This is a genomic window from Streptomyces sp. NPDC103540, assembly GCF_055584445.1.
Genome location: NZ_JBVJMA010000001.1, coordinates 112,283 through 167,853 on the forward strand (window position 1 = coordinate 112,283; position 55,571 = coordinate 167,853).

Here is a 55,571-nt window from a genome sequence, read left to right on the forward strand (position 1 = left end):
GCGCAGCATGGCGACCTTGACGATGTCGGCGGCGGTGCCCTGGATCGGGGCGTTGAGCGCCATCCGCTCGGCGGCCTCGCGGCGCTGCCGGTTGTCGCTGTTGAGGTCGGGCAGGTAGCGGCGGCGGCCGAAGACCGTCGCCGTGTAACCGGTGGCACGGGCCTCGTCGACGACCCGCTGGAGGTAGTCGCGGACCCCGCCGAACCGCTCGAAGAAGGTGTCCATCAGGCCGCGGGCCTCGGCGGGCTCGATGTTCAGCTGCTGGGCCAGACCGAACGCGGACAGCCCGTACGCCAGACCGTAGGACATGGCCTTGATCTTGCGGCGCATCTCGGCGTCGACCTCGGACCGCTCCACGCCGAACACCTGGGAGGCGACGGTGGTGTGCAGGTCCTCGCCGGAGGCGAACGCCTCGATCAGGCCCTCGTCCTCGGAGAGGTGGGCCATGACGCGCAGCTCGATCTGGCTGTAGTCGGCGGTCATCAGGGACTCGTAGCCCTCGCCGACGACGAACCCGCGGCGGATGGCACGGCCCTCGTCGGTGCGCACCGGCACGTTCTGCAGGTTCGGGTCGGTGGAGGACAACCGGCCCGTCGCGGCGACGATCTGGCTGAAGCTGGTGTGCACCCGGCCGTCGGGGGCGACGGACTTGACCAGGCCCTCGACGGTGACGCGGAGCTTGGCCTGCTCCCGGTGGCGCAGCATGATGACCGGGAGTTCGTGGTCGGTCTGCGTGGCCAGCCAGGCCAGCGCGTCGGCGTCCGTGGTGTAACCGGTCTTCGTCTTCTTCGTCTTGGGCAGGTCCAGCTCCCCGAAGAAGACCTCCTGGAGCTGCTTGGGCGAGCCGAGGTTGAACTCGTGGCCGACGGCGGCGTGCGCCTCCTTCACGGCCTGCTGCACGGCGCCCGCGAACTGCTGCTCCATGCCTTCGAGGTGGTCGCGGTCGGCGGCGATACCGGCCCGCTCCAGCCGCGCCAGCAGCTCCGAGGTGGGCAGTTCCATCCCGTGGAGCAGTTCCACGGCGCCCACCTCGGGCAGCCGGGCGGTGAAGGCGTCGCCCAGGTCGAGGACCGCGCGGGCCTGCGCCATCAGGGCGTCGGCCTCGGCGGTCTCGTCGGCCCCGAAGGCCAGCTGGCCGTCGGCGGCCGGCGGGGCCAGCTCCCGGTGCAGGTACTCGTTGGACAGCACGTCCAGCGCGAAGGACCGCCGGCCGGGCTTGACCAGGTAGGCGGCGAGGGCCGTGTCCATGGTGACGCCGGCGAGGTTCCAGCCGTGCTCGGGGAAGACCCGCATCAGGTTCTTGGCGTTGTGCACGACCTTGGGGCGCTCCGCGTCGGCGGCCCAGGCGGCGAAGGCCCGCTCGTCGGCCTCGTCCAGCGCGGTCGGCTCGAACCAGGCGGCGGCGCCGTCGGCGGACGCCAGCGCGATCTCGGCGACGTTGCCCTGGCCCAGGGCCCAGCTGTCGACGGTGGACACGCCGAGGGGGGCGTCCGCGTGCTCGCGCAGCCACGGCGCGAGCTCACCCGCGCCGAGCACCGAGCCGTCGATCTCGACGCCGGCCGCCGGGGCGGGCGCCTCCTCCTCGACCGAGCCCGGGTCCACGGCCAGGAGCCGCTCGCGCAGGGAGGCGTTGCGGATCTCCAGCACGTCCAGCACACCGGTGACGGCGGACCGGTCGTAGGGCAGTCGGGCCAGGTCGGCGGGGGTCTTGGGCAGCTCGACGTCCTTGACCATCTCGGTCAGGACCCGGTTGAGCTTGACGGCCTCCAGGTGGTCCCGGAAGTTCTGCCCGGCCTTGCCCTTGACCTCCTCGGCCCGCTCCACCAGTTCCTTGAACGAACCGAACTGGGTGATCCACTTGGCGGCGGTCTTCTCGCCGACGCCCGGGATGCCCGGCAGGTTGTCGGACGGGTCGCCGCGCAGCGCCGCGAAGTCCGGGTACTGCCGCGGGGTGAGCCCGTACTTCTCCTCGACCTTCTCCGGCGTGAAGCGGGTCAGCTCGGAGACGCCCTTGGTCGGGTAGAGCACGGTGGTGTGCTCGGAGACCAGCTGGAAGGAGTCCCGGTCGCCGGTGACGATGAGCACGTCGAAGCCGAGGGCCTCGGCCTGCGTCGCGAGCGTCGCGATCACGTCGTCGGCCTCGAAGCCGTCGACCGCGAACCGCGGCACCTTCATCGCGTCGAGGAGCTCGCCGATCAGCTCGACCTGCCCCTTGAACTCGTCGGGGGTCTTGGAACGGTTCGCCTTGTACTCGGGGAACTCCGTCGAACGCCACGTCTTGCGCGACACGTCGAACGCCACCGCGAAGTGCGTGGGCGCCTCGTCGCGCAGCGTGTTCGCCAGCATCGACGCGAAGCCGTAGATGGCGTTGGTCGGCTGGCCCGTCGCGGTCGTGAAGTTCTCCGCGGGCAGCGCGAAGAACGCCCGGTACGCCAGGGAGTGCCCGTCCATGAGCATCAGGCGGGGGCGGTCCGCCGCGGTCGTCTGGTCGGTCTGCTTCGATGCTGTCTCTGCCACGCCCCCGATCCTAGGCGCCCGCACCGACAATTCCGGCGCCGTCCGACCCGCCGCGACCGCCCACCCCCCGCGGACCCGCCGCGGACCCGGCGCCGGCCCGCCGCGAACCCGCCGCCGGGCTCCCGCCGGCGCCCGCGCCCTTCCCGCGGACCCCCGCGCCCTTCCCGCCCGCCCGCCCCCGAAGCCCGTGCGCCCACCTCCCGCCACCAGGGGCGCGTCCGCCCCACCGGCCGCCCCCGGCGCACCCTGCCCGGACTCCGGGGAGCCCCGGACCGCCCTCCCGCGTTCCCGACCTCCGTGAAAGGATCGAAGGATGCGGCAGCACGTGCTGCCTCCGTACGTACGCTCGAAGGGGAGCGCCATGGCGACGAAGCCGCCCGTAGGTGATCCGGTGCAGGACGCTCCGCAGGTCACCCCGCCGAAGCACGCGGCCGCGGGCCTCCCGGCGATCGGCCACACCCTGAAGATCGCGCAGGCGCAGATGGGCCTGGCCCGCACCGCCCGCACCCTCCTCAAGGTCAACCAGAAGGACGGCTTCGACTGCCCCGGCTGCGCCTGGCCCGAGGGCGACGAGCGGCACGCGGCGGAATTCTGCGAGAACGGCGCCAAGGCCGTCGCCGAGGAGGCGACGCTGCGCCGCGTCACCCCCGCCTTCTTCGCCGCGCACCCCCTGGCCGACCTCGCCGAGCGCTCCGGCTACTGGCTCGGCCAGCAGGGCCGCGTCACCGAGCCCCTCTACCTCCCCGAGGGCGGCGACCGCTACGAGGCGATCGGCTGGGACCGCGCCTTCGAGGTGATCGCCGAGGAGCTGCGCGCCCTCGACTCCCCCGACGAGGCCCTCTTCTACACCTCGGGCCGCACGAGCAACGAGGCCGCGTTCCTCTTCCAACTGTTCGCCCGCGAGTTCGGCACGAACAACCTGCCCGACTGCTCCAACATGTGCCACGAGTCCTCCGGCTCGGCCCTCGGCGAGACCATCGGCATCGGCAAGGGCAGCGTCTCCCTGGAGGACCTGCACCAGGCCGAACTGATCATCGTCGCCGGCCAGAACCCGGGCACCAACCACCCCCGCATGCTCTCCGCGCTGGAGAAGGCCAAGGAGTCCGGCGCGCGGATCATCTCGGTCAACCCGCTGCCCGAGGCCGGCATGGAGCGGTTCAAGAACCCGCAGACCCCCCTCGGCATGCTGCGCGGCACCGCCCTGAACGACCTCTTCCTCCAGATCCGCATCGGCGGCGACCAGGCCCTCTTCCGCCTCCTCAACAAGCTCGTCATAGAGACGGACGGCGCCACCGACGAGGCCTTCATCCGCGAGCACACCCACGGCTACGAGGACCTCGTCGCCGCCGCCCGGGACACCGACTGGGACGAGACCCTCCAGGCCACCGGCCTGACCCGGCCCGAGATCGAGGCCGCGCTCGCCATGGTCCTCGCCTCGAAGCGCACCATCGTCTGCTGGGCCATGGGCCTGACCCAGCACAAGCACTCCGTCGCCACCATCCGCGAGGTCGTCAACCTCCTCCTGCTGCGCGGCGACATCGGCCGTCCCGGCTCCGGCGTCTGCCCCGTCCGCGGCCACTCCAACGTCCAGGGCGACCGCACCATGGGGATCTTCGAACGCCCCGCGCCCGCCTTCCTCGACGCCCTCGACAAGGAATTCGGCATCACCTCGCCGCGCGGCCACGGCTACGACGTGGTCCGCTCCATCGAGGCCCTGCGCGACGGCCGCGCCAAGGTCCTGTTCGCCATGGGCGGCAACTTCGTCGGCGCCACCCCCGACACCACCGTCACCGAGGCCGCGATCCGCCGCGCCCGCCTCACCGTGCACGTCTCCACCAAGCTCAACCGCTCCCACGCGGTCACCGGCCGGCGCGCCCTGATCCTGCCCACCCTGGGCCGCACCGACAAGGACGTACAGGCCTCCGGCCGGCAGTTCGTCACCGTCGAGGACTCCATGGGCATGGTCCACGCCTCCCGCGGCAACCTCGCCCCCGCCTCCCCGCACCTGCTCTCCGAACCCGCGATCGTCGCCCGCATGGCCCGCGCCGTGCTCGGCGAGGCCTCCGCGACCCCGTGGGAGGAGTTCGAGAAGGACTACGCCGCCATCCGCGACCGGATCTCCCGCGTGGTCCCCGGCTTCGAGGACTTCAACGCCCGCGCGGCCCGCCCCGAGGGGTTCCGCCTGCCCCACGCCCCGCGCGACGAGCGGCGCTTCCCGACCCGGACCGGCAAGGCCAACTTCACCGCCGCCCCCGTCGAATACCCGCGGGTGCCCGCCGGCCGGCTGCTCCTCCAGACCCTGCGCAGCCACGACCAGTACAACACCACGATCTACGGCCTCGACGACCGCTACCGGGGCATCACCGGCGGCCGCCGCGTCGTCATGGTCAACCCCGAGGACGCGGCCGAGCTCGGCCTGGCCGACGGCTCCTACACCGACCTCGTGGGCGAGTGGAAGGACGGCGTGGAGCGGCGCGCCCCGGGCTTCCGCGTCGTGCACTACCCCACCGCGCGCGGCTGCGCCGCCGCCTACTACCCGGAGACCAACGTGCTCGTGCCGCTGGACTCCACCGCCGACGTCAGCAACACCCCCGCGAGCAAGTCCGTCGTCGTCCGCTTCGAACCGGCCTGATAGAACGACCCCAGGACAAGATGGTTAACGAACGTTGACGAACGGAGCCGGCCCATGGGCGAGCGCCACGCTGTGAAGTTCCCGCAGGAAGTCCTCGACGAGTACACGGCCCTGGGCATCGACCTGCCCGCGCTGTTCTCGGCGGGCGACCTCGGCGAGCGGATGGAGATCCGCATCCTGGAGGCCTCCGCCGAGCGGATCGTCGGCACCATGCCGGTCAAGGGCAACACCCAGCCCTACGGTCTGCTGCACGGCGGCGCCTCCGCCGTGCTGGCCGAAACCCTCGGGTCGGTCGGCGCCATGATGCACGGCGGCATCGGCAAGGTGGCGGTCGGCGTCGACCTCAACTGCACCCACCACCGGGGCGCCCGCACCGGCATCGTGACCGGGGTGGCCACCCCCGTCCACCGGGGCCGCTCCACCACCACCTACGAGATCGTGATCTCCGACGACCAGGACCGGCGCGTGTGCACCGCCCGCCTGACCTGCCTGCTGCGCGAGGTGGACCCGACCGCCTCCGGCGCGGCGGTGGCGCCGCAAAACCCCTCCGCCTGACCCCGCACCCCCCGGGAAGCCCCGTACGGCGCCCCACGGGCCCGGTCCCACGCCACCCGGCGCGGGACCGGGCCCGCGCCGCGCCCCCGCCCGCATCGGCCCGCGCCGCACCCCCACGCGCACCGGTGCACACCGGCCCCCGACCGCCCGGAATCCGCCAGTCCTGCCGGAACCGGCCCGCGACGGTTGTGTCACCGAAGGTGACCGCCTACCGTCCACCCATGGGGACCAAGCCACCCACCTCGGTCCGGTACCGCCGCGCGATGCTGCTCGCGGCGCTCGCCCTCGCCGGCTGCTCCCCACCCGAAGCAGCCGCCCCGCCCGCCCCACCTGCCTCGACGACCTCGGCGGCCTCCCCCTCCTCCCCGGCGCAGATCTGCACGAGCCTCGTGTCCTACTGGGCCAAGGAGACGCTCAAGGGCAGCAAGTGGGCCGGTCTGGACTGGGAACAGAAGGGCCTGTCCAACGATCAGTACGCGATCCACGAGGAAGCCGTGGCCGCGGGCCGGGCGGAGGAACGAACTGCCGGTCAGGACAGGGCACTTGAGCTGATCGACCGCCTCGTGGCCCAACGCTGCGCGGAGCGCGACGGCGCCACGTGGAGCTCGGAGAACTGGAAGCCGCCGACGTGACGCGGGTCACCGGAATCCCGAGCGCGCTGTCCGCCTTCCGGGCACACCCCCCGCACGGACGAACCGCAGGTCGGCGGCGTCGCGCGAAGTGGACGGCGAGCGACCGCCCCGCGACCCGACCCACCCCTTCGTCACGCAGCGTAGCGCCCACGCCGTACTGAATCCCCCCTTTCCCCCCACGGAATGCGACCCCCCGGATTCTTTCGGATACTCCCAGCCACATTCGACCGAAATTGATCAGAGACAGGAGCATGAGGCCCTCAAGCCCCTTAGAGGAACAGGGAATTCTCACGATGTGGTCATTCACAGGAGTCGAATAACGCCCGATCTGTCCGCACTCCCGCCACACATTCTTGCCCTTGGCATAACAAGAGCGTCACATCCTCCTTTCCCGGCTCCCCGCATTCGCCAACTCGGCCCTAGAGTCACGGCCAGTCACCGCGCCGCATGGCGCGACTCAGCACGGCCGTGGACCTCCCAGTGCGGCCCGGCGACCCAACGGCACCTCGACAGAGGCAGCCGCGCCAGGGAAAGGAAGAATCGTGCGACACCGTTCTTTGCTCGTTCTCACCACCGTGATCACCACGGGAGCACTGACCCTCACTGCCTGCGGTTCGCGCGATGAAGGCGGTTCCAAGGACAACTCGGGCGGCAAGAAGACCGTCGTCGTCATCGGCGTCGACGCCCCGCTCACCGGCTCGCTCTCCGCGCTCGGCCAGGGCATCAAGAACTCGGTCGACCTCGCGGCCAAGACCGCCAACAAGAAGAACGAGGTCCCCGGGATCGAGTTCCAGGTCGAGGCCCTCGACGACCAGGCCGTCCCCGCCTCCGGTCAGGCCAACGCCACCAAGCTCGTCGGCAACAAGGACGTCCTCGGCGTCGTCGGCCCGCTGAACTCCGGCGTCGCCCAGCAGATGCAGGGCGTCTTCGCCTCGGCGAACCTGGCGCAGGTCTCCCCCGCCAACACCAACCCGGCGCTCAGCCAGGGCGACAACTGGGGCAAGGGCGAGTACAAGCGCCCCTTCAAGACCTACTTCCGCACCGCCGCCACCGACGTGGTCCAGGGCAAGTTCGCCGCCCAGTACCTCTTCAAGGACGCCGGCAAGAAGAAGGTCTTCGTCGTCGACGACAAGCAGACCTACGGCGCCGGCCTCGCCGCGATCTTCTCCGACGAGTTCAAGAAGCTCGGCGGCGAGGTCGTCGGCACCGACCACGTCACCGTGAAGGAGACCGACTTCTCCTCCACCGCCGACAAGGTCAAGTCCTCCGGCGCCGACTCCGTCTACTTCGGCGGCCAGTACCCCGAGGGCGGCCTCCTCGCCGACCAGATCAAGAAGACCGGCGCCCAGATCCCGCTCATGGGCGGCGACGGCATCCAGGACCCCGCCTTCATCTCCGCCTCCGGCGAGGCCAACGAGGGCGACCTCTCGACCTCCATCGGCTACCCGGTCGAGAAGCTCCCCACCGCCAAGACCTTCATCGCCGACTACCAGGCCGGCGGCTACAAGGACCCGTACGCGGCCTACGGCGGCTACTCCTACGACGCCGGCTGGGCCGTCATCCAGGCCGTCAAGGCCGTCGTCTCCGCCAACGGCGGCAAGCTCCCCACCGACGCCCGCGCCAAGGTCGTCGAGGCCCTCGGCAAGGTCTCCTTCGAAGGCGTGACCGGCAAGGTCGCCTTCGACGAGAACGGCGACACCACCAACAAGCAGCTCACGGTCTACAAGGTCGAGGGCGGCAAGTGGATCGACGTCAAGAGCGACACGTTCAACCAGTAATCCCCTAGCACCACCCCGCACCACCCGCCACACCAGACCCACACCACCGCGCGAGGGCGCAAACAGCGCCCTCGCGCGGAGTCTTATCCGACACGCTCATCGGAGGCCCTGCGGTGCACGAACTGCCGCAACAGCTGGCCAACGGCCTGGCCCTCGGTGCCCTTTATGGCCTCATCGCCATCGGGTACACCATGGTCTACGGCATCGTCCAGCTCATCAACTTCGCCCACGGCGAGATCTTCATGATCGGCGGATTCGGGGCGCTCACCGCCTACGCCGCCCTCCCGACCGGCACCTCCCTGCTGATCGCGATACCCATCATGATCATCGGAGGTGCCCTCACCTCCGTCCTCGTCGCCACGGCAGCCGAACGCTTCGCGTACCGTCCCCTGCGCAGCGCTCCCCGGCTCGCACCCCTCATCACCGCAATCGGCCTCTCGATCGCGCTGCAGCAGCTCGTCTGGCAGTTCTACCCGGACGCCAAGAAGGCCGTCAGCTTCCCCGAGTTCAAGGGCGAGGCCTTCAAGCTCACCGACAGCCTCTCCATCCAGCGAGCCGACGCCTTCGTCCTCGTCCTGGCCCCGCTCTGCATGCTCGCCCTCGGCGTCTTCGTCTCCAAGAGCCGCAGCGGCCGCGCCATGCAGGCCACCGCCCAGGACCCCGACACCGCCAAGCTCATGGGCATCAACACCGACCGCATCATCGTCATGGCCTTCGCCATCGGTGCCGCGTTCGCCGCCGTCGCCGCCGTCGCCTACGGCCTCGACAAGGGCCAGATCAACTTCGAGATGGGCTTCATCCTCGGCCTCAAGGCATTCACCGCGGCCGTCCTCGGCGGCATCGGCAACATCTACGGAGCCATGGTCGGCGGCGTCGTCCTCGGCCTCGCCGAGGCCCTCTCGATCGCCTACATCGAAGAGATCCCCGGCATGCAGCAGCTCGGCGGTGGAGCCTGGTCCAACGTCTGGGCGTTCGTACTCCTCATCGTCGTCCTCCTCGTGCGGCCCCAAGGCCTGCTCGGCGAGCGCGTCGCGGATCGGGCGTGAGAACCATGACCAACACCACCCCCCAGACCGCCGCGGTCAAGCAGGCATCCCCCTCCGTCCTGCTCTACACCGTCATCGCCGGCAGCCTGCTGACCATCGTCAGCACCTTCCTCGCCTGGACCTGGACCGCCGACTTCCCCGGCGACCTCACCTACTACGGCGACCCGGCCCCCATCCAGCTCCTCAGCCTCGTCGGCGCCCTCCTCACCGCCGCCCACGCGCTCTCCGCGCTCGGCGTCAAGGGCCTGCGCTGGCTGACCCCCACCGGCGCCCGCAAGCCCGTGTGGATCCTCTCCCTCGGCACCCTCGCCGGCACCTGGTTCACCGTCATCGCCATCGCGGTCGTCCTCGGCGGGTTCGCCCACCTGGAACCCGGCGCCTACGTCGCCCTCGTCGGCTCGCTCGTCCCGGCCCTCGCCGCGTACAAGCTCCCCGACGACAGCCGCAAGGCCGCCCCCGCCGGAAAGCTGCCCTCCTGGGCGGAGATCCTCGTCATCGCCGCGTCGTTCGCCGCCGGCCTGTACGTGATCACCTTCGGCATCGACACCGATGACAAGGAGCCGCAGCTCTTCGTCACCTACCTGATCATCGTCGGCTTCGCGGCCTTCGCCCTGCTCAAGTCCGGCCTCTTCGACCGACTCGGCAGCCTCACCGCGAAGTACCGCCAGGTCACCCTCATCTCCACCGCCGCCGCGGCCATCGCCTTCCCCTTCATCCAGCAGAGCGGCGACACCTACACCCTCATCGCGGTCAACATCCTGATCTTCGCGACCGTCGCCCTCGGCCTCAACGTCGTCGTCGGCCTCGCCGGCCTCCTCGACCTCGGCTACGTCGCCTTCCTCGGCGTCGGCGCCTACGCCGCGGCCCTGGTCTCCGGAAGCACCGCATCCGCCTTCGGCATCCACCTCCCCTTCTGGGCGGCGGTCATCGTCGGAGCCCTCGCCTCGCTCATCTTCGGCGTGGTCATCGGAGCCCCGACCCTGCGCCTGCGCGGCGACTACCTCGCCATCGTGACCCTCGGCTTCGGAGAGATCTTCCGCATCGCCATGGGCAACCTCGACGGCACCTCCGGCCCCGACATCACCAACGGCCCCAACGGCATCCCCAACATCCCCCACCTCGAACTCTTCGGGTGGAACTTCGGGGAATCCCACGACGTCGGCGGCATCGTCCTCGGCGCCTACGCCAACTACTACTTCCTGATGCTGCTCGTCATGGCACTGGTCGTCGTGGTCTTCGCCCGAGCCGGCAGCAGCCGCATCGGACGCGCCTGGGTCGCCATCCGCGAGGACGAGACCGCCGCCGAGGCCATGGGCATCAACGGCTTCAAGGTCAAGCTCATCGCCTTCGCCCTCGGCGCCACCCTCGCCGGCCTCGCCGGCACCGTCCAGGCCCACGTCAACAGCACGGTCGTCCCCGAGAACTACGTCTTCGCCGGGCCCGTCCCGCCGAACTCCGCGTTCCTCCTCGCCGCCGTCATCCTCGGCGGCATGGGCACCATCCGCGGCCCCATCCTCGGCGCCGCACTGCTCTTCCTGATCCCCGCGAAGCTGGCCTTCCTCCAGGACTACCAGCTCCTCGCGTTCGGCATCGCCCTCATCCTGCTCATGCGCTTCCGCCCCGAGGGCCTCATCGCCAACAAGCGGGCGCAGCTCGAGTTCCACGACGACACCGCTGACCAGGCCCCCAAGGACCTGGCCACCGCCAAGGCGGGGGCGTGAACAACATGACCACCACAGACACCACCACGAAGGCCACCGTCCTCGAAGCCAGCGGCGTCACCATGCGCTTCGGCGGCCTCACCGCCGTCAAGAACGTGGACCTCAAGGTCAACGCGGGCGAGATCGTCGGCCTCATCGGCCCCAACGGCGCCGGCAAGACCACCTTCTTCAACTGCCTCACCGGGCTGTACATCCCCACCGAGGGAACCGTCAGCTACAAGGGCACCGTCCTGCCGCCCAAGCCCCACCGCGTCACCGAGGCAGGCGTCGCCCGCACCTTCCAGAACATCCGGCTCTTCCACAACATGACCGTGCTGGAGAACGTCCTCGTCGGACGCCACACCCGCACCAAGGAAGGCCTCTGGTCCGCCCTCCTGCGCGGCCCCGGCTTCAAGAAGGCCGAAGCCGCCAGCGAAGCGCGCGCCATGGAACTCCTCGAGTTCATCGGCCTCCAGCACAAGGCCGAGCACCTCGCGAAGAACCTCCCCTACGGCGAACAGCGCAAGCTCGAAATCGCCCGCGCCCTCGCCAGCGACCCCGGCCTCATCCTCCTCGACGAGCCGACCGCCGGCATGAACCCGCAGGAAACCCGCGCCGCCGAGGAACTCATCTTCGCGATCCGCGACATGGGCATCGCCGTCCTCGTCATCGAGCACGACATGCGCTTCATCTTCAACCTGTGCGACCGCGTCGCCTGCCTCGTCCAGGGCGAGAAGCTCATCGAGGGCACCGCCGCGGAGGTCCAGGGCGACGAGCGCGTCATCGCCGCCTACCTCGGCACCCCCTTCGAAGGCGCCCCCGGCGCCGAGGAGGCCGCCGAGGTCGAAGCCGCCGAGGCCCACGCCGAAGCCGACGCGAACGCGGAAGCGGAAGCCGACGCCGACGCCACCCCCGCATCGGACTCCGACGCGGACAGCACCACCAGCACCACCAGCACCACCAGCACCACCAGCACCACGGAAGGAGAGGCCAAGTGACCGCACTACTCAAGGTCGAAGACCTCAAGGTCGCCTACGGCAAGATCGAAGCCGTCAAGGGCATCTCCTTCGAAGTCAACGAAGGCGAGATCGTCTGCCTCGTCGGCACCAACGGCGCCGGCAAGACCACCACCCTGCGCACCCTCTCCGGGCTCCTCAAGCCCACCGCGGGCAGCATCACCTTCGACGGTCAGCCCCTGGCCGGCATCCCCGCCCACAAGATCGTCTCCATGAAGCTGGCCCACTCCCCCGAGGGACGCCACATCTTCCCCCGGCTGACGATCGCCGAGAACCTCCAGCTCGGCGCCTTCCTCCGCAGCGACAAGGAAGGCATCGAGAAGGACATCCAGCGCGCCTACGACCTCTTCCCCATCCTGGGAGAGCGCCGCAAGCAGGCCGCCGGCACCCTCTCGGGCGGCGAACAGCAGATGCTCGCCATGGGCCGCGCCCTGATGTGCCAGCCCAAGCTGCTCATGCTGGACGAGCCCTCCATGGGCCTCTCCCCGCTGATGATGCAGAAGATCATGTCGACGATCACCGAACTCAAGTCGACCGGCATGACCATCCTGCTCGTCGAGCAGAACGCCCAGGCCGCCCTCTCCCTCGCCGACCAGGCGCACGTCATGGAGATCGGCAAGATCGTGCTCTCCGGCACCGGCCAGGAACTCCTCCACAACGAGGACGTCCGCAAGGCCTACCTCGGCGAGGACTGACCCACCCGCACGACACGAAAGGGCCCGTCTCCCCTCGGGGGGAGACGGGCCCTTTCGTGCGCCGTCCGACTACTGGCCCTTGGCCGCGTTCTTCTTCTCCTCGGCGTCCTCGATGACCGCCTCGGCGACCTGCTGCATCGACATGCGCCGGTCCATCGACGTCTTCTGGATCCACCGGAACGCCGCCGGCTCCGTCAGCCCGTACTGCGTCTGGAGGATGCTCTTCGCCCGGTCGACCAGCTTGCGCGTCTCCAGCCGCAGCGAGAGGTCCGCGACCTCCTTCTCCAACGCCCGCAGCTCCGCGAACCGCGACACCGCCATCTCGATGGCCGGCACCACGTCGCTCTTGCTGAACGGCTTCACGAGGTACGCCATGGCCCCCGCGTCACGGGCCCGCTCGACGAGGTCGCGCTGCGAGAAGGCGGTCAGCATCAGCACGGGCGCGATGGACTCCTCCGCGATCTTCTCCGCGGCGGAGATCCCGTCCAGGACGGGCATCTTCACGTCGAGGATCACCAGATCGGGCCGGTGCTCGCGCGCGAGCTCCACGGCCGTCTGCCCGTCCCCGGCCTCCCCGACGACGGAGTACCCCTCCTCTTCGAGCATCTCCTTGAGGTCGAGACGGATGAGCGCCTCGTCCTCGGCGATGACGACCCGCGTCGTCAGCGGCGGAACGTGCGACTGGTCGGCGTCGGGCGTGGGCGTCGACTCGTGCTCGGCGGTCACGGATGGCTCCTCGATACGGGGCATTACTGCTCCCCCGAGCCTACCTAGCTGCGGTAAGGTGGTGGCACACAGGGCTCCCCTGAGCCTTCGTTTCTTAGGCCCCAGTACTCCAACTGGTCAGAGAGGCCGCTCTCAAACAGCGGACAGTGTGGGTTCGAATCCCACCTGGGGCACTTTGCTTGGATTCCATGGTCACCCGATTACCGCGTGGCCATCACTCTTTCCAGTGACGCTCCACCCAAATGCACCACACGCGAAATTTCCGCACCCCAGCGTCGATCCCATGTACGACATGGCCACGCGTGTTCGCGTTCTGGAGTTGCTCGCCGGCGGGCGGAGCATGAACTCCGTCAGCAAGGAGACCGGGATATCCCGGGCCGCCATCCGTGCCTGGCGGGTGCGGGTGGAGCCGCTGCCCCGGCTCAACCAGGTCGCGCCGTGCGGGGTGCCTGACGACAAGGGCGCCTACGCGTACCTCCTGGGCCTCTATCTCGGCGACGGGTGCATCAGCCAGCACCCCCGGGGCGGGCACCATCTGCGGATCGTCTGTGCGGACGCGTGGCCCGGGCTCATCGAGCGGTGTCGAACCGCGATCAAGGCCGTCCGGCCCCAGGACAGCGTCTATCTGTTGCGGAAGCAGGGCTGCGTCGCCGTCACCAGCTACGGGCGGCACTGGACGTGCCTGTTCCCGCAGCACGGACCCGGCAAGAAGCACGACCGGCGGATCGTCCTCGAAGACTGGCAACAGGAGATCGTCGACGCGCACCCCTGGGAGTTCGTCCGGGGCCTGATCCACTCCGACGGGTGTCGGATCACCAACTGGACCGTGCGGAACGGGAAGCGCTACGAGTACCCCCGCTACTTCTTCACCAACAAGTCCGACGACATCCGCCGGCTGTGCACCGACACCCTCACCAAAGTCGGCGTCCAATGGACCGTCCTCGCACGCGGCAACGACCCCTTCAACGTCTCCGTCGCCCGCAAGGCGTCCGTGGCCCTCATGGACGCGCACATCGGGCCGAAGTACTGACTACGGGAGGTCGCCGGAGCCGCCGAGGTTGGCGACCATGCGGCGCAGGACGTCGATGGTGGCGGCGTATTCGGCGGTGTCGATGCCGGCCCGCACGCGGGCGTGGATCTTGGCGATGCGGGCGCGGGAACGGGCTCGGGCGGCTTCGCCGGCGGGGGTGAGGGTCAGGGTGCCGTCGGTTTCGGTGGTCCAGCCGCGGTCGGCGTGGTCGTCGTGGACGGCGTCGAAGTCGGTGTCCTGGTCGTCGTAGGGGGCGAGCTTCGCGGTGAGGGCGGCGCGGGTCCAGGTGCCGGGGCCGGCGGCGACGTGGTTGAGGATCCACCAGTGGGGCTGGGTGAGTTGTTCCTCGCCGAGGGCGGCGCGGATGGCGCCGATGGAGAGCTTGGCGGTCTCGCGGCTCCAGTAGCCGATGGGCTGGGCGGCGAGGCGGTCCTGGGAGTACGTCGTGGTCGTCGTCATGGGTGTGACGGTAGGACCTGGACTTTGGTTGAGGTCAAGACCGCGTCGGGCGGGTTCGGCCCGACGCGGGGGCGGGGGGGCGGGTCAGCGGACGGGGTCGCCGATGTGGTGGATGCGGACGAGGTTGGTCTTGCCGCTGACGCCGGGGGGCGAGCCGGCGGTGATGACGACGATGTCGCCGGGGACGCAGCGGCCGATGCGCAGGAGTTCCTCCTCGACCTGGCCGACCATGGCGTCGGTGGAGTCGACGTGGGGGCCGAGGAAGGTTTCGACGCCCCAGGTGAGGTTGAGTTGGGAGCGGGTGGCGGGGTCGGGGGTGAAGGCGAGGAGGGGGATGGGTGAGCGGTAGCGGGACAGTCGGCGGACGGTGTCGCCGCTCTGGGTGAAGGCGACGAGGAACTTGGCGCCGAGGAAGTCGCCCATTTCGGCGGCGGCCCGTGCGACGGCTCCGCCCTGGGTGCGGGGCTTGTTGCGTTCGGTGAGCGGGGGCAGGCCCTTGGCGAGGATGTCCTCTTCGGCGGCTTCGACGATGCGGGCCATGGTGCGGACGGTTTCGACGGGGTATTTGCCGACGCTGGTCTCGCCGCTGAGCATGACGGCGTCGGTGCCGTCGATGACGGCGTTGGCGACGTCGGAGGCTTCGGCGCGGGTGGGGCGGGAGTTCTCGATCATCGAGTCGAGCATTTGGGTGGCGACGATGACGGGTTTGGCGTTGCGCTTGGCGAGTTTGATGGCGCGCTTTTGGACGATGGGGACTTGTTCGAGGGGCATTTCGACGCCGAGGTCTCCGCGGGCGACCATGATGCCGTCGAAGGCGGCGACGATGTCGTCGATGTTGTCGACGGCCTGGGGCTTTTCGATCTTGGCGATGACGGGGAGGCGGCGGCCTTCCTCGTCCATGACGCGGTGGACGTCCTCGATGTCGCGGCCGGTGCGGACGAAGGAGAGGGCGATGACGTCGGCGCCGGTGCGCAGGGCCCAGCGGAGGTCTTCGATGTCCTTGTCGGAGAGGGCGGGGACGGAGACGGCGACGCCGGGGAGGTTGAGTCCCTTGTGGTCGGAGACCATGCCGCCTTCGATGACGCGGGTGTGGACGCGGGGGCCGTCGACGGCGGTGACTTCGAGGGTGACGCGGCCGTCGTCGACGAGGATGCGTTCGCCGGTGGTGACGTCGGCGGCGAGGCCGGGGTAGGTGGTGCCGCAGGTGTGGCGGTCGCCCTGGTGGTGTTCGGTGGTGATGGTGAACTCGTCGCCGCGTTCAAGGAGTACGGGGCCTTCGTGGAAGCGGCCGAGTCGGATCTTCGGGCCTTGAAGGTCTGCGAGGATGCCGACGCTGCGGCCGGTCTCGTCGGATGCCTTGCGTACGCGCTGGTAGCGCTCCTCGTGTTCGGCGTAGGTGCCGTGGCTGAGGTTGAATCGGGCGATGTCCATTCCGGCTTCGACCAGTGCTTTGATCTGGTCGTATGAGTCGGTGGCGGGGCCCAGGGTACATACGATTTTTGCTCGGCGCATGGGGCGAGGGTATGCCCCTACCAGACAGTAGGAAATTGGTTCCCGGTGTCCACTCAACAACCTTTATGCGAAAGGTTGTTGACATATGTTGAATGTGCGTGGGGGTGCTCCGATGAGCACCCCCGGGTGGGTGGTTCAGAGCCGGGGCGGGGTCATCGTGAAGCGGGCGTTGACCTGGGCGTGGACGGTCTGTCGTTGGGGTTCGAGGTCGAGGGGCGGGGCGCCGGCTTCCTCGGTGTCGCCGTAGGCCATCGCGCGGAACGTGCCGGCGGGGGCGGACATGGCGACGGGGGCGGCGTTCTCCGCCCCGAGGTCGGCGAGTTCGACGAGGGCGGCGAGGTCGGCGCCGAGGGCCCGGGCGTATTCGCGGGCGCGTTGGACGGCTTCGAGGACGGCTTGGCGGCGGGCTTCGCCGTGGGCGGGCGAGGTGGGGCGCAGGGCCCACCAGGGGCCGTCGACCTGGGTGAGTTCGAGGTCGGCGAGGCGGGTGGTGAGTTCTCCGAGGGTGGTGAAGTCGGCGATCTCGGCGGTGAGGTGGACGCGGCCGTGGTAGGCGCGGACGCGTTCGCCGCGGCCGTGGCGGGTGAGTTCGGGGGTGATGGAGAAGGTGCCGGTTTCGAGTTTTTCGACGGGGTCGCCGTAGCTCTTGACGAGGTCGAGGACGGCGTTGTTTCGGCGGGTGAGGTCTTCGAGGGCGGTGCGGCGGTCGGTGCCGCGTGCGGTGACGGTGATGCCGATGCGGGCGATCTCGGGGTCGACTTCGATGTGGGCTTCGCCGCGGACGGCGACGCGGGGCACTTCGGGGGTTCCGTAGGGCTGGTGCGTGGTGTCCTGGGTCATGGTTTCACTCTCGCACTGTCGCCCGTTCGGGTGTGGTCATCGGATCGAAACCTGACGGGGGTGTTGCGCCTTGTTACTGGTGGGTCAGAATCTACGCGCGTTGTTCACGCTTCGTAACACGCCTCACTACACGCCTCACAAGGGGAGATGGCATGGCGTTCGACCGTAGGACTTTCATGGGGGCTTCGGCCGCGACGGGTGCGGCCGTGGCCCTGGCGGGGGCCACGAGCACCCCGGCGGCGGCGCACGGGGGGCCGCGTACGTACGCGTTCACCGTGATGGGGACGACCGATCTGCACGGGAACGTCTTCAACTGGGACTACTTCACGGACAAGGAGTTCGACGACAAGGCGCACAACGACGTGGGTCTGGCGAAGATCTCGACGCTGGTGAACCAGGTGCGGGCCGAGAAGGGGCGGCGCAACACGCTGCTGATCGATGCCGGTGACACCATTCAGGGCACGCAGTTGTCGTACTACTACGCGAAGGTGGATCCGATCACGGCGCGGCGTGGTCCGGTTCATCCGATGGCGCAGGCGATGAACGCGATCGGGTACGACGCGGCGGCGCTGGGGAACCACGAGTTCAACTACGGGATCCCGGTGCTGCGCAAGTTCGAGGAGCAGTGTGATTTCCCGCTGCTGGGGGCGAACGCGTTGGACGCGAAGACGCTGCGGCCGGCGTTCGCGCCGTACAGCATGCACCGGCTGCGCACGCCGCACGGTCGGGACGTGAAGGTGGCGGTGCTGGGTCTGACGAATCCGGGGATCGCGCTGTGGGACAAGGCGAACGTGCAGGGGAAGATGACGTTCCCGGGGCTGGAGGAGCAGGCGGCGAAGTACGTGCCGCGGCTTCGGTCGATGGGCGCGGACGTGGTGATCGTGTCGGCGCACTCGGGTTCGAGCGGTACGTCCTCGTACGGTGACCAGTTGCCGCACGTCGAGAACGCGGCGGCGTTGGTGGCCGAGCAGGTGCCGGGGATCGACGCGATCCTGGTGGGGCACGCGCACACGGAGATCCCGGAGTACCGGGTGAAGAACCGGGCGACGGGCAAGGACGTGGTCCTGTCGGAGCCGTTGAAGTGGGGGCAGCGGTTGACGCTGTTCGACTTCGAGCTGTCGTGGGAGCGGGGCCGCTGGTCGGTGGCGAAGGTCGCGGCGCGGGTGGTGAACTCGAACACGGTGGCCGAGGACCCGAAGATCACGCGGTTGCTGTCGGACGAGCACCGCAAGGTGGTGGCGTACGTGAACCAGGTGATCGGTACGTCGACGCGGGCGATGTCCTCGGCGGAGGGTCCGGTGAAGGACGTGCCGATCATCGATCTGATCAACCACGTGCAGGCGGAGACGGTGAAGGCGGCGCTGGCGGGTACGGAGTGGGCGGCGCTGCCGGTGTTGTCGCAGGCGTCGTGTTTCTCGCGGACGGCGGCGATACCGGCGGGGAAGGTGACGATCCGGGACGCGGCGGGGTTGTACCCGTTCGAGAACACGCTGGAGGCGCGGCTGCTGACGGGTGCGCAGCTGAAGGACTACCTGGAGTACTCGGCGCGGTACTACGTGCGGACGGCGGCGGGTGAGGTGGTGGATCCGGCGAAGCTGACGAATTCCGAGGGCGTGCCGGACTACAACTACGACGCGGTGTACGGGCTGACGTACGACGTGGACATCGCGCGGCCGGTGGGTTCGCGGATCGTGGGGTTGTCCTTCGGGGGGAAGGCGGTGGAGCCGGAGGCCCGGTTCGTGTTCGCGGTGAACAACTACCGGGCTTCGGGCGGGGGCAACTTCCCGCACGTTCCGCAGGCGCGGCAGTTGTGGGCGGATTCGGACGAGATCCGCAACACGATCATCCAGTGGGTGAAGGCGGAGGGGACGGTGGATCCGGCGCGGTTCGCCTCGGTGGACTGGCGGCTGACGCGGGACGGGGTGCCGGTCTTCTAGGGGCCGCCGGTCTTCCGAGGGCCGGTGCTCGCCGGGTCGGTGCTCGCCGGGTCGGTGCTCGCGGGGTCGGGGTGCGCGGGGTCGGTGGTCGCGGGGTCGGGGTGCGCGGTGGCGGGCCCCGGCCCCGCGTCGGTTCAGGGGCCGGCGGGTCGGTGGACGAAGCCGGTGAGGGGGGCGAGGACCTTCCAGTCGAGGGTTTCGTAGAGGGCCCGTCCTTGGAGGGTGGCGCCCAGGATGCCGGTGGTGGCGCCCTGGTCGAGGGCGGCGCGGGTGAGGGTGGCCATCACGACGGTTCCGAGGCCGCGGCGTTGGTGGTTCTCCTCGGTGATGATCTGGTCGAAGACGCAGGCTCCGGCGGCGAGGCCGACCTGGCCGCGGGCGGCGGGTCGTCCGTCGGCGGTCAGGAGGCGCGCGGTGATGAGGTCGGGGGTGGCCTCGATCATGGCGGTGTACCCGTCGGGTGTGCGTACGGGGGACGGCGGGCGCAGGTCGACGGCCATCAGGAAGCCGGGTTCGGTGGGTTGCCAGTGGGGCGGGAACCACGGTCGCATGCGGTCCGGGGCGAGGAACCCCTTGATCCAGGTGGCGGGTTCGGTGGTCGCGTCGATGAGGGCGCGGGCGGTGTCGGGGGCGGTGTCGAGCAGGACGTGACGGACGGTCTGGGTCGGCAGTCCGACCCGGACGGTCAGGCCCCACGGTGTGTCGACCGGTTCGGGTGTGCTCCGTGAGGCGCTCCATCCGTGGACCCACGAGCGTGCGATCTCCCACATGCGGACACCCCTCCGAGCGGTGACGGTAATGACCCCTGTCCGAAGTCGGATGTTACACAGTCGACAGGCCCTAGGGGTGTTCGACGAGGGGCAGGAGTTCGACGGCGGGGTGGGGGCGGGTGTGTTCGCGCTGTTCGAGGCCGAAGGTGGTGAAGGCGGTGCGCAGGGGTTGGGGGTAGGGCTCCTTGCCGGTGAGGGTGTTGAGGATGGCGGCGCTGCGCCAGGCGGCGAGGCCGAGGTCGGGGGCGCCGATGCCGTGGGTGTGGCGTTCGCCGTTCTGGACGAAGACGGTTCCGGTGACGGAGGGGTCGAGGACCATCCGGTAGCGGTCGTCGACGCGGGGGCGGCCGGAGGAGTCCTTGCGGATGTAGGGGTCGAGGCCCGCGAGGAGGCTGGTGAGGGGGCGTTCGCGGTAGCCGGTGGCGAGGATGACGGCGTCGGTGGTGAGGCGGGATCGGGTGCCCTGTTGGGCGTGTTCGAGGTGGAGCTCGATCTTGGTGGTGGCCACGCGGCCGGCGGTGCGGACGGTGACGCCGGGGGTGAGGACGGCGTCGGGCCAGCCGCCGTCGAGGGTGCGGCGGTAGAGCTCCTCGTGGATGGCGGCGAGGGTGGCGGTGTCGATGCCCTTGTGGAGTTGCCACTGGGTGGGGACGAGGCGGTCGCGGACGGGCTCGGGGAGGGCGTGGAAGTAGCGGGTGTAGTCGGGGGTGAAGTGTTCGAGGCCGAGCTTGGAGTACTCCATGGGGGCGAAGGCGGGGGTGCGGGCGAGCCAGCTGAGGCCTTCGCGGCCGGTGGGGCGGGCGCGCAGGAGGTCGAGGAAGACCTCCGCGCCCGATTGTCCGGAGCCGATGACGGTGACGTGGTCGGCGGCGAGGACGCGTTGGCGGTTGTCGAGGTAGTCGGCGGAGTGGATGACGGGGACGGTCGGGGCGTCGGCGAGGGGGCGCAGGGGTTCGGGGACGTAGGGGGCGGTGCCGACGCCGAGGACGAGGTTGCGGGTGTGGGTGCGGCCGAGGGCCTCGACTTCGCCGTCGGTGTCGAGTCGGGTGTAGTCGACTTCGAAGAGGTCGCGTTCGGGGTTCCAGCGGACGGCGTCGACCTGGTGGCCGAAGTGGAGGTCGGGGAGCCGGCCGGAGACCCAGCGGCAGTAGGCGTCGTACTCGGCGCGTTGGATGTGGAACCGCTCGGCGAAGTAGAAGGGGAAGAGGCGTTCCCTGTGCTTGAGGTAGCTGAGGAAGGTCCAGGGGCTGGCGGGGTCGGCGAGGGTGACGAGGTCGGCGAGGAAGGGGACCTGGAGGGCGGCTCCGTCGATGAGGAGTCCGGGGTGCCAGCGGAAGTCGCGGCGCTGGTCGAAGAAGACGGTGGCGAGGGGGTCGACTCCCTGGCGGGGCAGGCCGTGGGCGAGGGCGGCCAGGGAGAGGTTGAAGGGGCCGATGCCGATTCCGACGAGGTCGTGGGGCGTATCGAGGTGCGCGGTCATCGGTGGGTTCTGCCTTCCAGGAGGGTGACGAGGGTGTCCAGGTCCCGCGGGGTGGTGTGGGGGTTGAGGAGGGTGGCCTTGAGCCAGAGGCGGCCGTCCGCGGTGGCGCGGCCGAGGACGGCGGTGCCGTCGTGGAGGAGGGTGCGGCGCAGGGCGGCGAGGTGGGTGTCGTCCGCGGGGGTGGGGCGGAAGAGGACCGTGGTGAGGGTGGGGTGCGCGTGGAGCTCGAAGCGGGGGTGTGCGTCGAGGAGTTCGGCGAGCCGGTGGGCTGCGGCGCAGGTGAGGTCGACGAGGTGGGCGAGGCCGTCGCGGCCGAGTGAGCGCAGGGTGACGGCGATCTTGAAGGCGTCGGGTCGGCGGGTGGTGCGCAGGGAGCGGCCGAGGAGGTCGGGGAGGCCGGCTTCGGTGTCGTCGTCGGCGTTGAGGTAGTCGGCCTGGTGGGCCAGGGGGGCCAGGCGGCTGGTGTCGGGGACGGCGAGGAGGCCGGCGGCGACGGGTTGCCAGCCGAGTTTGTGCAGGTCGGCGGTGATGCTCACGGCGCGGTCGATGCCGGTGAGGGCGGCGCGGCGGTGGGGGTGGAGGGCGAGGAGGCCCCCGTAGGCGGCGTCGACGTGGAGGGTGGCGCGGTGGCGGGCGCAGACGTCGGCGAGGGCGTCGAGGGGGTCGATGAGGCCCGCGTCGGTGGTGCCGGCGGTGGCGGTGACGAGGGCGGGTCCGGGGATGCGGGCGAGGGCCTCGTCGAGGACGGCGGGGTCGAGGGTGCCGGTGGGGGTGGGGAGGGCGGTGGCGGGGGGCAGGCCGAGGAGCCAGGCGGCGCGGGGGATCGAGTGGTGGGCGTTGGCTCCGTGGAGGACGGCGAGGTGGGGGCCGTGGTGTTCGCGGGCGAGGAGGACGGCGAGTTGGTTGGCCTCGGTGCCGCCGGTGGTGAGGACGGCGTCGGCGCGGGGGGTGCCGTAGAACTCGGCGGCGAGGGTGCGGGTGAGGAGGGCCTCGACGGTGGAGGCGGCGGGGGCCTGGTCCCAGGAGTCGAGGGAGGGGTTGAGGGCGGTGGCGGCGAGGTCGGCGGCGGCCGCGACGGCGAGGGGCGGGCAGTGCAGGTGGGCCGCGCACAGGGGGTGGGCGGGATCGGCGGCGCCTGCGGCGAGGGTGTGGACGAGGGTGCGCAGGGCTTCGTGGTCTCCGGTGCCCCGGTCGGGGAGTACGTCGCCCAGTGCGGCGGTGACGCGGGCGGTGACGGCGTCGGGGCCGCCGGCGGGGAGGGGGCCGCCGCGTTCCTCGGCTCCGGTGCGCAGGGCCGTCAGGACGGTGTCGAGGAGGGGGCGCAGGGCGTCGGCGCCGGTCCGGCCGCCTCCGGCGAGGGGTGGCGGGGTTGCGGGCGCTGTCATGCGGGGTCCTTCGGGGGCGGGCCGGGCGCGGCGGGGGTGCGGTGGGGTGCGGCTGCGCGCGGTGGAGGCCTGGGCCGGGCGGGACACCCGGGCGGTACAACGATCCGACCCGAATGGGGTAACCGCCGGGGTGTGTCGGGCGTCGGTTTCCGGACGCGCGGCGGGTGCGGGGCGGGGCGGGACGTCGGCCCGGCGGGTGGGGGCCCGGGGGCGCGAAGGCGCGGGTGGCCGCCGGTGGGCGGGTTCCGCGGGGCCCCGGCGCGCCCCCGGTCGGCGACTCCCCCGCCCCGCCGCCCGATGGCCGGATCCGAGATCCGCCGGGCGGCCCGCGGCGCCGGGCGGCGGGGCGGGACCGGGACCCGAGGTGCGGGCCCGGTCGCGGGGCGGGGTACCCGGGAGGGCCGGCGTCAGGACCGGGCCTGCCACGCCGGGCCCGGGGCACGGGCCTGGACGCCGCCGCGCCCGACGTCGGCCCGCCCGACGTGCGGAGCCTGAGGTCGGGGCCCGGAAGCCTGGAACACGGGGGCGGAGCCGGAGGCACGCAGCCGTGAGGCCGGGCCGGGGCCGTGAGGCCGGGGCCGTGAGGCCGGGGCCGTGAGGCCGGGGCCGTGAGGCCGGGGCCCGGCCGGAACCGGGCCGGGGGCCGGGCCGGGCCGGGGGCCGGGCCCGGATGCCCGCCGGGCCCGGATGCCCGCCGGGGGCGGGCCGGAGAGCCCGGCCTGACGGCGCCGGGCCGGGCAGCCGGCCGGGGGCCGCGGCCCGGCACCCGGGCTCGGGGTGGGGCTTCGCGGGCGGCCCCGGCGCGGGGTTACGGGGTCGGCGCAGAGGTGCGGACGCGGAGGGCGCGGGCGAGGTCGTCGAGTTGGTCGACGAGCTTGCGGCGCAGGAGCGGGATGACGTCGGGGTCCTGGAGGCAGGTGTGGCCGGCCCGGAGGTTCTCCTCGTCGACGGCGTGGGCGGGGAAGGCCCAGCGGCCGGCGGCTTCGGCGATGGCGGGGCCGCGGCGGGTGCCGAGGGCGACGACGTCGGCGTAGTAGCGGGGCACGTAGTCCCGTACGAGTGCGGCCTGTTCGGGCTGCCAGAAGCCCTGGGCGGTGGCGCTGAAGAGGTAGTTGGACAGGCTGTCGTCGTGGAAGAGGCGGTTCCAGGCGGCGGCCTTGGCCTCGGGGGTGGGCAGGGCGGCGCGGCAGCGGGCGGCGCCTTCCTGGCCGGTGGCGCTGGGGTCGGCGGCGAGGGCGGCGTCGATGTCAGCCTCGTCGACGGCGCCGAGGACCGCGAGGCGGGCGAGGATGCGCCAGCTCAGCTCGGGGTCGAGTGCGGGGCCGCCGGGGACGGTGCCGTCGGCGAGCCAGGCGGCGATGGTGTCGGGGCGGGTGGCTCTGTCGATGAGGGAGCGTACGGCGGCGAGCCGCGTTCCGGGTTCGGTGCCGTCCTCGGTGCGGTCGAGCAGGGCGTGGCCGATGTCGGTGAGGGTGTCGAGGGCGGCGGTGCGGTCGGCGGGGTCGAGGAGGCGGTCGGCGATCTGGTTGCGGGCGAAGCCGAGGACGCCCTGGAGGATGGCGAGGTCGTACTCGTCGGGCAGGTGGGCTTCGGCGGTGGCGAGGTAGGAGGCGGGTTCGAGTTCGCCGTCGCGGACCATGTCGCGCAGGCAGCCCCAGACGACGGCGCGGGTGAGGGCGTCGGGGATGCGGGAGGTCTCGCGCAGGGCGGCTTCGAGGGAGGTGTCGTCGAGGCGGATCTTGGCGTAGCCGAGGTCGCCGTCGTTGAGGACGAGGAGGGCGGGGCGGAGTCCGCCGACGGAGAGGACCTCGTCGGTGGGGACGTCGAGGTCGAGGAGTTCGGTGCGTTCGAGGAAGCCGCCGGGGGTGCGGGTGTAGGCGCCGGCGGTGATGCGGTGGGGGCGGTGGCCCCGGCGGTCGACGGTGAGGGTCCAGCCGGCGGGGCCGTCCTGGACGCGGGGGGTGAGGGTGTCGATGCCGGTGGTGCGCAGCCAGGCGTCGGCCCAGGCGTGGACGTCGCGGTCGGTGTGCGCGGCGAGGGAGTCGACGAAGTCGGCGAGGGTGGCGTTGGCGAAGCGGTGGCGGGCGAAGTGGGTGTTGATGCCGGCGAGGAACTCCTTCTCGCCGAGCCAGGTGACGAGTTGGCGCAGGGCGGAGGCGCCCTTGGCGTAGGAGATGCCGTCGAAGTTGAGGAGGGCGGAGGCGGTGTCGGGGACGTCTTCGGGGGCGGGGGCGACGGGGTGGGTGGAGGGGCGCTGGTCGGCGTCGTAGCCCCAGGGCTTGCGGACCATGCCGAATTCGGTCCAGGTGCCGGTGAAGCGGGTGGCTTCGGTGAGGGTCTGGTAGCCCATGTACTCGGCGAAGGACTCGTTGAGCCAGATGTCGTCGAACCAGGCGAGGGTGACGAGGTCGCCGAACCACATGTGGGCCATCTCGTGGGCGATGACCATGGCGCGGCCCTGGCGTTCGGTGTCGGTGACGGCGGACCGGAAGACGAACTCGTCGCGGAAGGTGATCAGGCCCGGGTTCTCCATGGCGCCGGCGTTGAACTCGGGGACGAAGGCCTGGTCGTAGGAGTCGAAGGGGTAGGGCTCGGTGAACTTCTCGTGGTAGCGGTCGTAGCAGGCGGTGGTGACGGAGAGGATCTCGTCGGCGTCGGCGTCGAGGTGGGGGGCGAGGGAGCGGCGGCAGTGGATGCCGAAGGGCAGGCCGGCGTGTTCGGTGCGGATGCTGTGCCAGGGGCCGGCGGCGACGGCGGCGAGGTAGGTGGGGATGAGGGGGGTGGGTGCGGAGGTCCAGGTGCCGGCGGCGGGGCGGTCGGCGGCGGCGGGGCGTTCGCCGGTGCGGGTGGTGATGCCGTTGGCGAGGACGGTCCAGTGGGCGGGGGCGGTGACGGTGAACGCGAAGACGGCCTTCAGGTCGGGCTGGTCGAAGGCGGGGAAGACGCGCTGGACGTCGTCGAGGAACATCTGGGAGTAGACGTACGTCTCGCCGTCGGCGGGGTCGGTGAAGCGGTGCAGGCCCTCGCCGGTGCGGGAGTAGCGCATGCGGGCCTCGACGCGCAGCTCGTGGGGGCCTTCGGTGAGGCCGGTGAGGGGGAGGCGGTTGTCGGTGAGGGTGGTGGGGTCGAGGGGGTGTCCGTCGAGGGTGGCGGAGCTCAGTTCCTCGGGCTTCAGCTCGACGAAGGTGTCGCCGGCGGTGCGTGCGGTGAAGCGGATGAGGGTGGCGGAGTGGAAGGTCTCGTCGCCGGTGGTGAGGTCGAGGCTGACGTCGTAGTTCCGGACGTCGAGGAGCTGGGCTCGGGCGTGCGCTTCGGTGCGCGTCAGTGCGGACATGGGGCCATGCTGCCCGACGTGGGCGCCGGGGCCCCGGACACCCCCGGGGCGGCGCCCGGCGGGGGCCCGGCGGCGGGTCTACTCCTCGCCGGCGGCGATGGTCTCGTGGTGGCGGATGACCTCGGCGATGATGAAGTTGAGGAGCTTCTCGGCGAAGGCCGGGTCGAGCTTGGCGCTCTCGGCGAGCCGGCGCAGGCGGTCGATCTGGCTGGCCTCGCGGGCGGGGTCGGCCGGCGGGAGCTCGTGGTCGGCCTTGAGGTAGCCGACCTGCTGGGTGCACTTGAAGCGCTCGGCGAGCATGTAGACCACGGCGGCGTCGATGTTGTCGATGCTGTCGCGCAGGCGGGACAGTTCGGCGGTGACGGACTCGTCGATGCGGTCGGTGTCGCTGTTGTTCATGGTTCTTGAGCTTACGTGGCCGCTGGGCGGGTCCGGCGGCTCGGTCGGTCCGTGAGACGGCCGGCCGGCCGGTTCACAGCGGCAGGGTGGCGGTGACGAGCCAGCCGCCCTGGGGGGTGGGGCCGGCGGTGAGGGAGCCGCCGAGGGCCTCGGCGCGTTCGGTCATGCCGGCGAGGCCGTAGCCGCCGCCGCGGGCCTTCTCGGAGAGTTTGGCGGGGCGTCCTCCGTCGTCGGCGATGCGGATTTCGAGGCCGGTGGGGACGGTGCGCAGGCCGACGCGGACGGTGGTGGCGCCGGCGGCGTGCTTGGCGATGTTGGTGAGGGCTTCGAGGACGATGCGGTGGGCGGTGGCGGCGACATCGCCGGGGAGTCGGGTGTCGAGTCCCTCCTCGACGTGGAGGACGACGGGCGGGCCGGTGGCGGAGAACCGTTCGGTGAGGCGGCGGATGTCGGCGAGGCCGGCGACGGGGGTGCGGGCGTCGGTGGTGCCGTCGTCCTCGCGGAGGATCTTGACGAGGCGGCGCATGGAACCGAGGGCTTCGTCGCCGGCGGTTTCGATCCGGCCGAAGATCTCGGCGGCGTGTTCGGCGGAGACGCGGGTGAAGCGGGCGGCGCGGGCCTCGACGACGATGCCGGTGACGTGGTGGGCGACGAGGTCGTGGAGTTCGCGGGCGAGTTCGAGGCGTTCGGCGGTGCGGACGGCGCGCAGGTCGCGGACGCGTTGGACGGCCTGGAGGCGCAGGAGCAGGGAGTAGGCGCCGACGACGACGGCGAGGACGGAGAAGAGGAGGGTGAAGCGTCCGGGGTCGGTGTCGCGGACGGGGACGGCCATGCAGCCGAGGCCGAGGAGGGGGCCGAGGACGGCGGCGGTGCGGGCGGGGGCGCGCAGGAGGATCTGGGAGAGCAGGACGAGGAGGGCGATGGCCTCGCCGCCGCCCCAGACGACGATGGGGTGGTTGCCGAAGATGAGCAGGAGGGTGACGGTCCAGGTGGTGGCCGCGGCGAACCAGGCGCGGGGGACGAGGGGGACGCGGGGCCAGGGTGCGGCGGCGAGGCAGACGAGGATGCCCGAGATCCAGACGGCGGCGTGCGGGGCGCTGGGTTGGCGGGCGAGGACGACGCCCTCGAAGGTGACGAGGGCGAGGAGGATCAGGGAGAGCAGGAGCCGGATCCGGTCGGCGGCGCGGGGGTGCCGGCGCGCCCAGCCGGCGAGGGGGCTCACGCCCCCGCCCGACGCGGGGCGCGGGCGCGGAGGCCGGCCGGGCGCGGGCGCGCCGGGCGAAGGGCCGGGCGGCGGAGGGCGGGGTGGCGGAGGGCCGAGCGGCGGAGGGCCGTGCAGGGGGCCTGGCGGGGAACCGGGCAGGGGGCCTGGCGGTGCGTTGCCGTACGTCGGGCCCTGCGGGGGCGCGCCGCAGACGGCGCCGGGCCGCCCGGCGTACGGGACGCGACACCGCCCCGGGCCGTGGCGGGTACCGCCGTGCGTGGCGCCGGACCGGGCGGGACCGTACCGCTCGGGATCATGAGGCGGTGGCCAGGCCGCTTTCCCAGGCCCAGGCGGCGATCTCGACGCGGTTGCGGGCGTCCAGCTTGACCTGGACGTTCGCCAGGTGGGTTTTGACGGTGGACAGCGATACGAAGAGTTCGCCGGCGATCTCGGCGTTGGTCAGTCCGCGCGCGAGGCACAGGACGACGTCGCGTTCGCGTTCGGTGAGGGGTTCGGCGGGGCGGCGGGCGGCCTGGCCGGCGGGCAGGCGGGGGGCCATCTCGCGCAGCAGTCGTACGGTGATGGCGGGCGAGACGAGGGAGTCCCCGACGGCGGCGGCGCGGACGGCCTCGACCAGCATGGCCGGGCTCGCGTCCTTCAGGAGGAAGCCGGAGGCTCCGCCGTGGAGCGCCGCGTGGACGTACTCGTCGAGGTCGAAGGTGGTGACGATGACGATGCGCGGCTTGTCCCGGCCGCCGAGGCGGCGGGTGACTTCGAGGCCGTCGAGGCGGGGCATGCGGATGTCGAGGAGGAGGACGTCCGGTCGGTGTGCGTCGACGGCGGCCAGTGCGGCCTCCCCGTCGACGACGTCGGCGACGACCTCCATGTCGGATTGGCTTTCGAGGATCATCCGGAAGCCGGTTCTGACCATCTCCTGGTCGTCGGCGATGACCACTTTGATCGTCATGCGCTGCCTGCCCCACTGTCGCCCGCTGCCGCCGATGGATCCTTCCCATGGGACCCGCGCGTGCGCCGGCCCGCAACCGCTCGGGGGGCTGTCGGGAGGGGGTGGCGGGGCGGGGCGGGCGCTGCTTCGGCCCCGTCACAGCGTCTTCCACGGTAGGTACGGGCGGGCGGGCGCGCCTCGCCCTTCCGGCCGGTTCGCGGCCGGCCGGAAGGACGAGGGCGTGGGGCCGTGCGGGGGTGGGGCGGGGCGGGGTCGGCTACAGGCCGGCGGCCGCGTTGCGGATGTCGTTGGCGAAGGTGGAGACCTCGGTGTAGACGCCGGGGTATCCGGCGCGGGCGCAGCCTTCGCCCCAGCTGACGATGCCGACCTGGATCCAGGCGTTGTTGTTGTCGCGGCGGAACATGGGGCCGCCGGAGTCGCCCTGGCAGGTGTCGACGCCGCCCTGGTTGTAGCCGGCGCAGATCTCCTCGCCGGGGACGAGGGAGCTTCCGTAGGCGGTCTTGCAGGCGGCGTCGGAGACGAAGGGGACGGTGGCCTTCATGAGGTAGCGCTGCTGGCCGCCGCCCTCGCGGGTGGCGCCCCAGCCGGCGACGGCGAAGTTGCCGTTGTCGTAGGCCTTGGTGTCGGCGATCTTGAGGGTGGGGAGGTTGATGGGCTTGGCGAGCTTGATCAGCGCCCAGTCCTTGCCCTGGCCGTTGTAGCCGGGGGCCTGGAGGACCTTGGTGGACTTGACCTTGATGGCGCTGGAGCTCTGGAGGTCGACGACTCCGGCGGTGGCGGTGATGGAGGTGTTGTTGCCGGAGCCGTTCACACAGTGGGCGGCGGTGAGCACGATCTGCTGGGTGTAGAGGGCGCCTCCGCAGCCCATGGAGAGGCGGACCATGAACGGGTACTCGCCCTGGGCGGCGCGGGTGCCGCCGACGACGGGGGCGGGGGCGGCGCCGGCGTTGGCGGGCTGGAGGCTGACGGCCGCGAGGGCGACGGCGCCGACGGCGAGGGAGCGCTTGAGGATGCTCGGCAAGGTGGCCACGGTCAACACACTGCCTTTCGTGGGGGGTTGGGCTGTGCGCGCTGTCATCGGGTGAATGACGAGTCCATGACACATCCGCCATGCGACGGACAACAAGAACGCGTTTTCGGACAATTTCCGGCCCGGGGGACGCCATGACGCAAAGCCGGGGGCGCGGCAGCCCCGTGGAGCACGGATTTCCGCGCCTGGACACGGTCCGCCAGGCGATCACCGCCGTCTTCCGCCGCCTGTCCGCCGAGGGGGTGCGCGCCTACGACGTGGGCCTCTCCCCCGCCGACGCGGCGTTCGGACCGGACGAGGACCTGCACCTCGGGGCGCAGCGGGTGGCCTCCGCCGTGGTGCGTTCGCTGCGGTTGCCCGAGGCCCGCGTGGTGGTCGCGTTCAAGCCGATGCGGGACGCGGCCGTCGTCGAACCGGGCCCGGGGCCGGTGTACTTCGTCGAGGTGAACGACCGCTTCCGCGTCCACCGCGGGGACCTGGCCGCCGTCCTGGCCCACGAGGTCACCCACGTCCTGCCGCACCGGCTGGAGTCGACCTTCCCGACGACCGCCGCGAACGAGGTCCTCACCGACACCGCCGCCACCCTCCTCGGACCCGGCCTGCCGCTCCTCGACGCCTACCGCGAGGACGCGCTCACCCACCAGCGGCTCGGCCACCTCACCCCCGAGGAGTTCGGCTTCGTCCTCGCCAAGCGCGCCGCCTACCTCGACGAGGACCCCTCCCCCCGGTTCACCGGCCCGCACGCCTACGAGGCCTGGCGGCACGGTCGCGCGCACGCCGCCCGGGACCTGCGCCGCGCCCCGCCGGCCGCCGCCTGCGCCCGGGAGCGCCTGCGCTACGCCCGGCGCCTGCGCGCGGGGGCGGCGGAGTTCGACCGGGGCCCCGACGGCCGGGGGCGGGTGACGTTCCCCTGCCCGGTGTGCGGCCAGGGGCTGCGGGTGCCGGTGCGCGCGGGGGCGCTGCGGGCGCGGTGCGGACTGTGTCGGACGGTGCTGGAGTGCGTCACCTGAACCCCCGGGGCGCGATCGGGGGGCGGCCGGGTGCCGCCATTCATCGCGCGGCCACGAAAAGTTTCCTACCGACCAGTAGACATGTGTTCGACACTCCCCGAATCTGATCGCGTACATGCCAACGCGCGACCGAGGAGCGTCCCCCACATGCGCATCACCCGCCGCACCAACGCCACCACCCGCCGCACCACGGCCCTTTCGCTCGCCGTGGCCGCCACCACCGCCCTGGCCCTGCTGCCCGCCGGCGCCGCCGCGGCGGCCCCCGCCGCCGCCCCCGCCGCCCTCTCGTCGACCGCGGCCGCCACCGGCTCCGCCACCGCCTCCGCGCCCGGCGGGAACGCCAAGATCCTCGGCATCGACTACGCCACGTGGCAGCGCGACGTGGCCTCCGTCGTCGACGCCGCCCGCCCGGCCATCGAGCAGCGGATCGCGGACGCCCGACCCGGTGAGAAGCAGGCCATCGTCCTCGACATCGACAACACCTCGCTGGAGACGGACTTCCACTGGTTCTGGGTCCAGCCGACCCCCGCGATCGCCAAGGTCCGCGACCTGACCCGGCACGCGCAGGAACGCGGAGTGGCGATCTTCTTCGTCACCGCCCGCCCCGGCATCGTCTACTCGCTGACCGAGCGGAACCTGAAGTCCGTCGGCTACCCGGTCTCCGGTCTCTACGTGCGCGACCTGCCCGACCTCTTCGACGAGGTCAGCGCGTACAAGACGGGCAAGCGCGCCGAGATCGAGTCCCGCGGCTACACGATCATCGCCAACATCGGCAACAAGGAGAGCGACCTCGTCGGCGGGCACGCCGAGCGCACCGTCAAGCTCCCGGACTACGGCGGCAAGCTGTCCTGAATCGTTCGGCCGTACGACTTCCGGGAGCCGTGCGTGGTTCAACGCCCGCGTCCGGCGGGTAGTCATACCACATCGCACGAGTGAGACCGCGGGCCCGACCCCTCGCCAGGGGGCCGGGCCCGCGGTCTCTTTCCGGGCCCGACCGGGGCGGCCGGGCGCGGGCCGCCACCGTTCGGACCCGGAGCGTCAGCCCCTGGGCGTGGGGCAGGTCTGCCAGGCCAGGTGGTAGAGGGTGCTGACACTGGCGTCGGTGGAGTCCATGGCCATGAAGCTGGTGGCCGTGGGCGGGGAGGTGCCCGCGTTCACCCGCAGTTCGGTGTTGATGTTGAAGTTGCGCTTCTCCCCGCAGGGCGCCCACACGAGGTCGGCGTACTCGGTCCTGTCGGTCGCCTGCCAGTTGTCGTCGAGCGGACCGTTGAAGGTGTGGGTGCGCTGGGAGGTCTGCGGCATCCCCTGGAAGTAGTAGTTCGCCCGCTCCTGCCCCCAGGCTCCGCGCTGGAGGAAGGCGAAGCCGCGGTAGTCGGCCTGCACGATCGCGTAGGTGAACCCCGAGGGGACGTGGACGCGCAGGTTGAGCTGGCAGTTCTTGCGGAAGGCCGTGGCCGGGGCACCGGGGCCGACCTGCGCGAGGTACTCGCTGTAGGTGACGGTGAAGGCGGTGTTGTCGGGCGCGACGGCGACCTCGGCGGTGCCCTCGCGGCAGCCGGAGCCGTTGACGGTGGCGAGTTCGATCACGATCTTGTCGGGCGGGGCCGTGATCGGCCCGCCGGAGCCGGAGCCGGTGCCCGCGGCGGCTCCGGCCGGCGAGGACGCGGCGATCAGGGCGGCTACCGCACCTCCGACGAGGAGGGTACGGGGCAGGGAATGAGACATCGTTGTCACTCCTGGCCGTGAGTCGGGAATCCGGAACGCGCGCGCCGCGTCAGGAGGCGGCGGGACATCGCTTCCACTCGAAGTGGTAGACGGTGCTGACGCTGCCGTCCGTCGAGTCCATGCTCATGAAGCTCAGGGCCTGCGGGTTCGAACTGCCGGTGTAGACGCGCAGTTCGGTGTTGACGTTGAGGTTGCGGTCCTCGCCGCACGGCGCCCAGACGAGGTCGGCGTACGCCGTCCAGTCGCTCGCCTGCCAGCTGTCGGAGTGCGGTCCGCTGAACTGGTGGGTGCTGCGGGCGGTCTGCGCGTTGCCCTGGAAGTAGTAGTTGGCGCGCTCCTGGCCGTAGGCCCCACGCTGGAGGTGGGCGAAGCCGCGGTAGTCGGCGCGCGCGATGGCGTAGGTGAACCCCTGGGGTACGTGGATGCGCAGGCCGAGCTGGCAGTTCTTGCGGAACTCGGTGCCGCCGGAACCGCCGCCCGCCTGGGCAAGGTAGTTGCTGTACGTGACGGTGAACGCGGTGTTGTCGGAGGCCGCGGCGACGTCGGCGGTGCCCTGGGGGCACCCCGAGCCGTTGACGGTGACCACGTCGACGGTGACGACGCCGGGTGGTGGGGTGGCGTCGCCGGCCCGGGCGGGTGCCGCCACGGCCGTCAGGGCGACGACCGCCGCCGCGATGCCGAATCTGCGCAGGCGCATGTCCGTTTCTCCGTTCGAGGGGAGCGATCGATGCGGAATGGCGTGGACATGCCACCACGCCGGCGGGGGCCCGGTAACGACGCGATACGGCCAACGGACCGGCCCCCGAACCCCCTGGCCGGATCCCGCGGAAGGGCGGACGCGCGTCGACGGGCGCCCATCAGCCCGCTCCCCCGCCCCGCCCGACGGGGCGAACCGCGACGCCCCGGACGGAGGATGACCAGAACCCCGCGCACGCGACCCGAGTCAGCCCGGTAACACCCGGTTTCACCGTTTCGGGTGGTATGGCGCACTCCTGTGCCGGGGAGGGTGACCGTGACCGAACACGCCCCCCACCACCAGGAATCCCCGATCCCCGCATGCGCTTCCGTACGCGAGTCACCGCACTGCCCCTCGCGGCCGCGTCGGCCCTGACCTGCTGGCTGCTGGCCGGCTGCGCCGACGCCGCGCGACCGACCGCCGCCCCGCACGGCGCGGCCGACCGCTCCGCGCACTCCGAGCACTCCGAGCACTCCGCCGGGCCGGATCGCAGCGGTCGCCAGGATCCACCCGGTGCCGGTGGTGCCGCCGGTACCGGTGGTTCCCGTACCGCCGGTGAGGCCGGCGCGGGCGGGAAGCCGGACCCGGCGGACGAGGTGGTCAAGGCCGCCACCCGGCACCTCACCGACGCCTGTCTCACCCGCCGGGGCCTGACCCCGCCCCGTCCCGGACCCCCGCCCCGTCCCGGGCCGGCCGCGGGGGCGGCCGACGAGCGTGAGCAACGGCGCGTCAGCGAGGCCCTGTTCGGTACGGGACCGGCCGAACTGTCCATCTCCCTGCCGACGGGCCACGTCGTACGCGCCCACACCGACGGCTGCCTGGCCGCCGCCCAGCGCCGCCTCTACGGCGACCAGGGCCGCTGGTTCCGCACCTCGGTGGTCGTCAACAACCTCGGCCCCGAGGCCGCGCACACCCACAGCGACCTCGAACGGGTCCGTGCGCGCCACCGCGCCGAGATCGCCGAGTGGCGGCGCCTGCGCGCCCGCGCCCTCTCCGAAGCCACCGCCCTGCTCGACCGAGCGCACCGATCGCACCACCCGATGGGAGAACCACCCGCATGAAGCGACTGACCACCGCTCTCGCCGCCGCCCTGTTCGGCGCCGGCACCGTCCTGGCCGGCTCGGCGGTCGCCGAGGCGGCCGACTGCCGCACCGGCTACTTCTGCGTCTGGACGGACGCCAACTTCGAGGGCCTGAAGATCGAGCAGAGCGGGGACGACCGCTGGTGGGAGGGGAACATCTCCAACTACGACTCCTCGTGGGCCAATCACGGCACCTCCGGCCCCGGCGTCCCCGACCACGTCAAGGTGTACGACGGCCGGGGTCTGATCGGGGCCGTCACCATCTGCCTGGCCCCCGGGCAGGAGGTCGGCCACAACGCGAACGCCAACGACCGCGGCAGCTCCCACACCTGGTCCGTGGGCTGCTGAGGCCCACCCCTCGGGCCCCCGCCCGCCGCACCCCGCCCGCCGCACCCCGCGCGCGGGGCGTCTCAGCGCGCCCCGTAGACCGGCAGCGGTCGATCGGACCGCGCGAGGAGCCCGGCCGCGGCCTCGCCCGCCTCGGCCGGGGTCCATCGGGCACCCCGGTCGGCGGTGGGGCCCGGCCGCCAGCCCTCCATGACGGTGATGCGACCGCCCTCGGCCTCGAAGACCCGGCCGGTGACCCCCGCCGAGGCGTCGGAGCCCAGCCACACCACCAGCGGGGAGACGTTCTCCGGGGCCATGGCGTCGAAGGCTCCGTCGGCCGGGGCCGCCATCGACGCGGCGAAGGTCTCCTGCGTCATGCGGGTCCGGGCCGCCGGGGCGACGGCGTTGACCTGCACCCCGTAGGGGCCCATCTCGGCGGCCGCGACCGCGGTCAGCCCGAGGATGCCGGCCTTGGCCGCGCTGTAGTTGCCCTGCCCGACCGAGCCGAGCAGTCCGGCGCCCGACGAGGTGTTGACCACCCGGGCCGCCACCCGCCGACCGGCCTTCGACTCGGCCCGCCACCAGGCCGCCGCGTACTTCAGCGGCAGGAAGTGGCCCTTGAGGTGGACGCGCATGACGGCGTCCCAGTCGTCCTCGTCGAGGTTGACCAGCATCCGGTCGCGCAGGAAGCCGGCGTTGTTGACGAGGGTGTCCAGCCGGCCGAACGCGGACAGGGCGTGGTCCACCAGCGAGGCGGCGCCCGCGGCCGTCGCGACGTCCCCGCCGTGCGCCACGGCCCGCCCGCCCGCCGCCCGGATCTCCTCGACCACGAGCGCGGCCGGACCGTCGACCTCCGGGCGCCCGTCGAGGCCCACGCCGAGGTCGTTGACGACGACCCGCGCGCCCTGCGCGGCGAACGCCAACGCGTGGGCCCGGCCCAGCCCCCGCCCGGCGCCCGTCACGACGACGACCCGCCCCTCGGCGAGGCCGCCCCCGTCCGCACCCGCCGCCGTAGCCGCACCCGCCGCCACACCCGTACCCGCCGCGTGTTCCATCTCAGGCCTCCTTGTTGACCGTCGCCGCATCCAAAAACGCCGGGCGCTCGCCGCCCCCGTGGACGAGCAGGCTCGCCCCGCTCACGTAGGCCGCCCGGTCGGAGGCCAGGAAGACCGCCGCCCCGCCCACGTCCGAGGGCTCGGCCAGCCGTCCCAGCGGGACGGTGCCGGCGACCGCCGCCACCCCGGCCTCGTCCCCGTAGTGCAGGTACGCCGATTCGGTGCGCACCATGCCCGGCACGAGCGTGTTCACCCGGACCTCCGGGGCCCACTCGACCGCCATCGAGCGGGCCAGGTTCTCCAGTCCCGCCTTCGCCGCCCCGTAGGCGGCGGTGCCGGGCGAGGGGCGGGTTCCGCTGACGCTGCCGATCATGACCACCGAGCCGCGCACCGCCCGCAGGTGGGGGTACGCGGCCAGCGCGGCGGTCATGGGGGCCAGCAGGTTCAGTTCGACGATCCGGGCGTGCCGGCGGCCCTCGCCCTCGGCCAGCAGCCCGTACGGGGTGCCGCCCGCGTTGTTGACCAGGCAGTCGAGGCGTCCCAGGCGTGCGACGACGTCCGCGAAGAACGCGTCGACCGCGTCCGGGTCGCGCAGGTCGACGGCCGTGAACTCGGCCTCCCGGCCGGCGGCGGCGACCGGCTCGGCTCCCGGGCGGCGGGCGCAGACGACCACGTGCGCGCCCGCCGCGAGGAACGAGCGGGCGATCCCGGCCCCCACGCCCCGGGTTCCACCGGTGACGACGACAACCCTCCCGTTGAGCTCCATCGGCTGCTACCTTCCTCACCTAACAAATGTTTGGTGGAAAGGTAGCTGATCCTCTCATGGGTGTCTCCACCTCCCGCCCGGACAAGGGCATCGCACGCGTCACCGTCGATTTCCCGCCCGTCAACGCCCTTCCCGTGCGGGGCTGGTACGAACTGGCCGACGCCCTGCGCGCCGCCGGCCGCGACCCCGAGGTCCGCTGCGTGGTGCTCGACGCCGAGGGCCGCGGCTTCAACGCCGGGGTCGACATCAAGGAGATGCAGCGCGACGCCGGCCACGAGGCCCTGATCGGCGCCAACCACGGCTGCGCCGAGGCCTTCGCGGCCGTCTACGACTGCGCGGTCCCCGTCGTCGCCGCCGTGAACGGCTTCTGCCTGGGCGGCGGGATCGGCCTGGCCGGCAACGCCGACGCGATCGTCGCCTCCGACGACGCCGTCTTCGGCCTGCCCGAACTGGACCGCGGCGCCCTCGGCGCGGCCACCCACCTGTCCCGGCTGGTCCCCCCGCACCTGATGCGCGTCCTCTACTACACCTCCCGCACCGTCGACGCCGCCGAACTGCACGCGCACGGCTCCGTGTGGAAGGTGGTCCCGCGCGCGGAACTGGAGGCGGCCGCCCTGGAGCTCGCCGCCGAGATCGCCCGCAAGGACGGCCGGCTGATCCGCATGGCCAAGGCCGCCATCAACGGCATCGACCCCGTCGACGTACGCCGCTCCTACCGCTTCGAACAGGGCTTCACCTTCGAGGCCAACCTCAGCGGAATCGCCGACCGGGTCCGCGACACCTTCGGCAAGGAGACGCGCCCGTGACCGACAAGACCATGACCCCCGACGAGGTCGTCGCACGGCTGCGCAGCGGCATGACCCTCGGCATCGGCGGCTGGGGCTCCCGGCGCAAGCCGATGGCCCTGGTCAGAGCGCTGCTCCGGTCCGAGATCACCGATCTGACCGTGATCGCGTACGGCGGCCCCGACGTCGGGCTCCTCGCCGCCGCCGGCCGGATCCGCCGGCTCGTGGCCCCCTTCGCCACCCTCGACTCCATCCCCCTGGAGCCCCACTTCCGGGCCGCCCGCGAGAACGGCTCCCTGGCGCTGACCGAGTACGACGAGGCCATGTTCATGTGGGGCCTGCACGCCGCCGCGAACCGGCTGCCGTTCCTGCCCGTCCGGGCGGGCCTGGGCTCCGACGTGATGCGCGTCAACCCCGAACTGCGCACCGTCACCTCCCCCTACGCCGACGGCGAGGAGTTCGTCGCCGTCCCCGCCCTGCGCATGGACGCGGCCCTGGTCCACCTCAACCGCGCCGACCGGCTGGGCAACGGCCAGTACCTCGGCCCGGACCCGTACTTCGACGACCTGTTCTGCGAGGCCGCCGACACCGCCTACGTCTCCTGCGAGCAGCTCGTCGAGACCGCCGAACTCGCCAAGGCCGGCCCCCCGCAGTCCCTCCTGGTCAGCCGCCACTCGGTCACCGGGGTGGTGGAGACCCCCCACGGCGCGCACTTCACCTCCTGCGCCCCCGACTACGGCCGCGACGAGGCCTTCCAGAAGCTCTACGCGACCACCCCCTGGGCCGAGTTCGCCGCCCGCTTCCTCTCCGGCGGCAGCGAACACGCCTACCAGCGCGCCGTCCGGACCTGGCACGAGGAGCAGCAGCCGTGAGCACAGCGACCGCCATCACCCGCGCCGAGTACTGCGTGATCGCCTGCGCGGAGGCCTGGCGCGACAACGGCGAGGTCCTCGCCAGTCCGATGGGTCCGATCCCCTCCTTCGGGGCCCGGCTCGCCAAGCGGACCTTCTCCCCCGACCTGCTGCTCACCGACGGCGAGGCCCTCATCGTCGGGCTGGACGGCACGGTCGAGGGCTGGCTGCCCTACCGGCGGCACCTGACGATGGTCACCGGGGGGCGGCGCCACGTGATGATGGGCGCCTCCCAGATCGACCGGTACGGAAACCAGAACATCTCCTGCGTCGGCGACTGGGAGCGGCCCGCCCGCCAGCTCCTGGGCGTGCGCGGCGCCCCCGTCAACACGCTGAACAATCCGGTGAGCTACTGGATCCCGCGGCATTCGCGGCGGGTGTTCGTGGAGCGCGTCGACATGGTCAGCGGGGTGGGTCACGACCGGGCCGAGGCGGCCGGGGTGACCCGCTTCCACCGCCTGCCGCGCGTGGTCAGCGACCTGGGGGTCTTCGACTTCGGCGGCCCGGGCCGCACGATGCGCCTGGCCTCCCTGCACCCGGGGGTCACCCTCGAGCGGGTGCGGGAGGAGACCGGCTTCGAACTGTCCGTCCCCGAGGAGGTGCCCGCCACCCGCGAGCCGTCGGCGGTGGAGCTGCGGCTGATCCGCGAGGTCATCGACCCCGAGGGCCTGCGCGAACGCGAAGTGCGGGGCTGAGGGGCGTGGACGCGGTGTGGGAGACGGCGTTCACGCGGCTGACCGGGGTCCGTCATCCGATCGTGCAGACGGGCATGGGCTGGGTGGCCGGCCCCCGCCTGGTGTCGGCCGCGGCGAACGCGGGGGCGCTGGGCGTCCTGGCCTCGGCGACGATGGGCCTCGACGAGCTGCGGGCGGCGGTGCGCGAGGTCCGTTCCCGTACGGACGCCCCGTTCGGGGTGAACCTGCGGGCGGACGCCGGGGACGCGGCCGACCGGGTGCGGCTGATCATCGAGGAGGAGGTGCGGGTCGCCTCGTTCGCCCTGGCGCCGTCGCGGGAGCTGATCGCGCGCCTGAAGGACGCGGGCGTCGTCGTGATCCCCTCCGTGGGGGCGCGTCGGCACGCCGAGAAGGTCGCGGCCTGGGGCGCCGACGCGGTGATCGTGCAGGGCGGCGAGGGCGGCGGGCACACCGGGGAGGTGGCCACGAGCGTGCTGCTGCCGCAGGTGGTCGACGCCGTCGACATCCCGGTGGTGGCCGCGGGCGGCTTCCACGACGGCCGGGGCCTGGTCGCGGCCCTGGCGTACGGGGCCGCGGGCATCGCCATGGGCACCCGCTTCCTGCTGACCCGCGACTCGACCGTCCCGGACGCCGTCAAGGCCGAGTACCTGAAGGCCACGGTCAAGGACGTCACCGTCACCACGGCCGTCGACGGCCTGCCGCACCGGATGCTGCGCACCGAGCTGGTCGAGGCGCTGGAGCGGTCGGGCCGGGCCCGGGCGCTCGCGCGGGCCGTGCGGCACGCGGCCGCCTTCAGGCGGCTTTCGGGGCTGTCCTGGTCGCGGATGGTGCGCGACGGCCTCGCGATGAGACACGGCAAGGACCTGTCCTGGAGCCAGGTCCTGCTGGCCGCGAACACCCCCATGCTCCTGAAGGCGTCCATGGTCGAGGGCCGTACGGACCTCGGCGTCATGGCATCGGGCCAGGTCGCGGGGGTGATCGAGGATCTGCCGTCCTGCGCGGAACTCGTCGACCGCGTCATGGCCGAGGCGTTCACCGTGCTCGACCGTCTGCACGCCCCGCACCCGTCGGACGACCGGCATCCGCTCGGCACCCTGCCACCACCAGGGTGATCCCCCTTCTCCGTCACAGGAGTCGCCCCCATGAGCCGTGCCCGAACCCGCCTGGCGATCGCGGCGGCCGCCGCCGCCCTCCTCGCCGGGATCCTGCCCGCCGCCGGTGCCCACGCGGCGCCGGCTCCCGCGGCCGCCCCCGTCGCCCACCCGTGGGCGGGGACGATCCGTCAGATCCCCCTCCAGGGTGCCGTCAACGTCCGTGACATCGGCGGCTACCGCACCTACTCCGGCGACCGGGTCCGCGAGGGCCTGGTCTACCGCTCGGACGCGCTGTCGAAGTTGACCGCGGCGGACATCACCACCGTCTCCGGTCTCGGCCTCAGGAAGGTCGTCGACTTCCGCATCCCGATGGAGCTCCAGTACGACGGCGCCGACCGGCTGCCCCCGGGGCTCACCCCCACCTCCCGCTCGATCAGCGACCTCGGCCTGTACGGGACCCTGGTCGGCGCGATCTCCAGCGGCGATCCCGTCAAGCAGGAGCAGATGCTCGGGGGCGGGCGCGCCGAGGCGTACATGCGCGACATCTACCGCACGTTCGTGACCGATCCCGCGAACCGGGCGCAGTTCGCGACGACCCTGCGGGAGGTGGCCGACGGTCGGCAGGGTCCGCTGCTGTACCACTGCACGTCGGGCAAGGACCGTACGGGCTGGATGAGTTACGTCCTGCTGCGGGCGCTGGGCGTGCCGCAGTCGAGCGCCGAGGGCGACTACCTCGCCTCGAACACCTTCCGGGGGGCGTACGACGCCCAGGTGCGGGCGGGTCTCAAGCAGTCGGGGCGGATGCAGAACCCGGACCTGCTGATCCCGCTCCAGGAGGTCCGGCAGGACTACCTGGACGCGGCGACGCAGCGCATGGAGGCGGACTACGGCGGCTTCTACGGCTACCTGACCGACGGACTCGGCCTGGACCTGCGGACGTTGGCGAAGCTCCAGGAGAAGATGGTCCGCTAGCCGGCCCGACGGCGTCGATCCGGTCGCCGGGTCCCCGAACGGCGAAGGGCCGGGCCGCGCGTGACGCGCGACCCGGCCCTTCCCTTCACGTTGTGCGCCCCGAGGGGTCAGACCGCCCTGCGGCGGCCCTGGCCGCCCGAGCCGACCCGGCTGCGCGCCGAGGCCGCGGCGGCGCCGCCCCCGGTGGCACCGCCGGTGGTGCGCCGGCCCTGGCCCGCGGAGCCGGCGGCGGAACCGCCCTGGCCGCCCTGGCCGCGACGGGCCTGGCCCTGGGAGCCCGCGCCCTGACCGGAGCCGCCGGCGGCGGAACCGGAGCGGCGGGAGCGACCGCCGCCCGCCGGGGCGGAGCCCGTGGCGGAGCCGGTACGGGGACCACCGGAGCGGCGGCGCGAGGAACCGGAACCGGAACCGGAGCGCGGCTTCGGCGGGGTGGCCTGCGGCACCTCCAGCACCACGGGGATGCCCGAGGGCTCCTTGGCGCCGGTGAGGCGGGCCAGTTCCTCGTCGGAGGACTTGATCTGCGCGGTGCGCGGGGTGATCCCGGCATCCGACATCAGACGGGTCATGTCCCGCTTCTGGTCGGGCAGCACCAGGGTGACCACGCTGCCGGACTCGCCGGCACGGGCGGTACGGCCGCCGCGGTGCAGGTAGTCCTTGTGGTCGGTGGGCGGGTCGATGTTGACGACGAGGTCGAGGTCGTCGATGTGGATGCCGCGCGCGGCAACGTTCGTGGCGATCAGCGCGGTCACCTCGCCCGTCTTGAACCAGTCCAGGGTGCGGTTGCGCTGCGGCTGCGAGCGTCCGCCGTGCAGGCCGGAGGCGCGCACGCCGTCGGCGAGGAGCTTCTTGACCAGGCGGTCGACCCCGCGCTTGGTGTCCACGAACATGATCACCCGGCCGTCGCGGGCGGCTATGCGCGTGGCGACGGCCTTCTTGTCGGTCTCGTCCATGACGTACAGGACGTGGTGCTCCATCGTGCTGACCGCGCCGGCGGACGGGTCGACGGAGAAGGCGACCGGGTCGGTGAGGAACATCTTGACGAGCTTGTCGATGTTCTTGTCGAGGGTCGCCGAGAAGAGCATGGTCTGGCCGCCCGGCGCGACCTGCTTGAGCAGCGCGGTGACCTGCGGCATGAAGCCCATGTCGGTCATCTGGTCGGCCTCGTCGAGGACGGTGATGGCGACCTGCGAGAGGTCCGCGTCACCGCGGTCGATGAGGTCCTTGAGGCGGCCGGGGGTGGCGACGAGCACCTCGGCGCCGCGGCGCAGCGCGCCCGACTGCCGGTTGATGGACATGCCGCCGACGACGGTGGCGATGCGCAGGTTGACGGCCGTGGCGTACGGGGCCAGGGAGTCGGTGACCTGCTGCGCGAGCTCACGGGTCGGTACGAGGACCATCGCGAGCGGCGCCTTGGGCTGCGCGCGCAGGCCGGCGGTGCGGGCGAGCAGCGCCAGGCCGAAGGCCAGCGTCTTGCCGGAGCCGGTGCGGCCGCGGCCGAGGAGGTCACGGCCGGCGAGGGAGTTCGGCAGCGTGGCGGCCTGGATGGGGAAGGGTGCGGTCACGCCCTGGTCGGCGAGGGTCTTCAGCAGCGCCTCGGGCATGTCCATGTCCTCGAACGCGGCCACCGGCGGGAGGGCCGGGGTCAGCGGTTCGGGCATGGTGAATTCTTGGGGCCGGGCAACGGGGGCGGACTTCTGCCGTCCCGCGCCAGCCTTCGGACGCCCCTGGGCCGCACCTCGACCCCGGGTGGGGCGGCGGCTGGGTCGTGCGGAGCTGGAGCTGGTCATGCGGAAAAAGCCCTCCTGAAACCGGCAAGTGCGAACTACGGTCGAGACAGCAGACAAGCCGGGGCCCGCACCTCGCGGTGCGGACCCCGGCATGCTGAAGAAATTAGGCGGGGAGGATGTTCTCCGCCTGGGGGCCCTTCTGGCCCTGGGTGACGTCGAAGGTCACGCGCTGACCCTCGGTCAGCTCACGGAAGCCCTGGGTGGCGATGTTCGAGTAGTGGGCGAAGACGTCCGGGCCGCCACCGTCCTGCTCGATGAAGCCGAAGCCCTTTTCCGAGTTGAACCACTTCACGGTACCGTTAGCCATTTGAATCTCCTGAATAGGCGGCAAGGGCCCCATCCGGAGATTCCGGTAAAAACAATTAAAGCGCCTGTCGGAGCATTCCCGTCAGGCGCACATAAAGTTCATGGGTACCACAACTGCAACGCTCCAAAGCTAGCACACCTCTGCCCGGCGGCGCTGCCCTCGATCCACGACCGTGTCACGGGCCCGGGTCGAGGGCGGCGCCGGCGGGGTCAGAGCCGCTCGATGATCGTGACGTTGGCCTGGCCGCCGCCCTCGCACATGGTCTGGAGGCCGTAGCGGCCCCCGGTGCGTTCCAGCTCGTGCAGGAGGGTGGTCATCAGCTTCACGCCCGTCGCGCCCAGCGGGTGGCCCAGGGCGATGGCGCCGCCGTTGACGTTCACCCGGTCCGGGTCCGCCCCGGTCTCCTTCAGCCAGGCCAGGACCACCGGGGCGAAGGCCTCGTTGATCTCGACCAGGTCGATGTCGGACAGGGTCAGCCCGGTCTTCTTCAGGGCGTGGGCGGTGGCGGGGATCGGCGCCGACAGCATGCGGATCGGGTCCTCGCCGCGCACCGACAGGTGGTGGATCCGGGCGCGCGGGGTCAGCCCGTGCTCGGCGACGGCCCGCTCGGAGGCCAGCAGCATCGCCGCGGCCCCGTCCGAGACCTGGGAGGAGACGGCCGCCGTGATGGTGCCGCCCTCGACGACCGGCCTCAGGGCGGCCATCTTCTCCAGGGTGGTGTCCCGGCGGGGCCCCTCGTCGAGGCGGACGTCCCCGTAGGCGACGGTCTCGCGGTCGAAGCGGCCCTCGTCGAGGGCGCGCGCGGCCCGCCGGTGGGACCGCAGCGCGAAGCGCTCCATGTCCTCGCGGGAGATGCCCCACTTCTCGGCGATGAGCTGCGCGCCGTGGAACTGGTTGACGGGGGCGTCGCCGTACCGGGCCCGCCAGCCCGTCGAGCCGGCGTAGGGGCCCTCGGTGAGGCCGAGGGGTTCGGCGGCCTGGCGGGAGGCGAAGGCGATCGGGATCATCGACATGTTCTGGGTGCCGCCCGCGACGACCAGGTCCTGGGTGCCGGAGAGGACGCCCTGCGCCGCGAAGTGCACGGCCTGCTGGGAGGAGCCGCACTGGCGGTCCACGGTCACTCCCGGGACCTCCTCGGGCAGGCCCGCCGCCAGCCAGGCGGTGCGCGCGATGTCCCCGGCCTGCGGCCCGACGGTGTCGAGGCAGCCGAAGACCACGTCCTCGACGGCGGCCGGATCGATGCCGGTGCGCTCCACCAGCGCCTTCAGTACGTGCGCTCCCAGGTCGGCGGGGTGGACGGCGGACAGGCCGCCCCCGCGCCGCCCCACGGGGGTGCGCACCGCGTCGACTATGTAGGCCTCGGGCATCGGGACTCCACTCCTTCGCTGGTCAGGTGGCGCGTACGGCTCAGGTGGCGCGTACGGCGATCCCGTCCAGGACCATCGACAGGTACTGGCGGGCGATCTCCTCGGGGCTGTGGTGTCCGCCGGGCCGGTACCAGGACGCCGCGACCCACACCGTGTCGCGCACGAAGCGGTAGGTCAGTCGGATGTCGAGGTCGGCGCGGAAGACCTGGGCGGCGACGCCCCGCTCCAGGGTCCCGAGCCAGGCCTTCTCGAACTTCTGCTGCGAGTCGGAGAGGTAGTGGAAACGGGGCTGGGAGGAGAGGGTGCGCGCCTCCTTCTGGTAGATCGCGACGGCGGCGCGGTGCCGGTCGATCTCCCGGAAGGATTCGGTGACGAGGGCCTCGATGGTCTCCCGGGGGCCGAGGCCGGCGGCGAGGACGGTGTCGTACCCCGCCCACAGCTCGTTCAGGAACGCCGAGAGGATCTCGTCGAGCATCGATTCCTTGGAATCGAAGTGGTAGTAGAGGCTGCCGGCGAGCATGCCGGCGGCGTCGGCGATCTTGCGGACGGTGGTGGCGTCGTAGCCCTGGGCGGCGAAGACCTCGGCGGCGGTGTCGAGGAGTTCCCGCCGGCGCTCGGGGGCCGCGGTCACCTGCGGCTTCTTGTTCGTTGGCACGCGCCCATTGTGGTCCTAGGCGCGTTGGCTGCTGACCGAGACGGTCTCGCCCGTCATGTACGACGAGTAGCCCGAGGCGAGGAAGACGATCACGTTGGCGACCTCCCAGGGCTCGGCGTGACGGCCGAAGGCCTCGCGGGCGGTGAGCTCGGCGAGGAGTTCCTCGCCGGCGACCTTCGCCAGGTGCGGGTGCATGGCCAGGCTGGGGGCGACCGCGTTGACGCGTACGCCGAACTCGGCGGCCTCCAGCGCCGCGCAGCGGGTCAGGGCCATGACCCCGGCCTTGGCGGCGGCGTAGTGGGCCTGGCCGGTCTGGGCGCGCCAGCCGACGACGGAGGCGTTGTTGACGAGGACCCCGCCGCTCCCCGAGGCCTTGAGCGAGCGGAGCGCGGCGCGGGTGCAGCGAAAGGTGCCGCCCAGGGTGACGTCGAGGACGCGTCCCCACTGTTCGTCGGTCATGTCGACGAGGTCGGCGGTGCCGCCGAGGCCGGCGTTGTTGACGACGACGTCGAGGCGGCCGTGGAGTTCCTCGGCGCGGGAGAACAGGGCCCGCACCTGGTCCTCGTCGGTGACGTCGCAGGGCAGGGAGGCGACGCGGTCGGCGCCGAACCTCTCGGCGAGCGCGGCCTCGGTCTCCTTGAGGCGGCGGGCGTGGGAGTCGCCGATCAGGACGCGGGCGCCCTCCTCCAGGAAGCGGCGTGCGGTGGCCCCGCCGATGCCGGCGCCGGCGGCGGCGGTGATGACGGCGGTGCGGTCCTCCAGCAGGCGGTGGCCGGCCACGGGGCGGGGCTCGTTCATACGCACTCCTCGACGCTGCTCGTGGGCGTACGTTAACCTACCAAACACTTGTTAGGGAAGCGTCACGGAAGAGGCGGGACCGCTCATGGACCTCACCCACTCCCCGCAGGTCGAGGCCTTCCGGGCCGAGGCGCGCGACTGGCTCCGCACCCACGTCCCCACCGACCCCCTCCCCTCCCTGGAGACCCGCGAGGGCTTCGCCGCACACCGGGAATGGGAGGCACGCCTGCACGCCGACCGCTGGTCGGTGGTCTCCTGGCCGACGGAGTACGGCGGCCGGGGCGCGGACCTCGAACGGTGGCTCGTCTTCGAGGAGGAGTACTGGCGGGCGGGAGCGCCCGGCCGGGTCTCCCAGAACGGCATCAACCTCCTCGCCCCCACCCTCTTCGACCACGCCACCGCCGAACAACGGGCCCGCGTCCTGCCCCCCATGGCCGGCGGCGACGTCGTCTGGGCCCAGGCCTGGTCCGAACCCGAAGCCGGCTCCGACCTCGCCTCGCTGCGCTCGCGCGCACGGCGCACCGACGGCGGCTGGCTGCTGACCGGCCAGAAGACCTGGTCCTCCCGCGCCGCCTTCGCCGACCGCGCCTTCGGGATCTTCCGCACCGACCCCGACGCACCCAAACCCCACCAGGGCCTGACCTACCTGATGTTCGACCTGCGCGCGCCCGGGGTGACCGTACGACCCATCGGCCGCCTCGACGGCAAGCCCGCCTTCGCCGAACTCTTCCTCGACCGCGTCTTCGTCCCCGACGAGGACGTCATCGGCGAGCCCGGCCAGGGCTGGCGGATCGCGATGTCGACCACCGGCAACGAACGCGGCCTCACCCTGCGCTCCCCCGGACGCTTCCTCGCCGCCGCCGAACGCCTCGTACGACTGTGGCGGGCCCAGGGCGACCCCTGCGACTCCCGCGACACCCGCGACACCGCGACCGGCGCCGGCGTCGCCGACGCGATGATCGGCGCCCGCGCCTACCAACTGTTCACCTGGGCCAACGCCTCCCGCTTCGCGGCCGGCGAGACCATCGGCGCCGAATCCAGCCTGAACAAGGTGTTCTGGTCCCGGTACGACATCGCCCTGCACGAGACGGCCCTCGACCTGCTGGGCCCCGACGCCGAACTCGCGGACGGCCCGTGGGCCGAACCCTGGCTGTTCTCCCTCGCCGGACCGATCTACGCCGGCACCAACGAGATCCAGCGCGACATCATCGCCGAGCGCCTGCTCGGCCTCCCGAAGGGCCGCCGCTGATGCGCTTCCTGCCGACCCCCGAACAGACGGACTTCACCCGCGCCCTGCGCTCCCTGCTGGCCGCTGCCGAGGTCCCGACGACGGTACGGGCCTGGGTCGCCGGCGACCACGCCCCCGGACGCGCCCTGTGGGCCCGGCTCGCCGACACCGGCCTGTGGGCCCTCGCCGTACCCGAGGACGGACCGTACGGGGAACTCGGCGGGCTGGGCCCGCTGCCGGTGGAGGCGGCCCTCGGCTTCGTGGAACTGGGGCGGGCCGGGTTCGCGGGGCCGGCGGTGGAGACCGCCGCCGCCTGCGTCCTGCTCGCGGGACTCGACACCGGCTGCGCCAAGCGGTACCTGCCCGCCCTGGTGGCCGGGGAGGCGTCCGCGACGCTGACCCTGCCGGGCGGATCCCCCTACGCCCTCGACGCGGACGCGGCGACGTACCGCTTCACGGTGTCGGCCCGGGGGGAACTGCGCCTCGCGGACGGGGCCGGCACCCCGCTGGCCTCCCTCGACCCGGCCCGACGCCTGTCGACCCTCGACCCCGGGAACGGGGAACTCCTCGCGGCGGGACCGGACGTCACGCGGGCGGCGGAGACGGCCCTGTGCTGGGCGCGGCTGCTGACGGCGGCGCAGTGCCTGGGCGTGGGCGAGGCCCTGCTCGCCCGGACGGTGGAGTACACGAAGCAGCGCACCCAGTTCGGCACCCCGATCGGCGCCTTCCAGGCGGTCAAGCACCGCCTGGCGGACACCCTGCTGGCCCTGGAGTTCGCGCGGCCCCTGCTGTGGGCGGCGGCCCTGTCGCCGCGCCCGGGCGAGGTGGCCGCGGCGAAGCTCACCGCCGGCGAGGCGGCGTACGCGGCCGCGCTGACGGCCCTGCAACTGCACGGCGCGGTCGGCTACACGGAGGAACTCGACCTGTCCCTCTGGCTGCGCAAGGCCCGCCCCCTGCGCGACGCGTGGGGCACCCCGACCGCATGCCGGGCGGAGGTCCTACGGTCGGGGGTGGGGGGCGGTGTCTCCTGGGGCGGGGTCGGGTGAGTGTCGGGGGTTTCCCGCCAGTCCACTGTCCTTCCGTGCCGGGTCGGTCCCTCAAGGGCGCTCACTTCGTTCGCGTCGCTTCGCGATGGCCTTCGGCCACCCTTGACCGACCGCCCCGTCCCGGAACGCCAAAGACTGTCGGGAACCCCCCGAAGGAACGGGAGGGGGGATCCTTGGACATGCGGGCCGCCCGAAGATCAGACGGCCGTGACTCCGATGCCCCCAACGCCCCAGATCGCTACGCGCTCCTCGCATTTCGGCGTCTGCGGGCCGCCATGGGCCGGACACAGGCCGCCCACGATCGCTACGCGCTCCTCATGAATTGGCGACCACCGGCCACCATGGGTTGGACATAGGCCGCCCACGACCGCTACGCGCTCCTCATGGATTCGCGACTACCTGCCGTCTGGGGTGAGGGGAAGGGCGATCGAGGGATTCCTCAGGACGGGCGGGCGGTGTGGAGGGTGACCACGTAGGGCTCCTCGATCATGCCGTCCGGGAAGAGGCGCAGGAGGCGGTCCCGCTCGGCGGTCAGGAAGTCACCCGTCACGGTCTCCTTGAGCACGAGGAAGGCCGAGTGGCTGGCGTGGTTGGCCAGGTGGTCGTCGAGGGTGATCCGACGCGACCAGTGGACCTCGTGCGTGGTGACGTCCAGGCCGGCCAGGGATTCCCTGGACGGGATCCCCGTGGCCCCGAAGAACTCACGCAATCTTTCGTCCTGCTCGGCGATCCAAGGGACGGTCGTATCGAGATCGTTCCACCACAGGGCGAGCGTGCCGCCGGGGCGCAGGACGCGGCGGACCTCCGGGACGGACCTGATCGGATCCGTCCAGTGCCACGCCTGGGCGTACGTCACCAGGTCGAATGCGTCGGAGGCGAGCGGCAGACGGTCCCCGTCACCGCGCACGAGGGGGATCTCGGGGTGCCGACGGCGGAACTCGGCGGCCATCCCGTCTCCCGGTTCCACGGCCACGACCTCGGCCCCGCGCGCGTGCATCAGCGCCGTGGCGATCCCGGTGCCGGCCCCCACGTCGGCCACCCGCGCCCCGGTCAGTGAACGTCCCGCGAGCGCCTCGACCCTGTCGAACAACTCCGCTGGGTACGCGGGCCGGTGGGCCTGATAGTGCGCGGCAGCGGCATCGAAGGAACGTGCTCGTGTCGTCATCCGCCCATTCTTCCCTTCCCCTCACCCCAGACGGCCGGCAGTCGCCGATCCATGAGGAGCGCGTAGCGATCGTGGGCGGCCTATGTCCAACCCATGGCGGCCCGCAGACGCCGAAATGCGAGGAGCGCGTAGCGATCTGGGGCGTTGGGTGCTCCGCAAGGCGCTCTGGGCATCGTCTCGCTCCGGTACCGGCCTTGCCGGGTGGGAGGAGGGGGCTGGGGTGGTCGTGCGGGTGGCGGGTCCTCCCTCCATCGGAGTCAGAGTCGTCGCATCCATGACAAGGCCGTATGGGCAAGGATCCCCCTCCCGTTCCTTCGGGGGGTTCCCGACAGTCTTTGGCGTTCCGGGACGGGGCGGTCGGTCAAGGGTGGCCGAAGGCCATCGCGAAGCGACGCGAACGAAGTGAGCGCCCTTGAGGGACCGACCCGGCACGGAAGGACAGTGGACTGGCGGGAAACCCCCGACACTCACCCGACCCCGCCCCACGGCACACCGCCCCTACCCCCGCCGCACCGCACCCCGTCCGGCTCTCCCCCGCCCCCGCCCCCGCCCCCGCCCCCGCGTGATCCGTAGCAGGGCCAGGGTCTGGAACAGGAGCAGGATCGCCGTCGCGGCCTGGGCGGGCCAGGCGTCCGGGGCGGCGCGGTCCTGCCAGGACGCCGCGCCGGCGAGACTCGCGCCCACCGCCACCGCCGCGATGAGGAAGCGGCCCCCGAGTTCGGCCGGGGTGCCGTGCGGGATGGCCGAGCCGAGGACGAACACCGCCAGCAGGACGGGGATCCAGGGCGCTTCGGCCTCGCCGAGCAGCAGGGCGGCCGCGCCCTCCACCGCGAGCAGCAGGCAGAGGCGCAGCAGGAATCCGGGCATGCACACATCATGCCGGGAAGGGGCCCGGTGATCTAGGATCCCCCTCAAGGGGCGGGGTCGTGGTACAGAGGTCGTTGCACCCCTTGCTCAGGGGATGACGCCGGTTCGAATCCGGCCGCCCCGCCCCCCTCCCGCCTCGGGCACCCCGCCTCACGCGTCCCTTCCCCCGGGCGTCGGCCGCACCGTCGCCAGCCAGGCCGCCGCCCCCGCGCGGGCCGCCCGGGCCGCCGGCAGGGGCAGGCCGAGGAAGCCGTGGAAGACGCCCGGGTGGAGCCGGACCTCGCAGTCCACGCCCGCCGCCGCCAGCCGGCGCCCGTAGGCCAGGCCCTCGTCGCGCAGCAGGTCGCAGTCCGCGAGGAGCATCAGGGTGCGCGGCAGGCCCGACAGGTCCGGGGCGCGGGCCGGCGATACGTGCGGGTGGGCGGGGTCGCCTCCGTACTGGTCCCAGTACCAGGCCATGTGCGCGGCGGTGTGGAAGTGGTCCCGTCCGTACGTGGTCACGGACTCGGAGCCCATCGACGCGTCCAGTGCCGGGTACGCCAGGAGCTGGGCGGCGATCAGGCCGGGGGCGCGCAGCGCCGTCACGGCGGCCAGGTTGCCTCCGCTGGAGTCCCCCGCCACCACGAGCCGGTCGGGGTCGCAGCCCAGCGCCTCCGCTTCGGCGCGGGCCCAGAGCAGGACGGCCAGGGCGTCGTCGGTCGCGGCGGGCCAGGGGTGCTCGGGGGCCAGGCGGTAGTCGGCGGAGACGACCACCGCGCCCGAGCCGGCGGCGAGTTCGCGGCACAGGGCGTCGTGCGTGTCGAGCCCGCACATGACCCATCCGCCGCCGTGGAGGTAGACGACGAGGGGGCGCCCGCCGCCGGCTCCGGGGGCGGGGTCGTAGATCCGTACCGGTACGCCGTCCGCGCGGGTGTCGTGGACGCGGGCCACCTCGGGGCCCGGTGGGCGGGGTCCGGCCGCGGCCGCGGCGCGCAGGGCGGCCACGTCGCCGGGGCCGGGGAAGCCGGCCGCCATCGCCTCGCACAGCGCGCGGGCCTCGGGCGAGAGCGCCCCGCCGTCGAGCGCCTGCCGGGGTCGACGCCCGCCCATCGGGTCGCCACCCGCCGCGCCACCGTCCGCCGCGCCACCGTCCGCCACGTCGCCGTCCCTCATCCGATGTCCCCTCATCCGGCCGTCAGGCCTCCGTCCACGGCGAATTCCGCGCCCGTCACGTACGAGGAGGCGTCCGAGCACAGGAACAGCACGAGGTTCCCGACCTCCCCGGGCCTGCCGATCCGCCCCAGGGGGACGTGGGACCAGTCGCGGCCCTCCACCGCACCGGCGACCATCGGGGTGTCGATGGCTCCCGGGTGCACCGAGTTGACGCGGATCCCGTCTCCGGCCAGGTCCAACGCCGCCGACCGGGTCAGCCCGCGCAGGGCGAACTTGGTGGAGCCGTAGGCCGCGTGGCCCGGTATGCCGACCAGTCCGGCCGTGGAGGAGACGTTGACGACGGAGCCCCCGCCGGCGGCGCGCAGCACCGGGCTCACGGCCTGGATCCCGAGGAACGGTCCGAGGAGGTTGACGCGCAGCAGTTCCTCGAAGCCCTCCGCGCTCTGCCGCTCGACGTGGGCGGTGCGCCACAGGGCGGCGTTGTTGACGAGCGCCGAGACGGTGCCGAAGGCGGCGACGGCCTCGCGTACGACGCCGGCCCAGTCGGCCGCCTCCGTCACGTCGTGTCGTACGAAGAGGCCCTGGGCGCCCAGGGACGCGGCGACCGCGCGGCCCTCCTCCTCGCGGACGTCGGTGACGACGACCCGGGCGCCGGCCTCCGCGCACAGCCGGGCCTCGGCGGCGCCCTGGCCGCGTCCGGCGCCGGTGATGACGACGACCTTTCCGTCGAGGGAGATCACGTCCGCCTCCGTCCCACCACTCCGGCACTATGCCGAAGGGGAATATGTCTAGCAGTCATATCCGGGAGGGGGAAGGGCCCGTCGGGAGCGGTCGTAGACTGCGCTGCGTGGCGGAACAGACTGGGCAAGAGACGGGGCAAGAGACCGGGCGGACCGCGGGAGCGACGGCGGGAGCGACGGCGGACGGGGTCGTGGAGGGGCCGGACCGGCGCACGCTCCCGGCGACCAGCTGGGCCGTCCTCGGGCTGCTCTCCTTCGGGGAGGAACTCTCGGGCTACGACCTGAAGAAGTGGTCCGACCGGTCGTTGGGCTTCTTCTACTGGAGCCCTTCCTTCAGCCAGATCTACAGCGAGCTCAAGCGCCTGGAGAAGGCCGGCTACGCCACCTCGCGGATGATCTCCCAGGAGACCGGCACCCGCGACAAGCGCGTCTACCGCATCACCGACGAGGGCATGGCCGCCGTGCGGGAGTGGGCGCGGCGCACGCCCGTCGACCCGCCGGTCCTCAAGCACGGGCCCATGCTGCGGCTGTGGCTGGGGCACCTGCTGGAGCCGCAGCAGATGCGGGAGATCGTCGACGGGCACCGGGAGTTCGCCGAGCGGATGCGCCGGTGCGCCGTCGCCGACGCGGAGGCCGCCGAGGAGCGGCCGGCCTGGGCGTATCCCGCGCTCACCCTCAAGTGGGCGGAGCGGTACTACGCCTCCGAGCGCGACCTCGCCACCGCCATGCTGGCCGACCTCGCGCGGCTGGAGTCCCGTACGGGCTCCGGGAACCCCGCCGCACCCGCGCCGGGCACCGGGGCGCAGCCCGGCTGAGCTGTCGTGCGCGCCGGATCGGCCGCGGGGCTGCGGGCCGCGCTTTGATGGACGCATGACGACGAACAACTGGGCAGCGTTCGAGAAGGCGGAACCGGAGTTCGCCGGGGCCGTCCGGGCCCGCTTCGCGCGGTACCCGCACCACGTCCTGGCCACGCTCCGCAAGGACGGGTCTCCGCGGATCACCGGCCTCACCGTGGACATCCGGGGCGGGGAGCTGTGGCTCGGCATGATGCCGGGGTCGATGAAGGCCCGCGACCTCCAGCGCGACCCTCGTTTCGCCTTGCACGCCAACCCCGGCGCGGACGATTCCATGCCGGACGGGGACGTGCGGATCTCGGGGCGGGCGGTGGAGATCGTGGACCCGCCCGAGCTGCACCGGTACGCGGAGGAGACGGACTCCCTGCACCCCTTCCACCTCTTCCACGCCGAGGTGACGGAGGTGGTGCGGATCGACGTGGACGGCGACGAGCTGGTCATCCGGTCGTGGACCCCGGCGCGGGGGCTGCACACCCTGCGCCGGGGCAACGACGACGAGCCGCCGCGCGAGGTCGTGCCGGACGCGGACCCGGACGCGGGCGCGGACCCGGGCGCGGGCGCGGACCCGGACCCGGGCGCGCCGGGCGACGGGCGGGCGTAGGACCCGCGCCGGGCCGGGACCGCGTCGCCTAACGGCGCGGAGCCGTGCCCGGAGTCGTGCCCGAGGCCTTCCCCGGAGCCTTCCCCGAGGCCTTCCCCGGAGCCTTTCCAGGCGCCGCTCCCGGGGCCGGAAGCGGCGCCGGGAGCGGGGGCAGGGCCGTCGGGTCGACGTCGAGCCAGCTGCGGTCGATGTTGAGCGTGACGCCGCCGTACGTGGCGTCGTGGTCCCCCCGGAACTGGTGGGCGCGGCGCGGTCCGGCCCACAGGGCGCGGCGGGCGGGCAGGCCCATGTCGGTGTCGGTGACGGACGCCGCCCTGTTCCACTGGGCCACCCACAGCACCTCCGGCATCGCGTACGGGGCCTGGTGGTGGTGGGCGCTCAGGGCCTTGGCGCCGGAGCTCGACGAGACGTAGGCCGCCGATCGGTAGCCCAGCTCGTGGAGGCGTACCGTCCAGGCCGTGAGGTAGGCGACGACGGGCGCGTCCCAGGTGGCGCGGTCGCTGTAGCTCTCCAGGTCGTTGTAGAGCAGGGTGCCCGGGGCCAGGCCGAGGGAGCGGGCCGCGGCGGCGGCGCCGTCCGCGGCGACCCTGCCCTGGTCGTTGGCCCGGGAGGGGTCGGTGGACAGGCCGGTGACGGGGTGGCTCCAGGGTTGCGGGCCGACCCAGATCGGCATCAGGTGCCAGCCCGCCTCGGCCTGCCTGCGCACCCACGCGGCGGTGAGCCGGGATTGGGCGCAGGCGCGCGCGGGGCCGCCGATGTAGACGCCGACGGCGCCGAAGGGGGAGGCCGCCCGCCAAGTGTCCATGGTGCGCTGCGCGGGGGCGGTGCAGGCGTCGAAGCCCTCGCCCCTGAAGGGCTGTTGGGTGCTCCGCGACTTGGGCGGCGCCTCGGGGAGCGTCGGGGGCGCGGCCCGGTCCGGGGGCGCCGTGTCCGCGCCGGCGGCCCGGGCGAGGAGGGTGCGTACGGTGTCGGGCGCGGTCCCGTACGAGAGCGTGGCCATCACCCCGGGGCCGTGCAGGGCGTACCGCAGCTCGTTGCTGTCCGCCCCGGCGCGCGGCAGCGGGTCCCCGGCCCCGACGGGGAGGGTCGGGACGTCGGCGCGCGGTGGGGAGCCGACGAGGGGTTCGAGGTGCAGGGTGTCGGCGCGGAGGGCGACGGCCCGGCGGCCGGAGCAGCGCTCCTGGGTGCCGGCGCGGCCGAGGTAGAGCGTGGGCAGGTCCAGGCGGACGCAGGCGTCGGCGTCCTGGTCGAGGTCGACGACCCGCCAGTCCGCGGGGAGTTCCAGGCGCAGGCCCCGGTATTCGACGGTGTGCCCGGTGGACGCGGCCACGGGGGTGGGGCCGGCGGCCGCGACGGGGAGCAGCAGGGCGGCGGCGCCCCACAGGCACCGCAGGAGGGTTCGGGAGGGCATGGGGCCCATGGGTACCACCCGGGGCGGTCCGCGCCGGTGCTCCCGGGCGGCGCGGGTGGCCCGTACGGCCCAACCGGGGGCGGCGCGTCGTCCGTACGGCGGCGGCGCGTCGTCCGTACGGCGGCGGGCCGGGTGTGGCGGCGGGCCGGGGCGGTGCGCACCCCCACGGTGCACCGTCCCGGTCGCCCCTCCGCCCCCTCCGCCACCCGGCACGGCGCCCCGGCCCTTCTGCCCCGGTCAGCAGCTGCGCGCGTCGGCCGGCGGTTTGAAGACGGCGTCCAGGGCCCCCTCGCGCTTCACCTCGACCAGCGTCCAGTCGAGGGTGGAGTCCTTGGCCGGCAGCCGCAGGTTCTCCGGCAGGTCGTCCTGGTCGAGGTCCTGCCCCTCGTAGATGACCGACAGGACGCCCGCGCAGTGTTCGGTGGCCGGGGGCGCGCTGTCGTCGACCTTGCCGTCCCGCGGGCCGACGGCGAGGGTCAGGGTGCGCAGGGACTTGTACGTGAACGTGTAGCCGGACGAGTCCTTCGAGTGGGCCATGTCCACCCGGAAGTGGCTCAGTTTGACCGGGACGGACTCGCAGGGCGGGCGGGTGTCCTTCAGCCGGAAGTACACCCCGTCGTCGACCATGAACAGGGCCGGGGAGTCCTTGGTGTCGCTGCTCTTGAGGTTCTTGAAGTAGGAGGTCAGGCCCTGTGCGTCCAGGCCGCTGGTCGGCGTGCAGTCGGTGGCGGGCGTGCGCGCGCCGACCGGCCACGAGGGAAGGGGCGTGGGCGGCAGGACGGGCTGGGACTG

51 protein-coding genes and 2 tRNA genes (2 of these 53 running past the window's edge) are annotated in these 55,571 nt (G+C 72.5%); 25 read left to right on the forward strand and 28 right to left on the reverse strand.

Annotation, left to right across the window (positions count from 1 at the left end):
• On the reverse strand, positions 1-2,517 hold the 5' portion of the coding sequence (gene polA / locus ACZ6ZI_RS00500) for a DNA polymerase I (protein WP_469513929.1). It extends 204 nt beyond the left edge of the window; 2,517 of the gene's 2,721 nt are visible here — the first part of the coding sequence; its start codon is at positions 2,515-2,517; its stop codon lies beyond the left edge, outside the window.
• Between the two features lie 361 nt (positions 2,518-2,878).
• On the opposite strand from polA, the gene ACZ6ZI_RS00505 reads away from it, so the two are divergent.
• The 8 genes from ACZ6ZI_RS00505 to ACZ6ZI_RS00540 all read left to right on the forward strand — a co-directional run bounded on the left by ACZ6ZI_RS00505 (position 2,879) and on the right by ACZ6ZI_RS00540 (position 12,571).
• Positions 2,879-5,149, forward strand: coding sequence for an FdhF/YdeP family oxidoreductase (locus ACZ6ZI_RS00505; protein ID WP_469515737.1), 2,271 nt, complete (start codon positions 2,879-2,881; stop codon positions 5,147-5,149).
• Between the two features lie 54 nt (positions 5,150-5,203).
• Positions 5,204-5,704: a PaaI family thioesterase gene (locus ACZ6ZI_RS00510; protein WP_469513932.1), complete on the forward strand. Its 501-nt coding sequence runs from the start codon at positions 5,204-5,206 to the stop codon at positions 5,702-5,704.
• Between the two features lie 221 nt (positions 5,705-5,925).
• Entirely contained in the window at positions 5,926-6,336 is a 411-nt protein-coding gene (locus tag ACZ6ZI_RS00515; protein WP_469513935.1) for a hypothetical protein, read from the forward strand.
• Positions 6,337-6,878: 542 nt separating this feature from the next.
• Positions 6,879-8,114: a branched-chain amino acid ABC transporter substrate-binding protein gene (locus tag ACZ6ZI_RS00520; RefSeq protein ID WP_363055765.1), complete on the forward strand. Its 1,236-nt coding sequence runs from the start codon at positions 6,879-6,881 to the stop codon at positions 8,112-8,114.
• Positions 8,115-8,227: 113 nt separating this feature from the next.
• Entirely contained in the window at positions 8,228-9,160 is a 933-nt protein-coding gene (locus ACZ6ZI_RS00525; protein WP_363055766.1) for a branched-chain amino acid ABC transporter permease, read from the forward strand.
• 5 nt (positions 9,161-9,165) lie between these two features.
• A complete protein-coding gene (locus ACZ6ZI_RS00530; protein ID WP_469513940.1) occupies positions 9,166-10,881 on the forward strand; it encodes a branched-chain amino acid ABC transporter permease in 1,716 nt (571 codons plus the stop codon).
• 5 nt (positions 10,882-10,886) lie between these two features.
• Entirely contained in the window at positions 10,887-11,858 is a 972-nt protein-coding gene (locus ACZ6ZI_RS00535; RefSeq protein WP_469513943.1) for an ABC transporter ATP-binding protein, read from the forward strand.
• The gene (locus ACZ6ZI_RS00540; RefSeq protein WP_363055769.1) at positions 11,855-12,571 is read left to right on the forward strand and encodes an ABC transporter ATP-binding protein; all 717 of its coding nucleotides are present in this window, start codon (positions 11,855-11,857) and stop codon (positions 12,569-12,571) included. The genes ACZ6ZI_RS00535 and ACZ6ZI_RS00540 overlap by 4 nt, the downstream gene beginning before the upstream one ends.
• A 69-nt stretch (positions 12,572-12,640) precedes the next feature.
• On the opposite strand, the gene ACZ6ZI_RS00545 is transcribed toward ACZ6ZI_RS00540, so the two are convergent.
• Complete coding sequence (locus ACZ6ZI_RS00545; protein WP_363055770.1) at positions 12,641-13,297, reverse strand: ANTAR domain-containing response regulator; 657 nt, start codon at positions 13,295-13,297, stop codon at positions 12,641-12,643.
• Between the two features lie 98 nt (positions 13,298-13,395).
• Here ACZ6ZI_RS00545 and ACZ6ZI_RS00550 point away from each other — a divergent pair.
• Together ACZ6ZI_RS00550 and ACZ6ZI_RS00555 are read left to right on the forward strand one after the other, a co-directional pair.
• Positions 13,396-13,470, forward strand: a tRNA-Leu gene (locus ACZ6ZI_RS00550).
• Between the two features lie 110 nt (positions 13,471-13,580).
• Positions 13,581-14,327, forward strand: coding sequence for a transcriptional regulator (locus tag ACZ6ZI_RS00555; RefSeq protein ID WP_469513947.1), 747 nt, complete (start codon positions 13,581-13,583; stop codon positions 14,325-14,327).
• On the opposite strand, the gene ACZ6ZI_RS00560 is transcribed toward ACZ6ZI_RS00555, so the two are convergent.
• The 3 genes from ACZ6ZI_RS00560 to ACZ6ZI_RS00570 form a co-directional block, all read right to left on the reverse strand.
• Positions 14,328-14,786, reverse strand: a complete 459-nt coding sequence (locus ACZ6ZI_RS00560) for a MarR family transcriptional regulator (RefSeq protein ID WP_469513949.1) — start codon at positions 14,784-14,786, stop codon at positions 14,328-14,330. It abuts the gene before it with no gap.
• An 84-nt stretch (positions 14,787-14,870) separates the two neighbouring features.
• Complete coding sequence (gene pyk / locus ACZ6ZI_RS00565) at positions 14,871-16,298, reverse strand: pyruvate kinase (protein ID WP_469513952.1); 1,428 nt, start codon at positions 16,296-16,298, stop codon at positions 14,871-14,873.
• A gap of 135 nt (positions 16,299-16,433) precedes the next feature.
• Complete coding sequence (locus ACZ6ZI_RS00570; RefSeq protein ID WP_469513955.1) at positions 16,434-17,138, reverse strand: SIMPL domain-containing protein; 705 nt, start codon at positions 17,136-17,138, stop codon at positions 16,434-16,436.
• 152 nt (positions 17,139-17,290) lie between these two features.
• On the opposite strand from ACZ6ZI_RS00570, the gene ACZ6ZI_RS00575 reads away from it, so the two are divergent.
• Complete coding sequence (locus ACZ6ZI_RS00575) at positions 17,291-19,075, forward strand: bifunctional metallophosphatase/5'-nucleotidase (RefSeq protein WP_469513958.1); 1,785 nt, start codon at positions 17,291-17,293, stop codon at positions 19,073-19,075.
• Positions 19,076-19,209: 134 nt separating this feature from the next.
• Here ACZ6ZI_RS00575 and ACZ6ZI_RS00580 read toward each other — a convergent pair whose 3' ends face one another.
• From ACZ6ZI_RS00580 to ACZ6ZI_RS00615, 8 genes are all read right to left on the reverse strand, one after another.
• Positions 19,210-19,845 carry a GNAT family N-acetyltransferase gene (locus tag ACZ6ZI_RS00580; RefSeq protein WP_469513961.1) on the reverse strand — a complete coding sequence of 212 codons (636 nt, stop codon included), beginning with the start codon at positions 19,843-19,845 and terminating at the stop codon, positions 19,210-19,212.
• Positions 19,846-19,915: 70 nt separating this feature from the next.
• Complete coding sequence (locus ACZ6ZI_RS00585; protein ID WP_469513964.1) at positions 19,916-21,325, reverse strand: lysine N(6)-hydroxylase/L-ornithine N(5)-oxygenase family protein; 1,410 nt, start codon at positions 21,323-21,325, stop codon at positions 19,916-19,918.
• Positions 21,322-22,710, reverse strand: coding sequence for a pyridoxal phosphate-dependent decarboxylase family protein (locus ACZ6ZI_RS00590; RefSeq protein WP_469513966.1), 1,389 nt, complete (start codon positions 22,708-22,710; stop codon positions 21,322-21,324). The genes ACZ6ZI_RS00585 and ACZ6ZI_RS00590 overlap by 4 nt, the downstream gene beginning before the upstream one ends.
• An 808-nt stretch (positions 22,711-23,518) precedes the next feature.
• A complete protein-coding gene (pepN, locus tag ACZ6ZI_RS00595; RefSeq protein ID WP_469513968.1) occupies positions 23,519-26,044 on the reverse strand; it encodes an aminopeptidase N in 2,526 nt (841 codons plus the stop codon).
• A gap of 78 nt (positions 26,045-26,122) precedes the next feature.
• A complete protein-coding gene (locus ACZ6ZI_RS00600) occupies positions 26,123-26,443 on the reverse strand; it encodes a chorismate mutase (RefSeq protein ID WP_469513970.1) in 321 nt (106 codons plus the stop codon).
• Between the two features lie 73 nt (positions 26,444-26,516).
• Positions 26,517-27,665, reverse strand: a complete 1,149-nt coding sequence (locus tag ACZ6ZI_RS00605) for a sensor histidine kinase (RefSeq protein ID WP_469513973.1) — start codon at positions 27,663-27,665, stop codon at positions 26,517-26,519.
• Between the two features lie 295 nt (positions 27,666-27,960).
• On the reverse strand, positions 27,961-28,614 hold the full coding sequence (locus tag ACZ6ZI_RS00610) for a response regulator transcription factor (protein ID WP_363055782.1): 654 nt from the start codon (positions 28,612-28,614) through the stop codon (positions 27,961-27,963).
• Positions 28,615-28,870: 256 nt separating this feature from the next.
• Positions 28,871-29,653, reverse strand: coding sequence for a S1 family peptidase (locus tag ACZ6ZI_RS00615; protein ID WP_469515740.1), 783 nt, complete (start codon positions 29,651-29,653; stop codon positions 28,871-28,873).
• A gap of 125 nt (positions 29,654-29,778) precedes the next feature.
• Between ACZ6ZI_RS00615 and ACZ6ZI_RS00620 the strand changes: the two genes are divergently transcribed.
• Both ACZ6ZI_RS00620 and ACZ6ZI_RS00625 read left to right on the forward strand, forming a co-directional pair.
• Positions 29,779-30,654, forward strand: a complete 876-nt coding sequence (locus ACZ6ZI_RS00620; protein WP_469513977.1) for a hypothetical protein — start codon at positions 29,779-29,781, stop codon at positions 30,652-30,654.
• 147 nt (positions 30,655-30,801) lie between these two features.
• Complete coding sequence (locus ACZ6ZI_RS00625; RefSeq protein ID WP_469513978.1) at positions 30,802-31,506, forward strand: HAD family acid phosphatase; 705 nt, start codon at positions 30,802-30,804, stop codon at positions 31,504-31,506.
• 186 nt (positions 31,507-31,692) lie between these two features.
• Here ACZ6ZI_RS00625 and ACZ6ZI_RS00630 read toward each other — a convergent pair whose 3' ends face one another.
• Positions 31,693-32,379 (reverse strand): DUF4360 domain-containing protein, encoded by a 687-nt coding sequence (locus ACZ6ZI_RS00630; protein ID WP_469513981.1) that lies wholly within the window; start codon positions 32,377-32,379, stop codon positions 31,693-31,695.
• 49 nt (positions 32,380-32,428) lie between these two features.
• Positions 32,429-33,076: a DUF4360 domain-containing protein gene (locus ACZ6ZI_RS00635; RefSeq protein ID WP_469513984.1), complete on the reverse strand. Its 648-nt coding sequence runs from the start codon at positions 33,074-33,076 to the stop codon at positions 32,429-32,431.
• Between the two features lie 359 nt (positions 33,077-33,435).
• Here ACZ6ZI_RS00635 and ACZ6ZI_RS00640 point away from each other — a divergent pair, with 359 nt between their 5' ends.
• A complete protein-coding gene (locus tag ACZ6ZI_RS00640) occupies positions 33,436-34,176 on the forward strand; it encodes a hypothetical protein (protein WP_469513987.1) in 741 nt (246 codons plus the stop codon).
• On the forward strand, positions 34,173-34,544 hold the full coding sequence (locus tag ACZ6ZI_RS00645) for a peptidase inhibitor family I36 protein (RefSeq protein ID WP_469513990.1): 372 nt from the start codon (positions 34,173-34,175) through the stop codon (positions 34,542-34,544). The genes ACZ6ZI_RS00640 and ACZ6ZI_RS00645 overlap by 4 nt, the downstream gene beginning before the upstream one ends.
• Before the next feature lie 62 nt (positions 34,545-34,606).
• Here the strand turns inward: ACZ6ZI_RS00645 and ACZ6ZI_RS00650 are convergent, their stop codons facing one another.
• Together ACZ6ZI_RS00650 and ACZ6ZI_RS00655 are read right to left on the reverse strand one after the other, a co-directional pair.
• Complete coding sequence (locus ACZ6ZI_RS00650; RefSeq protein WP_469513992.1) at positions 34,607-35,578, reverse strand: SDR family oxidoreductase; 972 nt, start codon at positions 35,576-35,578, stop codon at positions 34,607-34,609.
• 1 nt (position 35,579) lies between these two features.
• Positions 35,580-36,344, reverse strand: a complete 765-nt coding sequence (locus ACZ6ZI_RS00655; RefSeq protein ID WP_469513995.1) for an SDR family oxidoreductase — start codon at positions 36,342-36,344, stop codon at positions 35,580-35,582.
• Between the two features lie 56 nt (positions 36,345-36,400).
• Here ACZ6ZI_RS00655 and ACZ6ZI_RS00660 point away from each other — a divergent pair, with 56 nt between their 5' ends.
• The 5 genes from ACZ6ZI_RS00660 (at position 36,401) to ACZ6ZI_RS00680 (ending at position 40,801) form a co-directional block, all read left to right on the forward strand.
• Positions 36,401-37,150: an enoyl-CoA hydratase family protein gene (locus ACZ6ZI_RS00660; protein ID WP_469513998.1), complete on the forward strand. Its 750-nt coding sequence runs from the start codon at positions 36,401-36,403 to the stop codon at positions 37,148-37,150.
• A complete protein-coding gene (locus ACZ6ZI_RS00665; protein WP_469514000.1) occupies positions 37,147-38,001 on the forward strand; it encodes a CoA transferase subunit A in 855 nt (284 codons plus the stop codon). The genes ACZ6ZI_RS00660 and ACZ6ZI_RS00665 overlap by 4 nt, the downstream gene beginning before the upstream one ends.
• Positions 37,998-38,735: a CoA-transferase subunit beta gene (locus tag ACZ6ZI_RS00670; RefSeq protein ID WP_469514001.1), complete on the forward strand. Its 738-nt coding sequence runs from the start codon at positions 37,998-38,000 to the stop codon at positions 38,733-38,735. Before ACZ6ZI_RS00665 ends, ACZ6ZI_RS00670 begins: the two co-directional genes overlap by 4 nt.
• Positions 38,736-38,809: 74 nt before the next feature.
• Complete coding sequence (locus ACZ6ZI_RS00675) at positions 38,810-39,847, forward strand: NAD(P)H-dependent flavin oxidoreductase (protein ID WP_469515743.1); 1,038 nt, start codon at positions 38,810-38,812, stop codon at positions 39,845-39,847.
• A gap of 30 nt (positions 39,848-39,877) precedes the next feature.
• On the forward strand, positions 39,878-40,801 hold the full coding sequence (locus ACZ6ZI_RS00680; RefSeq protein ID WP_469514004.1) for a tyrosine-protein phosphatase: 924 nt from the start codon (positions 39,878-39,880) through the stop codon (positions 40,799-40,801).
• A gap of 107 nt (positions 40,802-40,908) precedes the next feature.
• Here the strand turns inward: ACZ6ZI_RS00680 and ACZ6ZI_RS00685 are convergent, their stop codons facing one another.
• From ACZ6ZI_RS00685 to ACZ6ZI_RS00705, 5 genes are all read right to left on the reverse strand, one after another.
• The gene (locus tag ACZ6ZI_RS00685; RefSeq protein ID WP_469514007.1) at positions 40,909-42,588 is read right to left on the reverse strand and encodes a DEAD/DEAH box helicase; all 1,680 of its coding nucleotides are present in this window, start codon (positions 42,586-42,588) and stop codon (positions 40,909-40,911) included.
• 103 nt (positions 42,589-42,691) lie between these two features.
• The gene (locus ACZ6ZI_RS00690; RefSeq protein ID WP_007263537.1) at positions 42,692-42,895 is read right to left on the reverse strand and encodes a cold-shock protein; all 204 of its coding nucleotides are present in this window, start codon (positions 42,893-42,895) and stop codon (positions 42,692-42,694) included.
• 209 nt (positions 42,896-43,104) lie between these two features.
• Positions 43,105-44,262 (reverse strand): acetyl-CoA C-acetyltransferase, encoded by a 1,158-nt coding sequence (locus tag ACZ6ZI_RS00695; RefSeq protein ID WP_469514010.1) that lies wholly within the window; start codon positions 44,260-44,262, stop codon positions 43,105-43,107.
• Between the two features lie 40 nt (positions 44,263-44,302).
• Positions 44,303-44,917, reverse strand: coding sequence for a TetR/AcrR family transcriptional regulator (locus ACZ6ZI_RS00700; protein WP_469514013.1), 615 nt, complete (start codon positions 44,915-44,917; stop codon positions 44,303-44,305).
• Positions 44,918-44,932: 15 nt separating this feature from the next.
• Entirely contained in the window at positions 44,933-45,715 is a 783-nt protein-coding gene (locus ACZ6ZI_RS00705) for an SDR family oxidoreductase (RefSeq protein ID WP_469514017.1), read from the reverse strand.
• Between the two features lie 85 nt (positions 45,716-45,800).
• Here ACZ6ZI_RS00705 and ACZ6ZI_RS00710 point away from each other — a divergent pair, with 85 nt between their 5' ends.
• Positions 45,801-46,964, forward strand: a complete 1,164-nt coding sequence (locus ACZ6ZI_RS00710) for an acyl-CoA dehydrogenase family protein (protein ID WP_469514020.1) — start codon at positions 45,801-45,803, stop codon at positions 46,962-46,964.
• On the forward strand, positions 46,964-47,989 hold the full coding sequence (locus ACZ6ZI_RS00715) for an acyl-CoA dehydrogenase family protein (RefSeq protein WP_469514022.1): 1,026 nt from the start codon (positions 46,964-46,966) through the stop codon (positions 47,987-47,989). The genes ACZ6ZI_RS00710 and ACZ6ZI_RS00715 overlap by 1 nt, the downstream gene beginning before the upstream one ends.
• Before the next feature lie 439 nt (positions 47,990-48,428).
• Here the strand turns inward: ACZ6ZI_RS00715 and ACZ6ZI_RS00720 are convergent, their stop codons facing one another.
• Positions 48,429-49,154, reverse strand: coding sequence for a class I SAM-dependent methyltransferase (locus ACZ6ZI_RS00720; protein ID WP_469514026.1), 726 nt, complete (start codon positions 49,152-49,154; stop codon positions 48,429-48,431).
• Positions 49,155-49,652: 498 nt separating this feature from the next.
• Complete coding sequence (locus ACZ6ZI_RS00725; protein ID WP_469514029.1) at positions 49,653-50,021, reverse strand: hypothetical protein; 369 nt, start codon at positions 50,019-50,021, stop codon at positions 49,653-49,655.
• 51 nt (positions 50,022-50,072) lie between these two features.
• Here ACZ6ZI_RS00725 and ACZ6ZI_RS00730 point away from each other — a divergent pair.
• A tRNA-Ser gene (locus ACZ6ZI_RS00730) sits at positions 50,073-50,146 on the forward strand.
• Between the two features lie 25 nt (positions 50,147-50,171).
• Here ACZ6ZI_RS00730 and ACZ6ZI_RS00735 read toward each other — a convergent pair.
• Complete coding sequence (locus ACZ6ZI_RS00735; RefSeq protein WP_469514032.1) at positions 50,172-51,173, reverse strand: alpha/beta hydrolase; 1,002 nt, start codon at positions 51,171-51,173, stop codon at positions 50,172-50,174.
• Positions 51,174-51,184: 11 nt separating this feature from the next.
• A complete protein-coding gene (locus tag ACZ6ZI_RS00740; RefSeq protein WP_363062022.1) occupies positions 51,185-51,913 on the reverse strand; it encodes an SDR family NAD(P)-dependent oxidoreductase in 729 nt (242 codons plus the stop codon).
• 98 nt (positions 51,914-52,011) lie between these two features.
• Here ACZ6ZI_RS00740 and ACZ6ZI_RS00745 point away from each other — a divergent pair, with 98 nt between their 5' ends.
• A complete protein-coding gene (locus ACZ6ZI_RS00745; RefSeq protein WP_469515746.1) occupies positions 52,012-52,728 on the forward strand; it encodes a PadR family transcriptional regulator in 717 nt (238 codons plus the stop codon).
• Positions 52,729-52,783: 55 nt separating this feature from the next.
• A complete protein-coding gene (locus ACZ6ZI_RS00750; RefSeq protein WP_469514037.1) occupies positions 52,784-53,368 on the forward strand; it encodes a pyridoxamine 5'-phosphate oxidase family protein in 585 nt (194 codons plus the stop codon).
• A gap of 28 nt (positions 53,369-53,396) precedes the next feature.
• Here the strand turns inward: ACZ6ZI_RS00750 and ACZ6ZI_RS00755 are convergent, their stop codons facing one another.
• Both ACZ6ZI_RS00755 and ACZ6ZI_RS00760 read right to left on the reverse strand, forming a co-directional pair.
• Complete coding sequence (locus tag ACZ6ZI_RS00755) at positions 53,397-54,779, reverse strand: DUF1906 domain-containing protein (RefSeq protein ID WP_469514039.1); 1,383 nt, start codon at positions 54,777-54,779, stop codon at positions 53,397-53,399.
• Between the two features lie 237 nt (positions 54,780-55,016).
• Positions 55,017-55,571 carry the 3' portion of a hypothetical protein gene (locus ACZ6ZI_RS00760; protein ID WP_469514042.1) on the reverse strand. It continues 162 nt past the right edge of the window, so only the last 555 of its 717 coding nucleotides appear in the window; its start codon lies off the right edge, out of view — the gene reads right to left on this strand; it ends in the stop codon at positions 55,017-55,019.

Coding starts and splice junctions, on each gene's coding strand:
- ACZ6ZI_RS00590 (WP_469513966.1), bottom strand. CDS start 22,710: ATGACAGCGCCCGCAACCCCGCCACCCCTCGCCGGAGGCGGCCGGACC.
- ACZ6ZI_RS00620 (WP_469513977.1), top strand. CDS start 29,779: ATGACGCAAAGCCGGGGGCGCGGCAGCCCCGTGGAGCACGGATTTCCG.
- ACZ6ZI_RS00570 (WP_469513955.1), bottom strand. CDS start 17,138: ATGACCCAGGACACCACGCACCAGCCCTACGGAACCCCCGAAGTGCCC.
- ACZ6ZI_RS00705 (WP_469514017.1), bottom strand. CDS start 45,715: ATGAACGAGCCCCGCCCCGTGGCCGGCCACCGCCTGCTGGAGGACCGC.
- ACZ6ZI_RS00535 (WP_469513943.1), top strand. CDS start 10,887: ATGACCACCACAGACACCACCACGAAGGCCACCGTCCTCGAAGCCAGC.
- ACZ6ZI_RS00720 (WP_469514026.1), bottom strand. CDS start 49,154: ATGACGACACGAGCACGTTCCTTCGATGCCGCTGCCGCGCACTATCAG.
- ACZ6ZI_RS00515 (WP_469513935.1), top strand. CDS start 5,926: ATGGGGACCAAGCCACCCACCTCGGTCCGGTACCGCCGCGCGATGCTG.
- ACZ6ZI_RS00585 (WP_469513964.1), bottom strand. CDS start 21,325: ATGACCGCGCACCTCGATACGCCCCACGACCTCGTCGGAATCGGCATC.
- pepN (WP_469513968.1), bottom strand. CDS start 26,044: ATGTCCGCACTGACGCGCACCGAAGCGCACGCCCGAGCCCAGCTCCTC.
- ACZ6ZI_RS00640 (WP_469513987.1), top strand. CDS start 33,436: ATGCGCTTCCGTACGCGAGTCACCGCACTGCCCCTCGCGGCCGCGTCG.
- ACZ6ZI_RS00645 (WP_469513990.1), top strand. CDS start 34,173: ATGAAGCGACTGACCACCGCTCTCGCCGCCGCCCTGTTCGGCGCCGGC.
- ACZ6ZI_RS00685 (WP_469514007.1), bottom strand. CDS start 42,588: ATGACCAGCTCCAGCTCCGCACGACCCAGCCGCCGCCCCACCCGGGGT.
- ACZ6ZI_RS00625 (WP_469513978.1), top strand. CDS start 30,802: ATGCGCATCACCCGCCGCACCAACGCCACCACCCGCCGCACCACGGCC.
- ACZ6ZI_RS00655 (WP_469513995.1), bottom strand. CDS start 36,344: ATGGAGCTCAACGGGAGGGTTGTCGTCGTCACCGGTGGAACCCGGGGC.
- ACZ6ZI_RS00530 (WP_469513940.1), top strand. CDS start 9,166: ATGACCAACACCACCCCCCAGACCGCCGCGGTCAAGCAGGCATCCCCC.
- pyk (WP_469513952.1), bottom strand. CDS start 16,298: ATGCGCCGAGCAAAAATCGTATGTACCCTGGGCCCCGCCACCGACTCA.
- ACZ6ZI_RS00750 (WP_469514037.1), top strand. CDS start 52,784: ATGACGACGAACAACTGGGCAGCGTTCGAGAAGGCGGAACCGGAGTTC.
- ACZ6ZI_RS00510 (WP_469513932.1), top strand. CDS start 5,204: ATGGGCGAGCGCCACGCTGTGAAGTTCCCGCAGGAAGTCCTCGACGAG.
- ACZ6ZI_RS00695 (WP_469514010.1), bottom strand. CDS start 44,262: ATGCCCGAGGCCTACATAGTCGACGCGGTGCGCACCCCCGTGGGGCGG.
- ACZ6ZI_RS00580 (WP_469513961.1), bottom strand. CDS start 19,845: ATGTGGGAGATCGCACGCTCGTGGGTCCACGGATGGAGCGCCTCACGG.
- ACZ6ZI_RS00715 (WP_469514022.1), top strand. CDS start 46,964: ATGCGCTTCCTGCCGACCCCCGAACAGACGGACTTCACCCGCGCCCTG.
- ACZ6ZI_RS00630 (WP_469513981.1), bottom strand. CDS start 32,379: ATGTCTCATTCCCTGCCCCGTACCCTCCTCGTCGGAGGTGCGGTAGCC.
- ACZ6ZI_RS00675 (WP_469515743.1), top strand. CDS start 38,810: ATGGGCTGGGTGGCCGGCCCCCGCCTGGTGTCGGCCGCGGCGAACGCG.
- ACZ6ZI_RS00575 (WP_469513958.1), top strand. CDS start 17,291: ATGGCGTTCGACCGTAGGACTTTCATGGGGGCTTCGGCCGCGACGGGT.
- ACZ6ZI_RS00610 (WP_363055782.1), bottom strand. CDS start 28,614: ATGACGATCAAAGTGGTCATCGCCGACGACCAGGAGATGGTCAGAACC.
- ACZ6ZI_RS00755 (WP_469514039.1), bottom strand. CDS start 54,779: ATGCCCTCCCGAACCCTCCTGCGGTGCCTGTGGGGCGCCGCCGCCCTG.
- ACZ6ZI_RS00660 (WP_469513998.1), top strand. CDS start 36,401: ATGGGTGTCTCCACCTCCCGCCCGGACAAGGGCATCGCACGCGTCACC.
- ACZ6ZI_RS00635 (WP_469513984.1), bottom strand. CDS start 33,076: ATGCGCCTGCGCAGATTCGGCATCGCGGCGGCGGTCGTCGCCCTGACG.
- ACZ6ZI_RS00650 (WP_469513992.1), bottom strand. CDS start 35,578: ATGGAACACGCGGCGGGTACGGGTGTGGCGGCGGGTGCGGCTACGGCG.
- ACZ6ZI_RS00690 (WP_007263537.1), bottom strand. CDS start 42,895: ATGGCTAACGGTACCGTGAAGTGGTTCAACTCGGAAAAGGGCTTCGGC.
- ACZ6ZI_RS00555 (WP_469513947.1), top strand. CDS start 13,581: ATGTACGACATGGCCACGCGTGTTCGCGTTCTGGAGTTGCTCGCCGGC.
- ACZ6ZI_RS00600 (WP_469513970.1), bottom strand. CDS start 26,443: ATGAACAACAGCGACACCGACCGCATCGACGAGTCCGTCACCGCCGAA.
- ACZ6ZI_RS00710 (WP_469514020.1), top strand. CDS start 45,801: ATGGACCTCACCCACTCCCCGCAGGTCGAGGCCTTCCGGGCCGAGGCG.
- ACZ6ZI_RS00680 (WP_469514004.1), top strand. CDS start 39,878: ATGAGCCGTGCCCGAACCCGCCTGGCGATCGCGGCGGCCGCCGCCGCC.
- ACZ6ZI_RS00725 (WP_469514029.1), bottom strand. CDS start 50,021: ATGCCCGGATTCCTGCTGCGCCTCTGCCTGCTGCTCGCGGTGGAGGGC.
- ACZ6ZI_RS00735 (WP_469514032.1), bottom strand. CDS start 51,173: ATGAGGGACGGCGACGTGGCGGACGGTGGCGCGGCGGACGGTGGCGCG.
- ACZ6ZI_RS00505 (WP_469515737.1), top strand. CDS start 2,879: ATGGCGACGAAGCCGCCCGTAGGTGATCCGGTGCAGGACGCTCCGCAG.
- ACZ6ZI_RS00560 (WP_469513949.1), bottom strand. CDS start 14,786: ATGACGACGACCACGACGTACTCCCAGGACCGCCTCGCCGCCCAGCCC.